At 71.0% G+C, this 57671-nt stretch carries 44 protein-coding genes and 3 pseudogenes; 24 read left to right on the top strand and 23 right to left on the bottom strand.

Annotated features, from left to right (window positions below):
• Positions 1-13: 13 nt before the first annotated feature.
• Positions 14-559 (top strand): hypothetical protein, encoded by a 546-nt coding sequence (locus tag ACWDEW_RS44405; RefSeq protein ID WP_450521379.1) that lies wholly within the window; start codon positions 14-16, stop codon positions 557-559.
• A gap of 70 nt (positions 560-629) precedes the next feature.
• On the opposite strand, the gene ACWDEW_RS44400 is transcribed toward ACWDEW_RS44405, so the two are convergent.
• The gene (locus ACWDEW_RS44400) at positions 630-1265 is read right to left on the bottom strand and encodes a TetR/AcrR family transcriptional regulator (RefSeq protein ID WP_450521377.1); all 636 of its coding nucleotides are present in this window, start codon (positions 1263-1265) and stop codon (positions 630-632) included.
• Between the two features lie 143 nt (positions 1266-1408).
• Here ACWDEW_RS44400 and ACWDEW_RS44395 point away from each other — a divergent pair, with 143 nt between their 5' ends.
• Genes ACWDEW_RS44395 through ACWDEW_RS44380 form a run of 4 tightly spaced genes read left to right on the top strand, consistent with a single transcriptional unit; the run spans position 1409 to position 7101 of the window.
• Positions 1409-2530, top strand: coding sequence for a VOC family protein (locus tag ACWDEW_RS44395; protein ID WP_450521375.1), 1122 nt, complete (start codon positions 1409-1411; stop codon positions 2528-2530).
• 27 nt (positions 2531-2557) lie between these two features.
• Positions 2558-3496 (top strand): fumarylacetoacetate hydrolase family protein, encoded by a 939-nt coding sequence (locus ACWDEW_RS44390; protein ID WP_450521373.1) that lies wholly within the window; start codon positions 2558-2560, stop codon positions 3494-3496.
• A gap of 21 nt (positions 3497-3517) precedes the next feature.
• A complete protein-coding gene (mhpA, locus tag ACWDEW_RS44385) occupies positions 3518-5122 on the top strand; it encodes a bifunctional 3-(3-hydroxy-phenyl)propionate/3-hydroxycinnamic acid hydroxylase MhpA (protein ID WP_450521371.1) in 1605 nt (534 codons plus the stop codon).
• Positions 5119-7101 carry an acetoacetate--CoA ligase gene (locus ACWDEW_RS44380; protein ID WP_450521369.1) on the top strand — a complete coding sequence of 661 codons (1983 nt, stop codon included), beginning with the start codon at positions 5119-5121 and terminating at the stop codon, positions 7099-7101. Before mhpA ends, ACWDEW_RS44380 begins: the two co-directional genes overlap by 4 nt.
• 30 nt (positions 7102-7131) lie before the next feature.
• On the opposite strand, the gene ACWDEW_RS44375 is transcribed toward ACWDEW_RS44380, so the two are convergent.
• Together ACWDEW_RS44375 and ACWDEW_RS44370 are read right to left on the bottom strand one after the other, a co-directional pair.
• On the bottom strand, positions 7132-7740 hold the full coding sequence (locus ACWDEW_RS44375) for a hypothetical protein (RefSeq protein ID WP_450521367.1): 609 nt from the start codon (positions 7738-7740) through the stop codon (positions 7132-7134).
• Between the two features lie 87 nt (positions 7741-7827).
• Positions 7828-7953, bottom strand: coding sequence for a hypothetical protein (locus ACWDEW_RS44370; protein WP_450521365.1), 126 nt, complete (start codon positions 7951-7953; stop codon positions 7828-7830).
• A 311-nt stretch (positions 7954-8264) separates the two neighbouring features.
• Between ACWDEW_RS44370 and ACWDEW_RS44365 the strand changes: the two genes are divergently transcribed.
• The 10 genes and pseudogenes from ACWDEW_RS44365 to ACWDEW_RS44320 all read left to right on the top strand — a co-directional run bounded on the left by ACWDEW_RS44365 (position 8265) and on the right by ACWDEW_RS44320 (position 21462).
• Positions 8265-9272 carry a LacI family DNA-binding transcriptional regulator gene (locus ACWDEW_RS44365; protein ID WP_450521363.1) on the top strand — a complete coding sequence of 336 codons (1008 nt, stop codon included), beginning with the start codon at positions 8265-8267 and terminating at the stop codon, positions 9270-9272.
• Between the two features lie 243 nt (positions 9273-9515).
• Positions 9516-10850, top strand: a complete 1335-nt coding sequence (locus tag ACWDEW_RS44360) for an ABC transporter substrate-binding protein (RefSeq protein WP_450521361.1) — start codon at positions 9516-9518, stop codon at positions 10848-10850.
• Positions 10851-10857: 7 nt separating this feature from the next.
• A complete protein-coding gene (locus ACWDEW_RS44355; protein WP_400969202.1) occupies positions 10858-11805 on the top strand; it encodes a carbohydrate ABC transporter permease in 948 nt (315 codons plus the stop codon).
• Positions 11806-11852: 47 nt separating this feature from the next.
• Positions 11853-12659, top strand: a complete 807-nt coding sequence (locus ACWDEW_RS44350) for a carbohydrate ABC transporter permease (protein ID WP_450521393.1) — start codon at positions 11853-11855, stop codon at positions 12657-12659.
• 29 nt (positions 12660-12688) lie between these two features.
• The gene (locus ACWDEW_RS44345; protein WP_450521359.1) at positions 12689-15415 is read left to right on the top strand and encodes a glycoside hydrolase family 38 N-terminal domain-containing protein; all 2727 of its coding nucleotides are present in this window, start codon (positions 12689-12691) and stop codon (positions 15413-15415) included.
• A gap of 58 nt (positions 15416-15473) precedes the next feature.
• Complete coding sequence (locus tag ACWDEW_RS44340) at positions 15474-18455, top strand: glycoside hydrolase family 2 TIM barrel-domain containing protein (RefSeq protein WP_450521357.1); 2982 nt, start codon at positions 15474-15476, stop codon at positions 18453-18455.
• Between the two features lie 134 nt (positions 18456-18589).
• The gene (locus tag ACWDEW_RS44335) at positions 18590-20314 is read left to right on the top strand and encodes an MOSC domain-containing protein (RefSeq protein ID WP_450521355.1); all 1725 of its coding nucleotides are present in this window, start codon (positions 18590-18592) and stop codon (positions 20312-20314) included.
• Positions 20315-20543: 229 nt separating this feature from the next.
• Positions 20544-20780 carry a hypothetical protein gene (locus tag ACWDEW_RS44330; protein ID WP_450521353.1) on the top strand — a complete coding sequence of 79 codons (237 nt, stop codon included), beginning with the start codon at positions 20544-20546 and terminating at the stop codon, positions 20778-20780.
• Positions 20781-20956: 176 nt separating this feature from the next.
• A pseudogene (locus ACWDEW_RS44325) lies at positions 20957-21109 on the top strand (sigma factor-like helix-turn-helix DNA-binding protein); the annotation flags it as partial.
• Positions 21106-21462, top strand: a complete 357-nt coding sequence (locus tag ACWDEW_RS44320) for a hypothetical protein (protein ID WP_450521351.1) — start codon at positions 21106-21108, stop codon at positions 21460-21462. The pseudogene ACWDEW_RS44325 and the gene ACWDEW_RS44320, both read left to right, overlap by 4 nt.
• Here ACWDEW_RS44320 and ACWDEW_RS44315 read toward each other — a convergent pair.
• The 10 genes and pseudogenes from ACWDEW_RS44315 to ACWDEW_RS44270 form a co-directional block, all read right to left on the bottom strand.
• Positions 21440-22135 (bottom strand): annotated as a pseudogene (locus tag ACWDEW_RS44315) (PfkB family carbohydrate kinase). The gene ACWDEW_RS44320 and the pseudogene ACWDEW_RS44315 overlap by 23 nt on opposite strands.
• Before the next feature lie 30 nt (positions 22136-22165).
• Positions 22166-22984 carry a hypothetical protein gene (locus ACWDEW_RS44310; protein WP_450521349.1) on the bottom strand — a complete coding sequence of 273 codons (819 nt, stop codon included), beginning with the start codon at positions 22982-22984 and terminating at the stop codon, positions 22166-22168.
• Positions 22981-24126, bottom strand: coding sequence for a galactonate dehydratase (gene dgoD / locus ACWDEW_RS44305; RefSeq protein WP_450521347.1), 1146 nt, complete (start codon positions 24124-24126; stop codon positions 22981-22983). Before dgoD ends, ACWDEW_RS44310 begins: the two co-directional genes overlap by 4 nt.
• Positions 24123-24899 carry a FadR/GntR family transcriptional regulator gene (locus ACWDEW_RS44300; RefSeq protein WP_450521345.1) on the bottom strand — a complete coding sequence of 259 codons (777 nt, stop codon included), beginning with the start codon at positions 24897-24899 and terminating at the stop codon, positions 24123-24125. Before ACWDEW_RS44300 ends, dgoD begins: the two co-directional genes overlap by 4 nt.
• Positions 24900-24933: 34 nt before the next feature.
• On the bottom strand, positions 24934-25707 hold the full coding sequence (locus ACWDEW_RS44295) for an SDR family NAD(P)-dependent oxidoreductase (RefSeq protein ID WP_450521343.1): 774 nt from the start codon (positions 25705-25707) through the stop codon (positions 24934-24936).
• Between the two features lie 52 nt (positions 25708-25759).
• Positions 25760-27820: an alpha-galactosidase gene (locus tag ACWDEW_RS44290; RefSeq protein ID WP_450521341.1), complete on the bottom strand. Its 2061-nt coding sequence runs from the start codon at positions 27818-27820 to the stop codon at positions 25760-25762.
• Positions 27817-28665, bottom strand: coding sequence for a carbohydrate ABC transporter permease (locus ACWDEW_RS44285; RefSeq protein WP_450521339.1), 849 nt, complete (start codon positions 28663-28665; stop codon positions 27817-27819). The genes ACWDEW_RS44290 and ACWDEW_RS44285 overlap by 4 nt, the downstream gene beginning before the upstream one ends.
• Positions 28665-29600: a carbohydrate ABC transporter permease gene (locus tag ACWDEW_RS44280; protein WP_450521337.1), complete on the bottom strand. Its 936-nt coding sequence runs from the start codon at positions 29598-29600 to the stop codon at positions 28665-28667. Before ACWDEW_RS44280 ends, ACWDEW_RS44285 begins: the two co-directional genes overlap by 1 nt.
• A gap of 1 nt (position 29601) precedes the next feature.
• Positions 29602-30894: an ABC transporter substrate-binding protein gene (locus ACWDEW_RS44275; RefSeq protein ID WP_450521335.1), complete on the bottom strand. Its 1293-nt coding sequence runs from the start codon at positions 30892-30894 to the stop codon at positions 29602-29604.
• Positions 30895-30972: 78 nt separating this feature from the next.
• Entirely contained in the window at positions 30973-33102 is a 2130-nt protein-coding gene (locus ACWDEW_RS44270; protein WP_450521333.1) for a glycoside hydrolase family 27 protein, read from the bottom strand.
• A 223-nt stretch (positions 33103-33325) separates the two neighbouring features.
• On the opposite strand from ACWDEW_RS44270, the gene ACWDEW_RS44265 reads away from it, so the two are divergent.
• Positions 33326-37369, top strand: a complete 4044-nt coding sequence (locus ACWDEW_RS44265) for a discoidin domain-containing protein (protein ID WP_450521331.1) — start codon at positions 33326-33328, stop codon at positions 37367-37369.
• A 14-nt stretch (positions 37370-37383) separates the two neighbouring features.
• Here the strand turns inward: ACWDEW_RS44265 and ACWDEW_RS44260 are convergent, their stop codons facing one another.
• Together ACWDEW_RS44260 and ACWDEW_RS44255 are read right to left on the bottom strand one after the other, a co-directional pair.
• Positions 37384-37830, bottom strand: a complete 447-nt coding sequence (locus tag ACWDEW_RS44260; protein ID WP_450521329.1) for an SRPBCC family protein — start codon at positions 37828-37830, stop codon at positions 37384-37386.
• A gap of 101 nt (positions 37831-37931) precedes the next feature.
• A complete protein-coding gene (locus ACWDEW_RS44255) occupies positions 37932-38978 on the bottom strand; it encodes a LacI family DNA-binding transcriptional regulator (RefSeq protein ID WP_450521327.1) in 1047 nt (348 codons plus the stop codon).
• A 108-nt stretch (positions 38979-39086) separates the two neighbouring features.
• On the opposite strand from ACWDEW_RS44255, the gene ACWDEW_RS44250 reads away from it, so the two are divergent.
• A complete protein-coding gene (locus ACWDEW_RS44250; protein WP_450521326.1) occupies positions 39087-40265 on the top strand; it encodes a phytanoyl-CoA dioxygenase family protein in 1179 nt (392 codons plus the stop codon).
• Positions 40266-40283: 18 nt separating this feature from the next.
• On the top strand, positions 40284-41045 hold the full coding sequence (locus ACWDEW_RS44245) for an SDR family oxidoreductase (protein ID WP_450521324.1): 762 nt from the start codon (positions 40284-40286) through the stop codon (positions 41043-41045).
• Between the two features lie 565 nt (positions 41046-41610).
• Here the strand turns inward: ACWDEW_RS44245 and ACWDEW_RS44240 are convergent.
• The 5 genes from ACWDEW_RS44240 to ACWDEW_RS44220 form a co-directional block, all read right to left on the bottom strand.
• Positions 41611-42498: a sugar phosphate isomerase/epimerase family protein gene (locus ACWDEW_RS44240; RefSeq protein WP_450521322.1), complete on the bottom strand. Its 888-nt coding sequence runs from the start codon at positions 42496-42498 to the stop codon at positions 41611-41613.
• A complete protein-coding gene (locus ACWDEW_RS44235) occupies positions 42495-42725 on the bottom strand; it encodes a hypothetical protein (RefSeq protein ID WP_450521320.1) in 231 nt (76 codons plus the stop codon). The genes ACWDEW_RS44240 and ACWDEW_RS44235 overlap by 4 nt, the downstream gene beginning before the upstream one ends.
• Positions 42726-42941: 216 nt before the next feature.
• Positions 42942-44168, bottom strand: coding sequence for a cysteine desulfurase-like protein (locus ACWDEW_RS44230; protein WP_450521318.1), 1227 nt, complete (start codon positions 44166-44168; stop codon positions 42942-42944).
• A 36-nt stretch (positions 44169-44204) separates the two neighbouring features.
• Complete coding sequence (locus ACWDEW_RS44225; RefSeq protein WP_450521316.1) at positions 44205-44990, bottom strand: LuxR C-terminal-related transcriptional regulator; 786 nt, start codon at positions 44988-44990, stop codon at positions 44205-44207.
• A gap of 196 nt (positions 44991-45186) precedes the next feature.
• Positions 45187-45675: a PaaI family thioesterase gene (locus ACWDEW_RS44220; protein WP_450521314.1), complete on the bottom strand. Its 489-nt coding sequence runs from the start codon at positions 45673-45675 to the stop codon at positions 45187-45189.
• Positions 45676-45768: 93 nt separating this feature from the next.
• Between ACWDEW_RS44220 and ACWDEW_RS44215 the strand changes: the two genes are divergently transcribed.
• A complete protein-coding gene (locus ACWDEW_RS44215) occupies positions 45769-46251 on the top strand; it encodes a winged helix-turn-helix transcriptional regulator (RefSeq protein ID WP_359615314.1) in 483 nt (160 codons plus the stop codon).
• Here the strand turns inward: ACWDEW_RS44215 and ACWDEW_RS44210 are convergent.
• The 3 genes from ACWDEW_RS44210 to ACWDEW_RS44200 all read right to left on the bottom strand — a co-directional run bounded on the left by ACWDEW_RS44210 (position 46240) and on the right by ACWDEW_RS44200 (position 51612).
• A complete protein-coding gene (locus ACWDEW_RS44210) occupies positions 46240-48324 on the bottom strand; it encodes a GH92 family glycosyl hydrolase (RefSeq protein WP_450521312.1) in 2085 nt (694 codons plus the stop codon). The genes ACWDEW_RS44215 and ACWDEW_RS44210 overlap by 12 nt on opposite strands.
• Positions 48325-48446: 122 nt before the next feature.
• A complete protein-coding gene (locus tag ACWDEW_RS44205; RefSeq protein ID WP_450521310.1) occupies positions 48447-48632 on the bottom strand; it encodes a hypothetical protein in 186 nt (61 codons plus the stop codon).
• A gap of 202 nt (positions 48633-48834) precedes the next feature.
• Positions 48835-51612 (bottom strand): AAA family ATPase, encoded by a 2778-nt coding sequence (locus ACWDEW_RS44200; RefSeq protein WP_450521308.1) that lies wholly within the window; start codon positions 51610-51612, stop codon positions 48835-48837.
• A gap of 138 nt (positions 51613-51750) precedes the next feature.
• Here ACWDEW_RS44200 and ACWDEW_RS44195 point away from each other — a divergent pair, with 138 nt between their 5' ends.
• From ACWDEW_RS44195 to ACWDEW_RS44175, 5 genes and pseudogenes are all read left to right on the top strand, one after another.
• Positions 51751-54339: an AAA family ATPase gene (locus ACWDEW_RS44195; protein WP_450521307.1), complete on the top strand. Its 2589-nt coding sequence runs from the start codon at positions 51751-51753 to the stop codon at positions 54337-54339.
• 22 nt (positions 54340-54361) lie between these two features.
• Positions 54362-55351 (top strand): alpha/beta hydrolase, encoded by a 990-nt coding sequence (locus tag ACWDEW_RS44190; RefSeq protein ID WP_450521305.1) that lies wholly within the window; start codon positions 54362-54364, stop codon positions 55349-55351.
• A 95-nt stretch (positions 55352-55446) separates the two neighbouring features.
• Positions 55447-56412 (top strand): AraC-like ligand-binding domain-containing protein, encoded by a 966-nt coding sequence (locus tag ACWDEW_RS44185; RefSeq protein ID WP_450521391.1) that lies wholly within the window; start codon positions 55447-55449, stop codon positions 56410-56412.
• Positions 56397-57341, top strand: a complete 945-nt coding sequence (locus ACWDEW_RS44180) for a helix-turn-helix domain-containing protein (RefSeq protein ID WP_450521303.1) — start codon at positions 56397-56399, stop codon at positions 57339-57341. The genes ACWDEW_RS44185 and ACWDEW_RS44180 overlap by 16 nt, the downstream gene beginning before the upstream one ends.
• Positions 57342-57556: 215 nt before the next feature.
• Positions 57557-57671, top strand: a pseudogene (locus ACWDEW_RS44175) (esterase); the annotation flags it as partial.

Genomic DNA, 57671 nt, shown 5'->3' with positions numbered 1-57671 from the left:
CTTGCATATGGCCGTGGACTCCCCGATATGGGCCACGCTGTCGGGCGCCGAGCGTTCCGCCGTGGACGCTCTGATCCAGCGGGACCACCGGCTCGCGGCGGTTGCCCGTCTGCGTGAGGCGTTCCGCGCCGAAGTCAGGCCGGGGCTGTACGAAGCGCTGGACGTGGTGGCGGAGCGCCACCGGGAGTTGGGCCAACGGTTCGAGCGCCGTCCGACCCCGCCCCTGGACCTGACGACGCTCACGGAGCAGGTCGTGGCGTTGCCCGGCCGGACGGTGGCCGTCGAGGCACTGTGGGACGGCGACACTGATGGCGACACGGATGGCTGGTGCGTGGACCTGATGGCGCTCGCGGACACACCGGTCGCCGAGTACCGGCTCGCCACCGTCCGGCACGGCGGCGATCTGCGACTGTTCAACGGAACGGTCCCGCCGTGGCCGGAAGCGCGGGAAGCGGAGACGGTCGGCCGTGCCCTGCCCGAGCGGTTCGGCGTGCCGTTCCATTTCGCCGGCCCCGAGCGGCCCGACGACGAAGCGCCCCGTTGGAGGGCCGCTGTGTGAGCGGCTCTGCCGCGCAGCTGGACACCGTCGGCTAGTTCGAAGGTCCTCTCCTCCAGGGTCGTTCGGGGTTTCAGTCGAGATCGGGCAACGGGCGCCGGGCGACGACGCGGGCGTCCTCCGGGGGCACACCCAGCATGCACAGCAGCATCTCGGCCAACTGGGAGGCCGCCTCGTCCCCGTCGAGATCGGGGCGGGCGAATCGCAGCTCCACCAGGGCCAGCAGGGAGCCGCCCAGCGCGGTCAGGGCGACGGTCGGGTCGGTGATGGTGAACCGGCCCGAGCCGATGCCGGCCTCCAGGTCACGCACGGCACGCGGCGCGAGGCCCGAGTCGGAGTGGATGTGCCCGAGGCCGCGATGGCGCAGGACCTGCATCAGTTCCGGGCGGAGGTCGGCCAGGCGCGCGCTGAGGCGGAAGCCGGCGGCCACGAGTTCCGCGGGGTCGTCGATGTCCTGGAGGTGTTCGTCGAAGGTCTGGCCGAGCTCGTCGAGGGCGTCGACCACGGCCGCGTCGAACAGTTCCATCTTCGACTCGAAGTGGTTGTAGAAGGAGCCGAAGCCGACGTCCGCGCGTTCCGCGATGGTCTGGATGCTCGCGCTGGTGTCCCCGGTCTCGGCGAGGATCTGCCGGGCCGCCCTGACAAGGGCCTGGCGGGTCTCGGCGCGACGGCGTTCGAAGCGGTTGCGGGGCGGGGCTGACGTCGGCATACGCGCGAGCTTAGCAACGAGGCCCCGCATCCCACAGTTCTGATGAATACATCAATTTACTAGCTCGAAACTATTGACGACCGAACACTCAAAGCTGATGATTCCATCAATCAGTGATGCGGTTCGGAGGCCCGGAGGAGAACATGGACGTCAGGACGGCCCACCAGGACCTCCACAGCGAACAGGGCGCCCTGCGCGGCGAGCACCCCGGGCGCTCCCGGAACCCCGTGATCAAAGTGGCGGACCTGGCCTGGCTGGAGTTCGAGAAGCCCGACCTGGACCGCGCCGAGGTCTTCGCCCGCGACTTCGGCTTCGGCATCGCTGCCCGCACCGAGGACGAGCTGTGGCTGCGCGGCACCTTCGCGGGCTCCCCCTGCATGGTGATCCGGCGCGGCCGTACGTCCCGTTTCATCGGCCCGGCGTTCCGCGCCGCAGAGCGCGCCGACCTGGACCGGCTGGCCCGGGCGACGGGGACGGACGTGCGCGACGCCGATGTCCCCGGTGGCGGCGGTTCCGTGAGCCTTCTCGACCCCTCGGGCTTCCCCGTGCGGGTCGTGCACTGCGCCGAACCGCTGTCCGCGCTCCCCGAACAGCCGCCGCTGCTCCTCAACTTCGGCACGGAGCACCGCCGTACGAACAGCACGCAGCGGCCGCCCCGGGAGCCGTCCCGCATCCAGCGCCTGGGTCATGTGGTGCTGGAGACAAGGGTGTTCGGCCGCGCGCTGGACTGGTACCTGGACACACTCGGCATGATCGTGTCCGACTTCCTGTTCCTGGACGGGCAGCGCGACCGCGGCCCCACCATGGCGTTCATCCGCTGCGACCTGGGAAGCGTGCCCACCGACCACCACACCCTCGCCATGCACCTCGGCCCGGGCAACGGCTATGTCCACTCCGCCTACCAGGTCACCGACCTGGACTCCCTCGCGACCGGCGGCGAGTACCTCAACGAGCGCGGCTACAAACGCAGTTGGGGTATCGGACGGCACATCCAGGGCAGCCAGCTCTTCGACTACTGGCGCGACCCCGACCACTTCATGCTGGAGCACTTCGCCGACGGCGACCTCTTCTCCCGCGACCTGGAACCCGGCTGGGCACCCATGTCCACCAGCGGCCTCGCCCAGTGGGGACCGCCGGCCACCCGCGACTTCCTCGGCGCAAGCCCTTCCCCGCAGCGGATCCGCGATGTGATCCAAGCCCTGCGCGGTGACAACGAGATGGACCCGGCACGCCTGCTGGGCCTGCTCAAGGCCGCCAACTCCTGACCCCAACCCCCTGACAGAGGCACCGACATGAGCACCAACGTCCTGCGAACCGCCGACGGCTGGTGGGTGGTGCGCGACTCGCGCGCCGTCCGCATCGACACCAAGGCCGTCACCACCGCCGACCTGCTGGCCGACCGCGACGCCGTACGAGAGACCGCAGCGAGCGGTGCGACGGGCACCCCGGTGGCCGACCTCGTGGCCCTCTCCCCCGTCACCACGCCCTGCCGGGTCGTCGCCCAGATGGTCAACTACCGCAGCCACGCCCGCGATTCGGGCTTCACCAGCGACATCCCGGCCACCTTCTTCCGCAAGGCGTCCGGCTCGGTCAGCGGCCCCGACGACGCCATCGTCCGCCCCTCCCACGTGAACTTCCTCGACTACGAGGTCGAACTCGGCCTCGTCATGGGGGCGTCGCTGCCGATCGGGACCGTGGTGGAGGAGCGGGACCTGCCGTCGTACGTCGCCGGACTCGTCGTCACCAACGACGTCAGCGCGCGGGACGTACAGCTGACCAAGACGCAGTTCTACGAGAGCAAGTCGTACCCCACGTTCACACCGACCGGGCCCTACCTCAGCCTGCTGGAGCCGGCGGACTTCGCCCATCTCCTGGACCTGCGGCTGCGGTTGAGCGTCAACGGGGAGCTGCGGCAGGACCGCACCCTCGCCGACATGATCGTGCGTCCGGCACGGGCGCTCACGCTGCTGGCGCGGTTCCAGACACTGGAGCCGGGCGACCTGCTGCTGACCGGCACTCCGGGAGGCACCGCGCTGAAGGCCCCGCCGAAGGCCGTGGAGAAGCTCGGCGCGCTGTTGCCGCCCGCCGTGAAGTGGAAGGCGTTCTTCAAGAGCCAAGCGAAGAACCCGCACTACCTGCGGCAGGGCGACCGGATCACCGCCACCATCGCCACCCCGGACGGACGTATCGACCTGGGCGAGCAGCACACTCCCGTGACCGACGCGACCTGAAACCCTTGAAGTGAGCCGCACATGAGCGTCGAGACCAACTCGGCGGAGATACCCGTGGTGATCGTCGGAGCCGGGCCCGTGGGCGTGACCGCCGCCCTCCTGCTCGCCCGGCACGGCGTCCGGAGTGTCGTCCTCGAACGCCACCACGACGTCTATCCCCTGCCGCGCGCCGTCGCCACGGACGACGAGGTACGCCGGATCCTCCAAGCCGCGGGCGTGGCCGAGGAGTTCGACACCATCGCCCGGCCCGCGCGCGGGCTGCGGCTGCTGGACGCCCGGCACCGGCTGATGGCCGAGTTCCCCCGCGTCGCACAGGGCGCGCACGGCTTCCCGCAGACCAGCATGTTCGACCAGCCCGCGCTGGAACGCGTGTTGCGCGCCGCGCTGGCACGCACCCCGGAATGCGAGCTGCGGAACGGGGTGGAAGTCACCGGCGTCGAGCAGGACGGCACCGGACCGGTCCAAGTGACGTACCGCGATGCCGAGGGCGACCACGTGCTGCTCGCGGACGCCCTACTCGGCTGCGACGGGGCGGGCAGCGTCACCCGCACCGCCATCGGCTCGCGATGGGAGGACCTGCGCTTCGAGGAACGCTGGACGGTCATCGACGTGCGCACCAGTCTCCCGGTCCGCTGCTGGGAGGGCGTGGACCAGGTCTGCGACCCGGCGCGGCCGGCCACCTTCATGCGGATCGGCGAGGACCGCTACCGCTGGGAATTCCGGCTGCCGGACGATACCCAACTGGATCACGAACGGCTGCGGGAACTGGTCGCGCCCTGGATGGACATCTCCGCCGGCGCCGACTTCGAAGTGGTGCGGCAGGCGCAGTACACCTTCCGGGCCCGCACGGCCGATCGCTGGCGCAGTGGCCGCGTCTTCCTCCTCGGCGACGCCGCCCACCTCACCCCGCCGTTCATCGGACAGGGACTGTGCGCCGGCCTGCGCGACGCCCGCAACCTGAGCTGGAAACTGGCTCGGGTCCTCCAACAGGGCGCCGAGGAAGGGCTGTTGGAGACCTACGAGAGCGAACGCAAGCCCCACGCCCGACACATGATCCGGCTCGCTGTCGCGATGGGCTGGGCCATGACCGGTGGCCAGGACGGCGCCGCCGCCCTCCGCCGCGGCGCGTTGAGCGCGGCCGTCCGCGTACCCGGGCTCAGCACGGCGGCGGCACGCGACCTCACCCCGCCCCTCGCCGCGGGCCCGCTCGTACGACGCCCGCCACGCCTCGGCCGACGCGGTCCGGTCGGCGGCTTCTGCCCACAGCCCTGGGTGAACGTCGATGGCCGGCCGACTCGCCTCGACGAACTGCTCGGCCACTCCTTCGCCGTACTGGCCCTTGCACCTCCGCCGCCCACGGTGACAGCTGTCGCCGACGGACTCGGCGCCCGCATCCTGTCCGTGACCGACCTCGACGACGACGGACACCTCGCGACGTGGCTGCGCGAGGGACGGGCGGACGCCGTGCTGCTGCGCCCGGACCGCGTCGTGATGGACATCGTCCCGACCGGCGGCCACGACTTCACAGGCACGGCCGACTGGGCATCCCTGTTGTACACATCCCGAAGGCCGCTCCCCGCCCAACGGGCCACCCGCAGACACCTGTTGAGGAGCACGACGCGATGAACACGCCAGACCCGGCCCCCTTCTTCACCCCTGAGCCGGAAGCCGCGGCGGCCAGTCGGATCGTCGACTTCGCCCGTCACGTCGGTAAGGAGGGCTCGGACTACACCGCGCTGCACCACTGGTCGGTCACCGATCTGGCCGGCTTCTGGGGCGCCGTGTGGGAGTACTTCGGCGTCGACGCGGACACCCCGTACGAGGAGGTGCTGGCCGAGGAGACCATGCCGGGCGCCCGCTGGTTCACCGGCGCCACCCTCAACTACGCCCACCACGCCCTGCGCAACCTCGCGGACGCCGACGTGGCGATCATCGCCCTCGACGAGACCGGCTCCGGCTACCAGGTCACCGGGAAGCGGCTGCGCGATCAGGTCGCCTCGGTGGCCGCGACCCTGCGCGACCTGGGCGTCGGCACGGGTGACCGCGTCGTCGGCTACCTCCCCAACACCCCGCACGCGATAATCGCGTTCCTCGCCAGCGCGAGCCTCGGTGCCGTGTGGTCGGTGTGCGGGCAGGACTACGCGCCGACGGCCGCCGCCAACCGCTTCGCGCAGCTCGAACCCACCGTCCTGATCGTCGCCGACGGCTACCTTTTCAACGGCACCACGCACGACCGCCGCGACGCCGCCCTCGAACTCGCCCGCGAGCTACCGACGTTGAAGGCCACTCTGCTCGTCGACCACGTGGGTCTGCCGTGGCCCGCGCGGAACTACCCGTCGCTGGCTATCTCTTGGGAGGACGCCTCCACCCGCTCCGAACAACTCACCTGCACGGCCGTGCCGTTCGACCACCCGCTGTGGATCGTCTTCTCCTCCGGCACCACCGGCCTCCCCAAGGGCATCGTCCACGGGCACGGCGGTGTCCTGCTGGAACACCTCAAGACCCTGGGCCTGCACTCCGACCTCGGCCCCGGCGACCGGCTGCTCTGGTACACCACCACCCACTGGATGATGTGGAACCTCGTCGCCTCCACCCTCCTCACCGGCGCGACCACCTGCACCTACGACGGCAGCCCGGCACCGCTCGCCCGCCCGGATGTCCTGTGGGAGCTCGCCGCCGAGCACCATGTCACCGTCTTCGGCACCAGCCCCCAATTCCTCCTGGGCATGGCCAAGTTCGGCATCGACCCCGCCGCCGCGCACGACCTCTCCTCGATCCGCGTCGTCGGCTGCACCGGCTCCGCCCTGCCCGCCTCCGCCTACCCGTGGGTCCGCGACCATGTCGCCGGGCACGCGATGCTCGCCTCCATCAGCGGCGGCACCGACATCGTCTCCGGGTTCGCCGGCAGCGCGCCCAACACCCCGGTCTGGGCGGGTGAGTTGTCCGCGCCCCACCTGGGTGTGGCGCTCGCCGCCCACGACGGCGAGGGTTTCCCGGTGCGGGACGAGGTCGGCGAACTCGTCGTCACCCGGCCCATGCCGTCGATGCCGCTGTACTTCTGGAACGACCCCGACGGCACCCGCTACCGCGAGGCCTACTTCTCCGCCTACCCCGGCGTCTGGCGCCACGGCGACTGGATCACCCTCACCTCCCACGGCTCGGTCATCGTCCACGGCCGCTCCGACTCCACCCTCAACCGCCACGGGGTACGGCTGGGCAGTGCCGACATCCACGACGTCGTCGAGCAACTCCCCGAGATCGCCGAGGCGTTGGTCATCGGGGCGGAGGAACCCGACGGCGGCTACTGGATGCCGCTGTTCGTCGTCCTCGCGGCCGGCGCCGAACTGGACGACGCCCTCCGCGACCGCATCCGCGCGGCGATCCGCACCGGTGCCTCGCCCCGCCATGTCCCCGACGAGATCCTCGAAGTCCCGGCGATCCCGCACACCCGTACCGGCAAGAAGCTCGAAGTCCCCGTCAAACGACTGCTCCAGGGCCACGCCATGAAGCAGGTCGTCAATCCCGACGCTGTCGATACCCCTGCGCTGCTCGACTACTTCGTCCGGCTGGGCGCGGAGCGCCGCAGCCGAAGGAATCCGGCATGAGAACAGCACCGATCACTACTAAGCTGGAGCTCACCGACCCCCGAACCCCTCGGCCCGGCTCCAGTTGAGCGTGGTGTTCCTCCCGAAGACCACCCGTTGTCCGTCCTCGGAGACCGTGGACCGTTCCCAGCCGTCGAAGTTCCTCGTGACGTCGACGCTCCAGTCGGTCAGGTCGCCGACACCGACGGCCGCGAGGGACTCGGTCGGTGGCTCGCCGTCGTAGCAGTAGGGGCCGAAGTCCGCGATGGCCGCGACGGTTCCGTTGTTGGTGCGCAGGTGGATGCCCTGACAGGCGTCGGTCGTGGTGCGGTAGATGACCTTTGGCACGGTCCAAGCCTTCGCCCGGGGGCTGTAGTGCTGCTCGACGAGCCCCTTGCCCCGGCGGTAGTGCAGGGCCACGCGGCGGCCGTCACCGAGTTTCACCACGGCGTCGTACGGGCTTGGACTGTCGCCGCTCCAAGGCAGGTCGCTCTTCTCCAACTCGGAGGCGTAGACCGTGGATTCCAGCGAGGCTGGGGCACTCCCAGAAGGCTCCTTCACCGGCGCCGAGGTCTGCTGCGCGCACGCCACCGCCAGAGTCAGCGTCACGAGCACGCCGAGCATCCCGCTGATCGGCGCCCTATTGGCGGGCTTGTGCATACGTGCCTCCCGTCGCTCCGCCGCAGCATAAGGGCGACCTGCAACGGACCTCCGCCACTGGCCTGACAGCAGCGGAGGTCCGCCGGTTCAAGGAGTGGTCGGCGATCCGGTCCAGATGCGGCGTTCCGCGCTCAGCGGGTCGTCCAGCGCGTGCGGGGTGGTGTCCCACGTCATCGTGGTGCGGCGCTTGTCGGTGTAGCTCCGCGACCACACGACGACGGGCCCTCCCCCGCCCCCATCGCCAAGGCCGCGAAGCACCCCGACACCCACGCCGGGCACCTCCCACCGGTACCCGTCGCTTCGCCCAGCCGCGACGCCCCCACCAGCGTTCCAACCGTCCCCGCACGCCCGGTCACCGTGACGTCTCCATAGCGGCACCGCCATACAGCTGTAAGGCCATCTCCACTACCCGCCCCCCTCCCGACACCTCCAACCGTCGCCCGTCGCTTCGTCCGGCCGCCCCGGTACGGGCATACTCGGGCCTTGCGCGCGCACCGGCGTTCGCGAGAAGCGGGAGGTGGGCGATGGTGTTGCCATCCACAGCGGGGGCCGAACCCCGGAAAATCACGATCAATGACGTCGCCAAGTCGGCCGGGGTGTCCCGGCAGACCGTGTCACGGGCGCTCAACGACAAGGGCGAGATCGACGTCGACACCAAGCAGCGGGTGCTGGACGCCGCTCGCGCGCTCGGGTACCGCCCGAGCCGGTTCGCCCGCGGTCTGGTCCGCCAGGACACGATGACGATCGGGCTGGTCATCCCCGACCTGCTCAACCCGTTCTTCACCGAGGTCGCCGCCGCCGCGCTGGAGGCGGCCCGGTCCCGTGGCTGGCAGGTCGTCGTGTACGACACCGGGGACCGGGCGGAGGAGGAACTCGGCACGCTCCAGGTGATCAGCTCCCAAGTGGACGCGGTCATCGGCTACTTCAGCTGTCCCGAGAGCGAGTTGGAGAAGTTCACGCGGGGCATGCCGGTGGTGCTGATCGGCCGGGAGCAGCCGACGCGGTTCAGCGCGATCACGATCGACGGCTCGGAGGGGGTGCACGCCGCGGTCGCGCACCTGGTCGTGCGGGGACACACCCGGATCGGCATGCTCGACCACCACACCCGCGCCGAACCGAGCATCCGGCACGAGTGGTTCACCACGGCCGCGAGGGCGCACGGGATCGACCCGGGTCTGGTGGTCGGCGCGGACCAGACCGCCGACGGCGGCGGGGCGGCGCTCAGGGCGATGCTCCACGCCCATCCCGACGTCACCGCGGTCTTCACGTTCAACGACATCATCGCGCTCGGCGCCCTGCGCGAAGCCCGCCGCCTCGGCAGAAACGTCCCGCACGAGCTGGCGGTCATCGGCTTCGACGGTCTGCAGCTCGGCGCGCTGGTCGAGCCCCCGCTCACCAGCGTCGCCCTCGACACGCGCGGGCTCGGCGCCCTCGCCATCGAACAGATCGCGCGACTGCTGTCGGGCACGGAGGCGCTGGCCGCCGACGAGCTGGTCGTACGGGGCGAACTGCGGCTGAGTGGCTCCGCCTGAGCCGCCCGGGTCCGCGTCCGGTCCGAATGTCTTGACACCCCTGGCGCCGGAGCGCAAACTTCCGAACATTCGCAACACACTTGAACAGGTCACTCCACAAGCAGTCCCGTGAGCGCTCACGGGAGCGCTCACGGAGACTGCAGACCGCCATAAACGGTGTAGCCACTCCAGCAGGCATCCCGCCCGAGGGATCAGCATCGAGCCGCCTAGCACCGCCGCTAGTCGTTGTCTGGAACGGAAACTATGAGCAGCAAAGTCACTCGCTTCCGCCTCGCCGTCGTCGCCGTGGCCGCCAGTGTCGCCGTACTCGCCGGATGCTCGTCATCCTCGCCGTCGGCCAAGACATCCGCGACCTCCTGCGCCCCTGCGAAGGGCAAGGTGACCCTCCAGTACTGGAACACTGTTCCGGGCATGGACAAGGTCGTCGCCCTGTGGAACAAGAAGAACCCGAACATCCAGGTCGAGACGAAGAACATCTCCAACGACCAGTACGGCATCCTCAGCAACGCCCTCAAGGCGGGCAAGGCCCCCGACCTCTCCCAGGTCGGCTACGACGAACTCCCCAACCTCCGCACGCAGAGCGCCTTCGTGGACGCGTCGGCCTGCTCGGCGGCCACGGCGGCCAAGTCGAAGTTCGTGCCGTGGACCTGGTCACAGGCCAGTTTCGGCAACACCGGCGTGTTCGCCATGCCGCAGGACACCGGTCCGATGGCGCTCTACGTCCGCAGCGACATCTTCAAGAAGTACGACATCGCGATCCCGACGACCTGGGACGAGTACGCGGCCGCCGCGGCGAAGCTGCACAAGGCGGACCCGAAGCTCGACATCACGTTCTTCGACCCGAACAACGCCGAGTGGTTCAACGGGCTCCTCTGGCAGAACAACGCCCAGATGTACAGCTACTCCGCCAACAAGTGGCAGGTCACGGTCGCCTCCGACCAGAGCAAGCAGGTCGCCGACTACTGGCAGAAGCTGATCGCCGGCAAGCTCGTGCGCACCGACCTCGCCAACGGTTCGACGCAGATGTACGCGGCGTACCAGAAGGACCAGATCGCCAGCTACGTCGGCGCCGCCTGGGGCTACAGCATGTTCCGCGACAACCTCCCCAAGCAGGCCGGCAAGTGGACGATCGTCCCGATGCCGACGTGGGGTTCCAACGGTGCCTCCGGTGACTGGGGCGGCTCGACCGTCGCGTTCATGAAGGGCAGCAAGCACCTCTACGAGTCGGTCGAGTTCAACACCTGGCTCAACACCGACCCGGAGGCCCTCGCGCTGGAGAACCAGCTCGGCGGCCTGTACCCGGCGGCCAACGCCGGGCTTCAACTCCCCGCGCTGTCCAAGGGGGTTCCGTACTACAACAACGAGAAGATCTTCGACGTCTTCGCCGCCTCCTCCAAGAAGATCAATACCAGTTTCGCCTGGGGCCCGACCCAGAAGACGGTGAACCTGGCGCTGCAGGACGCGATGGCCAAGGCGGCGGCCGGGAGCGGCACACTCTCCGACGCCCTCTCGGCCGCGCAGGCATCCGCACTCAAGTCGATGAAGGATCAGGCGATCCCGGCAGCGGCGGGCAAGTGACCGCACGATGACCGACATCGCGACCCGCGCGACGCGTCGGGTGGCGTCACCCGGGGTCCGTCGCCGTCTCAACGGCGGCGGCCCCCGGGCGGGCACCATCTTCGCGTTCGTGATCCCCTTCTTCCTCCCGTTCGTGCTCTTCTACCTGGTGCCGGTCGGCTACGCGCTCTGGCAGAGCGTCCGGGTCGTGCGCCGCACCGGCGGGCAGTACGGCACCTCGTACACGACGTTCGGGGGTTTCGAGCAGTACACGAAGGTCTTCCAGAACGACGAGTTCTGGTCCAGCGTCGGCCGCATCGGACTCTTCGGCATCGTGCAGGTGCCGGTGATGCTGTTCGTCGCCCTGGTGATCGCCCTGCTGCTCGACACTCCCCTGCTGCGCCTCAAGTCGGTGTTCCGCATCACCGCGTTCATGCCGTACGCGGTACCCGGCGTGATCGCCGCGATCATGTGGTCGTACCTCTACTCGCCCCAACTGAGCCCCGTCGTCGACCTGTTGAACGGCATCGGGCTCCATCCCGACTTCCTCGGGCCGGGCGCGGTGCTGTGGTCGGCGGCGAACATCTCGACGTGGCTGTGGACCGGCTACAACATGCTGATCATGTTCTCGGCCCTGCAGTCGATCCCGCAGGAGCTGTACGAGGCCGCCAAGCTGGACGGTGCGAGCAACTGGACGATCGCCTGGCAGATCAAGGTCCCGATCATCGCCCCGTCGATCATCCTCACTACGGTGTTCTCGATCATCGGCACGCTCCAGCTCTACGCCGAGCCGGCCGTGCTGCGGCAGATCTCCTCGAACATCTCCAGCACGTTCACGCCGAACATGCTGGCGTACGCGGTGGCCTCCGGGAACAACTACCAGCAGGCCGCGGCCATTTCGGTGGTCATCGCCGTCATCACCTTCGTCCTGAGCTTCGGGTTCATGCGACTGACCTCGAAGAGGGCCGGCCTGTGAGCAAGCAAACCGTGAACCGTGAGAGCCAGGTCGGCCGTACGGCCGCCATGGCCCTGATGCTCCTCCTGGCGATCTACTTCCTGCTGCCGATCTACTTCCTGATCGTCGCGGCCACCAAGCCGCAGGGGGATCTGGCCGCCACCAACGGACTGACGTTCTCGCACTTCAACCTGTTCGAGAACCTTCGTGTCCTGTTCAGCCGCAGCGACGGCATCTTCGGCAAGTGGATCGTCAACACCGTGATCTACGCGGTGTTCGGCGCGGTCGTGGGCACGCTGATCTCCGCGCTGTGCGGCTACGCGCTCGCCAAGTTCCAGTTCCGCGGGCGGGAGTTCCTGTTCTCCGTCATCCTCGGCGGAGTTCTCGTCCCCACCACCGCGCTCGCGCTCCCGCTGTTCCTGCTGTTCTCGGCGACCGGGATCGTGAACACGTACTTCGCGGTGTTCCTGCCGAGCATCGTCAGCCCGTTCGGCGTCTATCTCGCCCGGATCTTCGCCAACGCGGCCGTCCCGCAGGAGCTGTTGGAGTCGGCGCGGCTGGACGGCGCCGGTGAGTTCCGCACGTTCTTCTCCGTGGCGTTCAAGCTGATGACGCCGTCGCTGGTGACGATCTTCCTGTTCCAGTTCGTCGCCATCTGGAACAACTTCTTCCTGCCGATGGTGATGCTGCAGAAGGAGTCCCTCTTCCCGATCACGCTCGGCCTCTACGAGTGGAACGGCCAGACCGCCCGCGCCCCGCTCCTCCAGGAGTCCGTCATCACCGGCTCGCTGGTGTCGATCGTGCCCGTGATCATCCTGTTCATCCTGCTCCAGCGGTTCTGGCGCACCGGACTCGCCGCCGGTTCCCTCAAGTGACCGCCCCCGCACAGAAGGTGCCACCCGTCATGAGCGACTCCGCTGTCTTCGTGCCCCATTTCCACTGGGACCGGGAGTGGTACGAGCCCTTCCAGGTGTTCCGGCACCGGCTGGTCACCGCCCTCGACACCGTGCTGGAGACGGCGGAGACGGACCCGGACTTCCGGTTCACCGTCGACGGTCAACTGGCGGCGATCGAGGACTACTTGGAGATGCGGCCGGAGAACCGCGACCGTGTGGCGGCCCTGGTCCGCGAGGGCCGGCTGGCCATCGGGCCGTGGCTGATCCTGCTCGACGAGTTCCTCTGCTCCGGCGAGACCATCGTCCGCAACCTCCAGATGGGGTGGGCGGCGGCCGAGCAACTGGGCGGTGCGATGCCCGTCGGCTATCTGCCGGACATGTTCGGCCACATCGCGCAGATGCCGCAGATCCTGGCGCGGGCCGGCATCGAGCACGCGGCGCTGTGGCGCGGGGTGCCGGGCTCCGTCGACGGCCACGCCTTCAACTGGCGTGCGCCGGACGGCTCCCAGGTGCGCACGGAGTTCCTCTTCGACGGCTACGACAACGGTCTCGACGTACTCCTGGTCCCCGAGCAGATCGGCCGCGCCCTGGGCGACTACGCGGAGATGACGGCCGAACGGTGGGGCGGCGACCCGGTGTTGGCGATGGCCGGCACCGACCACAACGCGCCCGATCCCCAACTGGCGTCCTGGCTGCGGCGGGCCTCCGGCGAGGGGCGCCCCATCACCGTCGCCACGCTCGACGAATACGTCCGCAAGCACGTCCGTGACGAGGTGTCCGCCGTCGTCACGGGTGAGCTGCGCAGCCATGTGCGCGGCAACATCCTTCCGGGCGTGCTGTCGGTGCGGCTCGGGCTCAAGCAACGGATGGCGCTCGCCGAGCGGACGATCGACCATGCCGAGCGCGTGAACGCGCTGTGGTCCCGGCGGGACGACGCGCCGTTCCTCCGCCTCGCCTGGCACAAGATCATCGAGTCGACCGCGCACGACTCGGTCGTCGGCTCCGGCACCGACGAGACCTGCGACCAGGTCGCCGCCCGCCTCGCCGAAGCCGCCCAGACGGCCCGTGCCGTACGGGACGCGGCGCTCGCCGAGCCCGCCGCCCTGGTGCCGAGCGACGGCCATCTGGTCGCCAACCCGCTGCCGTTCGACCGTACGGCGCTGGTCGAGGTGGACGTCGTGGCCCCGCCCGAGGGCACCGCGCTCCTCGCGACGGCCGCCGACGGCTCGACGGCGCCTGTGCAGCTCATCTCCAAGGCGCCGACCGTCCTCAGCGACGAGCGCATGGACGCCTCGCAGCTGGAACGCGTGCTGCGCCGAATCCACCGCCGCGAACTCTTCGGCCGACTGATCGACCACTACGAACTCACCGCCGGTGAGCTGGTCTTCCACCTTGCCGAGGTGCCGGCGAGCGGCCCCTTCGACCTGCTGATCCTGCGCCGCGAGGTCGCAGCGGCAGCCGCGGCACATCCCGGTGGGTGGCGCGTGCTGACGCTGGAGGAGGCCCGGGCGACCGCGCTCGTACCCGTGGACGTCCCGGCCTCCGGGCTGGCGAGCTTCCGGGTCGAGCCGAGCGAAACCACCGCTTCGACCGCGTCCGTCCCCGCCACGGCGACGGACCACACCCTCACGAACGGCCTGGTGGAGGTCACGGTCGCCGCCGACGGCACCCTGGACATCACCGGACCGGACGGCACCGTGCTGTACGGCGTGGGGCGCCTGGTCGACGGCGGTGACCGGGGCGACAGCTACAACTACGCTCCCCCGGCGCAGGACGTCCTGGTCTCGGAGCCCACGGACATCACCGTCGAGGTGCTCGAAACCGGCCCGCTGCGCTCGCGGTTGAGGGTCACGCGAGTCTACGAGTGGCCCAGCGCGCTCTCCCCGGACCGCGATGTGCGCGCCGACCGGACTGTGCCCACGCCGGTTGAGACTCTGGTGGAAGTACGTGCGGGCGAGCCGCTCGTGCGGGTCTCCACCTCCTTCCTGAACCAGTCCGCCGATCACCGGCTGCGTTTCCATGTGCCGCTGCCCGAGCCGGTGACCACGTCGGCGTCCGCAGGGCAATTCGCCGTCACCGAACGCGGGTTGACCGCCGAGGGCGGCTGGGGCGAGTATCCGCTCCCGACCTTCCCGGCCGATTCGTTCGTGTCGGCGGGGGCCGCGACCGTCCTGCTCGACCACTCCAGCGAGTACGAACTCGTCGGCGACGGCTCCGAACTCGCCATCACGCTGCTGCGCGCGATCGGCTCGATCAGTGTCAACATCCACCCCCTGCGCGACGAACCGGCGGCGAGCGAGATCCCGGTACCCGGTGCGCAGGACCTCGGGATGCGGATCGAGAACCGGTTCGCCGTCGTGCCCTCGGCGTCCGGCTGGCAGGGTGCGCACGCGGTGGCGCTCGCCGAGGAGTTCCGGAACGACGTGCTGGTGACTCGTGGAACCGGGCCCGCCGGGCGTCGACTGCCGCCGGATACCACCGAGTTGCGGGTCGACGGGAAGGACGTCCTCGTGTCGGCCCTCCGCCGTGTCGGCCGCGACGACGCTCAAGGCCCCGGCACCGAGGTGCGGTTGACCGCGATGAGCGACACCCCGTCCACGGTCCGCGTGACGGGGACCTTCACCGAGGCCACGACCGTCGATCTGCTGGGCCGGCCGCTCTCCCGCATCCCGGTCGCCGACGCGCTCGAACTCGATCTCGGTCCATGGGAGATCCACTCCGTCGTACTCCGGTAGACCGCCATGATCGAATGCAATACGCCCCGTTCTGCTCTCATGAAAGCGTTGTGACCTCTTGCTCCCCGAGTTCTCCCCCCGTGTTTCCGACCTCGCACCCGGCCGTGGTGCCCTGCGCCCGGCGCGCTCGTGGCTGCACTCCGACGCGATGTCCCTCTCCCTGAACGGGTCCTGGCGTTTCCGCCTGTCCCCCACGGCTTCGGCGCCGGAGGACTTCACAGCCGAGGGCTTCGACGCCGACGGCTGGGACAGCATCCCCGTGCCCGCCCACTGGGTGCTGGAGGGCGACGGCGCGTACGGCCGCCCGATCTACACCAACATCCAGTTCCCGTTCCCGATCGACCCGCCGTACGTCCCGGACGAGAACCCGACCGGCGACTACCGCCGTACCTTCGAGGTGCCCGCCGACTGGTCGGACGCGGAGCGGGTCGTACTGCGCTTCGACGGTGTGGAGTCGCTGTTCAGGGTGTGGGTCAACGGGGTGGAGATCGGCGGCGCGAGCGGCAGCCGACTGGCCCACGAGTTCGATGTGACGTCCGCGGTGCGGCCCGGTGAGAACGTGGTCGCGGTGCGGGTGCACCAGTGGTCGGCGGCCAGCTATGTCGAGGACCAGGACCAGTGGTGGCTGCCGGGCATCTTCCGCGATGTCACCCTGGTCGCCCGGCCGGCCGGGGGCGTCGAGGACGTCTGGCTGCGGACCGGCTTCGACGACGGGCGCGGCCGGGTCGAGGCGGAGATCACCGCCGACGCGACGGCGTTCCCGGTCACCCTGCGCATCCCCGAACTGGGCGTGGATCAGGTCTGGGCGTCGCCGGCCGACGTGGCGCCCGTCGACATCGCCGCCGTGGAGCCTTGGTCCGCCGAGCAGCCTCGCCTCTACGACGCCACGGTGTCGACGGATGCCGAGACGGTCTCCCTGCGGGTCGGCTTCCGTACGGTCGAGATCCGCGGGGACCAGTTCCTGGTCAACGGGCGCCGGGTCGTGTTCCACGGCGTGAACCGGCACGAGACGCACCCGGAGCGCGGCCGGGTCTTCGACGAGGCGCACGCCCGTGAGGACCTGGCGCTCATGAAGCGCTTCAATGTGAACGCGATCCGCACCAGCCACTACCCGCCGCATCCCCGGCTGCTGGACCTCGCCGACGAGCTCGGGTTCTGGGTGATCCTGGAATGCGACCTGGAGACGCACGGTTTCGACAAGGTCGGCTGGACCGGCAACCCCAGTGACGACCCGGCCTGGCGCGAGGCGTACCTCGACCGGATCGAGCGCACCGTCGAGCGGGACAAGAACCACCCCAGCATCGTGATCTGGTCGCTCGGCAACGAGGCCGGCACCGGCAGCAACCTCGCCGCCATGTCGGCGTGGGTCCACGCCCGCGACGCCGGACGCCCCGTCCACTACGAGGGCGACTACACCGGCGAATACACCGACGTCTACTCCCGTATGTACGCGTCCGTGCTGGAGACCGAGCAGATCGGCACCGACGGCTCACGCGCCCCGCTGCTCAACTGCACGCCCGCGCAGGGCGCCCGGCAGCGCACCAAGCCGTTCCTGCTGTGCGAGTACGCGCACGCGATGGGCAACGGGCCGGGCGCGTTCGACCAGTACGAGGCGCTGGTGCGTGAACACCCGCGTCTGCACGGCGGTTTCGTCTGGGAGTGGCGCGACCACGGCATCCTGGCCACGGCCCCGGACGGGACGCCGTACTACGCGTACGGCGGCGACTTCGGGGAGGTCATCCATGACGGCAACTTCGTGATGGACGGCATGGTGTTGAGCGACGGCAGCCCGACGCCCAGTCTGCACGAGTTCAAGGCCGTCGTGGCGCCGGTGGACTTCGCGTTCGACGGCGACAAGGTCGCGATCACGAATCTGCGGCACACGGCCGACACGTCCGACCTGCGGTTCCGCTGGCGCGTCGAGCACGACGGAGTGCCGGTGGATTCAGGGGAGTTGGAGGTCCCGTACCTCGGGGCGGGCGACTCGGGGTGGGTGTCGCTGCCGCCGGTCGCGGTGTCGCCCGACGCGGAGACCTGGCTGACGATCGACGCGGAGCTGGCCCGGGACACGGCGTGGGCGTCCGAGGGTCATGTGGTGGCAACTGCCCAGCTGGACCGCTCGGTTCGCCGCCCGGTACCCGGTGTCCGCCCCCGCACCGGCTGGCGGCCCGGCGACGGCACCCTCACGCTCGGTGTCGCCGAGTTCGTCGGCGGATCCCTCGTGCGCCTCGGTGAACGTGCCGCGTCGGGGCCCCGGTTGGAGCTGTTCCGCGCGCCGACCGACAACGACAAGGGCGCCTGGGGCGAGGTCGAGGAGAGCGACGCGAGTGTCTCGGGGGTGTCCAACGCCGAGCTGTGGCTCCGCGACGGACTGGACCGGCTGACCTCTCGGCGGGTGTCCGTGGAGCAGACCGTCGACGCGCTGCGCACGGTCGACAAAGTCTCGGCCGCCGACTCGGGACTGTCGGTGCTGGTGGAGTCCGTCTGGTCGCGGGAGAGCGACGGCGAGGTGGAACTGCGAGTGGAGATCCAGCCCTCGCACGGCTGGAAGACGGTGTGGCCGCGGATCGGGGTGCGTTTCGAGCTGCCCGACGGCACGGCTCCCGTCGACGGCGCCGAGTGGTTCGGCCTGGGCCCGCTGGAGTCCTACCCCGACAGTCTGCGCGCGGCCCGGGCCGGCCGGTTCGCCGCCCGTATCCGTGACCTCTCGGTCGAGTACGCGCGGCCCCAGGAGACAGGACACCGCTCCGCCGTGCGCCGCATAGCGCTGACGGCCGGCGACACCGAGGTACTGCGCGTCGAGGCACTCCCCGACACACAGGGCCGCCGTCCCGGCTTCACACTGAGCCGTCACACACCGCAGGAGATCGCCCGGTCCGGACACCCGTTCGAACTACCCGCTTCGACATCGAGCCACCTGACCGTCGACGCCGCCCAGCACGGCCTCGGCTCCCGGGCCTGCGGCCCGGACGTGTGGCCCGCGTTCGCGCTGCGCCCGGAAGCCCGCACGATCAGGCTCCGGATCACGGCACCGAACTAGACCGGTACGTCGCTGGGGGCGCGGTCTCGCACGGCGTGGACTGCGCCCCCAGTATGGGAGAGGACGACCGCCGTCCCGGCGCGACCGTGCCGGTCGACCCGTGGGAAGAAGTTCCCCGTGGCAAGGAGTTCCCCATGCCCACCCTGCTGTCGGTGAATGTCGGGATGCCGAAGGACGTTCCGTGGGAGGGCAGGACCGTCCGCACCGGTGTGTGGAAGTACCCGGTGCGAGGCCCGGCAATGGTCCGCCGGCTCAACATCGACGGCGACGGCCAGGGCGACACCGCCGGTCACGGCGGCGAACAGCGGGCCGTGCTCGTCTACCAGATCCAGTCGTACCGGCACTGGCGGCGGCACTTCGGCCGCGACGACCTCGGCTACGGCCAGTTCGGGGAGAACCTCACCGTGGACGGCCTTCTCGACACCGAGGTGTGCATCGGCGACCGGTACCGCATCGGCGAGGCCGAGTTCGAGGTCACCCAGCCGCGTGTCACCTGCTACCGGGTCGGCATGCGCTTCGGCGAGCCCGAGCTGGCCGCCCTGCTGGTGAGCCATCACCGTCCCGGCTTCTACATGCGCGTCCTCCGCGAGGGGCAGGTGCGGGCCGGCGACCGGATCGTACGGACCAGGACCGGTCCGGGCGCGCTGAGCGTGGCCGACACCGACGCGCTGCTCTACCTCCCCGGCCGCGACCCCGCCAAGCTGCGCCTCGCCCTCGACGTGCCCGCGCTGAGCCCCGGTTGGCAGGGCTCCTTCCGCGAACTGCTCGCCGCGGCCGACAATGCGCGGCCCGCCGCCCGCCCGGCCTGGGACGGTTTCCGCCCGCTGCGGGTGACCGACGTGACCGCCGAGAGCACGACGGTCACCTCGATCCGGCTGGCCGACCCCGACGGCTCCCCGCTCCCGGGCGCCCGCGCGGGCCAGTACCTCACCCTGCGCGTCCCCACCACGACCGGCCCCGCCCCCGTGCGCAGCTACTCGCTCTCCGCCGCGCCCGACGCCGGCAGCTACCGGATCAGCGTCAAACACGAGCCGCACGGCAAGGCGAGCGGCTACCTGACCACGCGGCTACGGCCCGGCATCGACCTCCAAGTCGCCGCACCACGCGGCGAGTTCGTGTACGCCGAAGGCAACGGGCCGGTGCTCCTGGTCTCCGCCGGCATCGGCCTGACGCCGGTGCTGTCCATGCTGCACGCGCTCGCCGCCCGGAAGAGCGAACGTGAGGTCTGGTGGATCCACGGTGCCCGCGGCCCCCGCGAACACCCCTTCGCGGCCGAGGCACACGACCTGCTCGCCTCGCTACCGCACGCGCACGAGCACGTCTTCTACAGCGCGGCCACACCCGAGGAACGGCAGCACGCCCACGCCTCCCCGGGCCGTCTCACGAAGGACAGGCTGCTCGCGCTGTCCGTCCCGGCCGACGCGACCGCCTACGTCTGCGGCCCCGCCCCCTTCATGACCGACATACGGCAGGCGCTCACCGAGGCAGGCATCGATCCGACGCACGTCCACACCGAGTTGTTCGGGGCCCTGGCAGCCATCAACCCTGGTCTCACCGGACAGCCCTCCCGAGCGCCCCACCAGCCCCCGGGGCCGCCCGGCACCGGTCCGACGGTGACCTTCGCGCGCAGCGGTCTCACCGTCCCGTTCGACGAGGGAAGGCGCAGTGTGCTCGAACTCGCCGACGCCTGCGACGTCCCCACCCGCTGGAGCTGCCGCACCGGCGTCTGCCACACCTGCGTGACGCCCCTGCTGTCCGGCGCGGTCAGCTACTCCCCCGAACCGCTCGAAGCACCGGCGGCCGGTGAGGTTCTGATCTGCTGTGCCCGGCCCAGGACGGACCTCGTCCTCGACTTGTAGGGCCGACGCGGACTCGTCGTAGAGAAGCTTCTTCCGACCTGCAACCTCGATGCGGTCGGAACGTCTGTCCGGGTGGAGGCGCCTCCGAGCCAGGGTCTTCGCCACGGGAAGCCACCTGTGGCGGCGGCCCGACAGACCGTTCGCCATCGACGATTCGAGGAATCACATGTCCGCAGGTCAGTCTGCTCGCAGCAGCCTCCGCCCGGGCCGGGTGCGTCTCGCTCTCGGAGTGACCACCGCCGCTGTCGCGCCCGCCGTCGGCGGGTCCCTGAACACGGCCCACGCCGACACGGCCCGGGTCGCCCCGCACCACACGTCCGACACCATCGACGTGGGTCTGTGCGACGACACTCCGGACACGAGCCCGGTGGAGGCCCTGGCGGGCGGGGTGGACAAGCACCCGAAGCCCGTCCCGCAGCGGACGTTCACCTCCGTCCTCGACTGTGCCCGTTCCGGGCGGCGGTGACCCGGTCGACGCGGTGCCCGTCCCGGTCCGTGGCGACCCGGTCGAGGCGGTGCCCGGTGGATACGACTCCACCCCCGCCCACCACGTGAGGGATGCCCGGATCGCTCCCGTCAAGCGCTGACGGACGCGCCACGACCGGCCCGCCCGGGCCGGGGTGGAGCCGCCAGGTCACCGCCCGGCGGCAGCGCGAAGTGCTGGTCCTGCGGTACTGGTCCCATCTCGGCGAGGCGCAGATCGCCGACACGCTGGGGCTGTCCCGCGGTGCGCTCAAGTCCACGGCGAGCCGGGCACTGGTCGCCCTGCGCAGAGAGTTGCAGGCTCCCCGGTGATCGAACAGGACCTCGGTTCCGGTGTCCCGCCGGACTCCGTCGAACAGCGGCTGCGCGACGCCCCGCGCGCCCGGGCCGACTCCGTGGACCTGTCCGCGCTGCGAGCCGCCGTCCCGCCGACCGCGCGGGCCCGGTTCCGTCTCACGGTCGTCCGGCCCGACCGCCGTACCGCTCTCGCGCTGCTGGTCGTGGCCGCCGCGGTGGTCGGTGTCCTGTTCGCGGCGACGCACCTGGACCACAGGACGCCGGTCGGGCCCGCGCGTCATCCGTCGGTGTCGCCCACCTCGGGTGACATGGACGCCAGCCCCGACGCTCCCGGATCGAACCCGGTCACCGCGGTGCCCCATCCCTGACCGGGACGGCCAACTGCCTTGCCTCTGCGGCCCATTCGTCGGCCGACAGTGCGAGGAGCCGTTCGATCCGGGCGCTGTCCGGCAGGGGTCCGTGGTCGGCCGTGACCTTGAGTGCCGACGCGGCCGTGATGTGTCCCAGCCGCAGCGCGCGCTCCATGCCCCCGCCGTGCAGCAGACCGGTGAGCACTCCGGCGGCGAGCGCGGTGGCCACCAGGCTCCGGCAGGACGGAGACAGGGCGGCGGTCACGCCCGTGAGGTGGAGGACGGAGGCGGACGCGAGCCGGTCGTCGTCGAGGACGTCGGGGCCCATCGCGGAGGCCGCCGAGTTGCGGCGGTAGTAGTGGACGCGGGTCCGGGAACCGGACGGCTCCTTCACGAGCAGGCCCGTGGGCCGTCCGGGGTCGCGGCGCACTCCGCCCACGTCGACTCACGCCGCTCCGACCTCGGCCAGCACCCGCCGTCCCAGCGCGTCGTCCCCCACGGCCGAGAGCCAGGACACGGGGATGCCCAGGTCCGCCAGGTACATGGCCACGTTCGACTCGGCGCCGGCCACCGACACCCGCAGGTCGTCGGCGCTCTCCAGCGACGCGGACGGCGCGGGCGCCAGGGCCGCCATGGTCTCCCCGATGCAGACCACGGCCACACCGGTCGCTCGGGCGTCTTCAAGATCCATGTGACGAATTCCCTTCCCGTGCAGGTCGGTTCAGGCGCAACGGCAGTGTGTGGTCAGCGTCAGCCGCCACCGCACCTCGCCCGAGGCGGGCACCAGGGCGGCGTCGCCGGGGCCCGCCTCGGCGAGGTCGAAGACGCGGCCGAGCATCGGTTCGACGCCCGTGCTGCGGTACGGATCCGGGGCGGGAAAGCCGCCCAGGTTGCGCCACAGGGCGATGGACAGGGGCTGCCCGTCGGCTTCGAGGGCGAGCGAGAGCCGGTCGGCCCGGTCGTGGACGCAGCAGTGCGAAGCGTCCACGACAGCTCCTACGGCGGTGCCGTCGTCGGGCCCGAACCGGTCGAGGCGCAGTCCGCGCGGCGCGGGCCAGTCGCCCTCCACCCACGGCGCACCCTCCGGCCACACTCCGTCCACCAGCGGCGCCGCCTCGGGGAAGAGCCGGGTGCGCGCTCCCTCGCGGAGGTGCAGCCGTGCCTGGTCGGAGAGGTCGAGCAGGGCGTGTGCGGCCCATACGAAGCGGAAGCCGGCGTCGGCCGTCAGCACATAGTCGGCCTCGGCACCGCCGGTGGTGCCGCGCACCGTGCGTGTCAGCGTGAAGCGGTCGCAGCGGACGACGTCCGCCTCTCCCTCCCGCGTCCAGGGCCGTGACCAGGCGTCTCCGTGGTCGAGGTTGCCGCGGACCGTGGGGACGCACTCCTCCAGTCCGCCCGCGTCCACGAAGGCGTCACTGGGCAGCACCTTGTCCCGCTCGGGTGCCTCCCGCCGCCACAGCCACTCGCGGTCCCCCGCCCGCAGCGAGGTCCAACGCCCGCCGTGGGCACGGTCGATAACGATGTCCAACGGCACGGTCACCACTCCGCGAAGGAGCCGTCGGGGTGCCGCCACACGGGGTTGCGCCAGGCGTGACCGATGCGGTCGGCGGCACGTACGGCGGTCTCGTCGACCGTGATGCCGAGGCCGGGGGCGTCGCCGCGCACGGCGTGACCGTCGACGAACCGGAACGGCGCGGGGTCGACGAGGTAGGACAGCAGGTCGGCGTCCTTGTTGTAGTGGATGCCCCGACTCTGTTCCTGGATGAGGAAGTTGGGGGTGGCGAACGCGACCTGGAGACTGGCCGCCAGCGCGATCGGACCGAGCGGGCAGTGCGGGGCGAGCTGGGCTCCGTAGGCCTCCGCGAGGGACGCGATGCGGTGCACCTCCGAGATGCCTCCGGCGTGCGACAGGTCGGGCTGGACGACGGCGATGCCCGCGGCGAGCGGGGGCAGGAACTCGGCGCGTCCGTAGAGGCGTTCACCGGTGGCGAGGGGTACCGGGCTCGACTCGACCAGTCCGGCCAGCAGATGGCCGTGCTCGGGCAGCACCGGCTCCTCCACGAACAGCGGGTGCAGCGGGGCGAGTTCGGACAGGACACGGCGGGCGGCGGGGGCGGTGAAGCGGCCGTGGCAGTCGACGGCGACATCGCGGTCGGGGCCGAGTGCCTCGCGGGCGGCGGCGACGCGGGCGACGATCGCGGCGGTCTCGGCGGGGGTGGGGATCGGTGAGGTGGCGCCGGCGGCGTTCATCTTCACGGCGGTGAAGCCCGCCTCGACCTGGGCGGCGATCTGCTCGCTCAACTCGGCGGGTTCGTCGCCGCCGACCCAGGCGTAGACCCGGACTCGGCCGCGCACCGGGCCGCCGAGCAGCGCGTGCACGGGGGCGCCGTAGGTCTTCCCGGCGATGTCCCACAGCGCCTGGTCGAGGCCGGCGACGGCGCTGGAGAGGATCGGGCCGCCCCGGTAGAAGCCGCCCTTGGACATCACCTGCCAGTGGTCCTGGATGCGCAACGGGTCCTGGCCGACGAGGTGTTCGGCCAGCACGTCGACCGCGGCGCGCACCACCTCGGCGCGCCCTTCGACGACCGGTTCGCCCCAGCCGACCACGCCTTCGTCGGTCTCGACCCGGCAGAACAGCCAGCGGGGTGGGACGAGGAAGGTCTCGATACGGGTGATCTTCACTGGGAGCGGGAGCCTTCCGTCTCTTCGGAGCCTGTCTCTTCGGAGCCTGTCTCCGAACCCTCTTCGGACTCGCCGAGCCGGTCCAGGTCGCGCCCTGCCTGGTCGAGCAGGGCCCGCATCGCGGCCTCGGCGGCCTGCGGGTCCTGGTCGCGTACGGCGTCCAGGACGGCGCGGTGGGCCGGGACCGGGTCCTCGCTGTACGGGGCGCTGTGCACGATGCGGTCGCGGTGCGCGAGGCCCGACTCGATCACCATCTCCATGCGTTCGAGGAGTTCGTTGTGGGTGGCGGCGAGCAGCGCGCGGTGGAAGGTGAGGTCGGCCTCGACGGCGTGGGCCGCGTCGCCACCCTCCTCCCCCATCGCGTCGAGGGCGCCGTCCAGCGCGGCCAGGTCCGCGTCGGTGCGGCGCTGGGCGGCGAGGCGGACGGCGGCGGGTTCGATGATGGCGCGGACTTCGGCGAGGTTGTGCAGCAGCGCCCGGTCGGACTCGACGGTGGAGGCACCCTCGAACTGCCAGCGCAGCACGTCCGCGTCGAGCAGGTTCCACTCGGCGCGGGGGCGCACGAACGTACCGCGACGCTGACGGGCGTCGACCATTCCCTTGGCCGCGAGCACCTTCAGCGACTCGCGCAGCGCGGTCAGACTCACGTCCAGCTCGCTCTGCAGCGCGACCAGATCCAGCGTGGCCCCTTCGGGGATCCCCCCGCCCAGGATGCGGCGGGCGAGGACTTCCACGGTCTGGCCGTGCACGCCGCGACGGGCATAGGGCGTCATGTCGTACAGCCTTTCTGCTGTTGGGGGAGCGTGGTCACGCGGAGGCCTTGACGACGCTCCAGCCGCCGTCCACCACGAGACTCGTACCGGTGATGTAGGACGCCTCGTCGGCGCCGAGGAACGCGATGGCCGCGGCCACCTCCTCGGGTGTGCCGAAGCGGCGGGCGGCCGTCTCGGCGATGCTGCGTTCCCGTTCCTCTGGCGGCACTCTGTCCCAGGCGGCTGTGAGGATCGGTCCCGGCACGACGGCGTTGACGCGCACAACTGGACCGTATTCGACGGCGAGTTGGCCGCACAGGGAGAGCAGGGCCCCTTTGGCGGAGGCGTAGGCGGGATGCCCGGGCAGGCCCCTGTACGCGTGCACGGACGAGGTCAGCACCACCGCGCCCCGCCGCTCCTCCAGATCGGGCAGCACCGCCCGGAAGCCGAGGAAGCTGCCGGTCAGGTTGACGTCGAGCTGCCGCTGCCAGGAGGCGAGGCTCATCTTGTGGGCCGGTGTGACATCGACGGTGAAGGCGTTGCTGACGAGGACGTCGACGGGCCCGAAGCCGTGCGCGGCCCCGACGATCCGCGTCCAGTCGTCCTCGGCCGCGACATCGGCGGCCACGAACCGGGCCCGCGCGCCGTCCTTGCCGATGCGTTCCGCCACCGCCTCGCCCCGCTCCTCGGCGATGTCGACGAGCACGACGGCCGCTCCCTCCTCGGCGAGGCGTACGGCCGTGGCGGCGCCGATTCCCGAGGCCGCTCCGGTGATCACGGCCGTGCGCCCGGTGAAGCGGGCGCCGTGCCGTCGTACGGGCTGGTCCATCGTGGGGTTCGACTCCTTCGCGCGTCAGGGCTTGCTGGAAACATAACGGGGCTCACTCGCGCAGCAGCACGACCAGGTCGGCATCATGATCGGCACTCCACGCGAACGGCAGCCCGTGGTGCAGCAGATGGGCTCCGCCGTACGAGGTCCCGGTCGCCGTGTCCCGATAGCGCGCCGCCGGTTCGAGTCCCCGCAGCCGGAGCCGGGCCGGGCGCCCCGGCACGAGCGGGGCCCCGTCGAGCCGCCCGGTGCTCAGCGCGGCGACGACGGTCCGGTCACCGGCGTTGTACTGCACACCGCAACTCGGCTCGTCCGGTGTACCGAGGAGCCGAGCCTCACCATGGTGGATCACGTCCCGCACCTCCTTGTAGCGCGCGATCCAGCCGGCGGCCTCGGCCCGCTGCTCCGGCGTCCAGGCGCGCAGGTCCGCGCCGATGCCCAGGACTCCGCACATGGCGTTGACGAAGCGGAAGGCGAGGCTGCGCGGGCGCGGGTCGAAGACGCCGGGCGCGTCGGTGACCCAGGAGCTCATGACGTGCGGGGCGTGGGCGTGCAGGAAGCCGTACTGGATCCTCAGCCGGTCCAGCGGGGCGGTGTTGTCGCTGGGCCAGACCACGTCCGTGCGCGCGACGGTCGCGTGCTCGATCCGGCCGCCGCCGCCCGCGCAGCCCTCGACGGTGACGTCGGGGTGGGCGGACCGGAGGTGGTCGAGGACGCGCAGGTATCCGGCGACGTGCTCGGCGTCCAGGTCGACGCGACCGGCGCCGGGGCGTCCGCGTTCGGTGGGCGGCCGGTTCATGTCCCACTTCAGGTAGCCGATGTCGTACGTGCCGAGGAGCCGGTCGAGTGTGCCGATCACGAAGTCCTGGACGTCGGTCCGGCCCAGGTCCAGGAGCAGCTGGTTGCGGACGAGCCGGCCGGGGCGGCCCTCGATCCGGTAGACCCACTCGGGGTGTTCGGCGTGCAGACGGCTGCCCGGGCTGACGGACTCGGGCTCTGTCCACAGGCCGAAGTCCAGTCCCAACGCCCTTACGTCCGCGATGAATCGGTCGAATCCCTGAGGGAAGGCGGCCGGGTCCGGCCACCAGTCGCCGAGTCCCGCGGTGTCGTCGGCGCGTCCGGTGAACCAGCCGTCGTCGACGACGAACAGCTCGGCCCCGATGTCGGCGGCCGTCTTCGCCAGCTCCAGCTGCCCGGCCGCTTCGACGTCGAAGCCGGTGGCCTCCCAGGAGTTGTAGAGGACCTTGCGGGGGCGGTGGAGGCGTTCGCCGGAGAGGTGTCGTTCGTAGCGGTGCCAGACGCGGGAGAGTCCGTCGAGGCCGTCCGGGCTGAAGGCGCAGGCGAGTTGGGGGGTGGCGAGGGTTTCGCCGGGTCCGAGCAGCACGGCGGCCTCGTGCGGGACGCGGCCCGCTCGCACCCGTAGGGCACCGCCGGGTTCGGCCTCGGCGGTGATGTGCCAGTTGCCGGGCCAGGCGAGGGCGATGCCGTACGCGGCCGGCGCCTCGCCGTCCTGCACCGCGAGCCACGGTGCGTACGCGTGGCCCGGGACGCCTTGCAGGCTGCCGATGGTGAACGTGCCTCTGGGCAGTTCGAGTTGGGTGCGCTGGAACTCCTGCGACCACTGGCCGGTGAGGTACGTGAGGCGGGCGGTTCCGGTGACCGGGATGTTCACCGCGGCCGAGCCGAGCCGCTCCAGCCGGAGTTCGGCCGTGGCGGTGAACTCCGCCCGTCGGAGGATCACGTCCGTGCCCGGCACGGTCTCGTAGTGGAGGACGGTACGCAGGCCCAGCTGCTCATCGTGGAAGGCGAACCGCAGCGCGGTCTCCTCCACCTCCACACCGTCGAACTCCCACCACGAGCCCCGGTCCCCGTCCGGGCCCGAGACCACCAGCTCCGATCCGGTGAACGGCCTTGTCCCGTACGGCAGATACTCGGCGGGAGCCGCGTCGGCGGGCGTGATGAAGTGGGTGCGCCGCGACCAGTCGAGGGCGGACGGGCCGTCCTCGACACCGAGCGGTCCCCAGGAGTCGAGTTCGACCCAGGGGCCGTCCGGGGACAGGCGCACGGTGTAGCTGGTGTTCTCGGTGCGCAAGGTCCAGCGCTGGTAGGTCACTTGACCGCCCCGAGGTTGAGGCCGGCCACGAAGTGCCGCTGGAAGCGCAGGAACACGGCGACGGTGGGTGCGGCGGCGATCACGGAACCCGCCGCGATGACGTTCCACATCGACACGAACTGGCCCTGGAGTCCGATGAGGGCGGCGGTGATCGGCATTTTGGTGTCGCTGCGCAGGACGGTGATGGCCCACAGCAGGTCGTTGAAGATCCAGGTGAAGGACAGGGCACTGAGCGCGGCGAGGGCGGGGCGGGTCAGCGGGAGGATGATCCGCCAGAAGATCTGCCAGGGTCCCGCGCCGTCGACGACCGCCGCCTGCTGGATCTCCGCCGGGATCGACCGCATGAATCCGTGCAGGACGAAGACGTAGAAGCCGACGCCGAAGCCGATCTGTACGCCGATGAGTGCGGGCAGGGTGTCGAAGACTCCCATCACCTCGCTGAGCTTGGACACCGGGATGAGGAGGATCTGCGGCGGGAGCAGATTGCCGCCGAGCATGAGGAGCAACAGGGAGCGGCGGAAGGGGACTTCGTAGCGGCTGAGGGCGAACGCGGCCATTGAGGCGAGGGCCAGCGTGACCAGTACGCAGGGGATCGTGACGATCAGGCTGTTGATGAGGGCGCGTTGCTGGCCGCCGTCGACCCAGGCCTGGCGGAAGTTGCCGAGGGTGAAGGAGTGCGGCCAGCTGCCCAGGCCGTTGGCGGCGATGTCGTCGAAGGAGCGCAGGCTGGTGACCACGACCAGGGCGATGGGCAGCAGCCACAGGAGCGCCAGCGCGCCGGCGCCCAGGTGGAATCCGGCGGTCGCGGCACGCTTGCGGCGCAGGGCCGTGGAGTTGGCGGACATCAGTCGGCCTCCCGGAACGCGCGGACGAGGTAGGAGCAGATGACGCCGAAGGCCAGCACGAAGATGACGGCGGCGAGTGCGGAGCCGTAGCCAAGTCGTAGGGACTGGAAGGCCGTTGAGTACATGTAGGTGCTCAGCAGCTCGGAGGAGTGGTAGGGGCCACCGCGGGTCAGTGACCACACGACGTCGAAGGAGCGCAGCGAGTCGATGACGATGACGGACAGAACCACCGCGTTGACGCTGCGGAGTTGGGGCAGGGTGACGTGTCGCAGGCGTTGCCAGGCGCTGGCGCCGTCGACCTTGGCGGCCTCGTACAGGGCGGGGTCGATGCCCTTGAGGCCGGCCAGGTACAGGACCATGACGTAGCCGATCTGGCGCCAGAGCGCGGGCACGATCACGGCGTAGAGGGCGGTGTCCTGGTCGGCGAGCCAGGCGTGGCGGAGGCTGCCGAGGCCGACGGATTGCAGGAGTTGGTTGAGGACGCCGTCGGGCTGGTAGATGGCCTGCCAGACCAGGGCGGTGGCGACCAGGGAGAAGACGACCGGCAGGAACAGGGCCGCGCGGTAGAAGCCCACGCCACGGCGCTCCTGTTGGAGCAGGAGGGCGGCGGCGAGGCCGAGCAGGGCGGAGAGGCCGCCGAAGAGGACGAGCCAGAGGACGGTGTGGCCGGTCGCGCTGCGGAAGACGTCGTCGTGGGCCATCTCCCGGAAGTTGTCCAGGCCGATGAACTGCGGTGGAGAGACGCCGTCCCAGCGGGTGAAGGCGAGGTAGAAGCCCTGCACGGCGGGCCAGAACACCCACACCGCCTCGACGAGCAGCGGGACGAGAACGAAGGCGAGGACCAGCGGGGGTGTGCGCCGGGGCCCCCGGACCCGCTTGCCCTGGGCGGGCGTTCGGGCCGGGGACTTCCGGTCGGGCGCGGTCAGGACGGCCATGTCAGGCGTTCCAGATCTTCTCGGCATCGCGCTGCCAGTCGGTGAGGATGCTCCCGATCGACTTGGGCTTGGCCAGGAACTTGGTCAACGCGTTGTCCGCGGTGGGCTGGAGGGCGTCGCTGGAGTCCCGGTTGAAGAACTGGGTGATCTCGGCCGCCTCCGCGACATGCGCGCGGCCCTTCTTGACCAGCGCGGTGCCCGAGTCCTTCGCGTCGGGGTTGCAGGGCAGGACGGTGCCGGAGGAGCCCTTGATGTAGATCTCCTGGGCCTCGGCGGTGGCGAGGTACTTCATCAGGTCGATGACCTGGTCGCGGCGGCCGGTGCGGGCGCTGGCGAAGTAGCCGTCGACAGGCGCCTCTTCGGCCAGCGGGACCTTCGAGTCGATGACCGGGAAGCGGAAGAAGTCGATGTCGTCGAGGGCGTTCTTGGGGGCGGCGTCGGCGAAGAAGGTACCGATGAGCATCATGCCGCTGCGGCCGTTGAGCAGGGAGGTGGTGGCGTCCTGGAAGGCGACGGCGGCGCCGTTCGGGTCGAAGTACGGCAGCACCTCCTGCCAGCGGTCGAAGACCTTGCGCACCTCGGGGTCGGTGAACCTGTGCTTCCCGGCGAGGAGTTGGCGGTGGTAGTCGGCGCCGTTGATCCGGATGTCGAGGTAGTCGAACCACGCCGAGGCCACCCAGGCCGTGCCGCCGCCGGCGCCGAGACCGATCGGGTTGACGCCCTTCTTCTTGAGCTTGTCGCACAGGTCGAGGAACTCGTCCCAGTTCTTGGGCTCGCTGACGCCCCACTTGGCGAAGTTGGACTTCCGGTAGAACATGCCCCACCAGTAGTAGGTGCTGGGCACGAAGACCTTCTTGCCCGTACTCGTCGACGTGCAGAGCGAGTTGAGCGCCTTGGTGTAGCGCTTGAGGTCGGGCGAGGTGGTCCACGCCTCGTCGAGGTCGAGCAGCAGGTTCTTCTTCGCGTACGCGTTCGCCACCGAGCCGGGGTACCAGGTGTACACGTCGGGCGGGTTGGCCGAGGTGAGGTAGGTCGGCAGCTGGGTGCGGTAAGTCTCTGCGGCGACGGTGTTGAGGCTCGCCTTCTCGGACCCCTTCTTGGCGTAGGCGGCGACGAGGTCCTTCATCGCGGCCTTGGCCTGCGGGGCGGAGAGGTTGGACTGGAGGGTCACCGCGCCCTTCGAGGAACTCTTGCCGGTGGAGGTCGAGGTGACACAGCCGCTGAGCAGCGCCGCCGCCCCCGTGGCGCCGAGCCCGGCGAGGAACCGGCGTCTGTCTGGCTGGTGGTTCGTCATGGATGGCTCCCTGTGGATCCCTCGCGGGCGGATCCAGATTCGCGTGGCGTCCCCACCACGTCAAGAATAATTACTAATTTATTTGACCTGAGCCCGATGCACGTAGCCGTCGACGCCCCGGTACACCGCGTCGACCGTTCCGCCCGGCCCGGCCACCGCACCGAGCGCGCCGTCGAACGCGGCGCTGGGGAAGGCCACTTGCTTGGTCCACCCCTGCCAGGCGCCGCTCTGATACCGCTGCTGCCAGAGCGTGTAGTCGGCGGCCCGCGCGTACAGCACCACGGCGTCTCCCACGGCGACCAGCGTCGGACTGCCGCTGACGGTCCCGCCGAGCGAGCTCCACGGCGACCACTCCCCCGACGTGTCCCGGGACCGCGTCCACACGTCGTCGGCCGCGCTGCGCACGGCCACATGGACCTGCCCCTGCGCGTCCACGACGGCGGACGGCCGCCCGTACACCGCACGGCCGCCGGGTGCGCCGAGCGAGGACCAGCCGGTCGCCGGACCGCGCCGCACGACCTGCCCGTCCGAGCCCGTGGCGAACAGGGTCCAGTGCCCGGGATCGGTGAAAGCCACCGAGGGCGCGTCCGCCACCTGCCCGCCGAGACCCTGCCAGGCGCCCCAGCCGCCGGCGGTGAACACCCGCCGGTACACCCGCGAGTCGGTGCCGCGCACGAAGACGTCGATCCGGCCGCCGGTCGAGGCGTACGCGGCGGGCTGGCCGAGGATCCGGCCCTTCGTCGGACCGCCGAGATCCTTCGCCTTCCCATCGGCCTGCTGGACGAGCGAGCCGTGCGGGCCGCGCAGGAAGGTGGTCAGCGTGTCGCCGTCGCGGACGACGGCCGGACTCGCCGTGGCCCGCTGCCCCAGATTCGTACCGGGCAGGGCATCGGCGCCCGTCAGCTTCAGGAAGGCGGTGCCGTGCGCGGGGACCTCGACGGTGTACGACTCCGAGTGCGCGCCCCGGTCGGCGCGAGCCCGCAGGTCCCGTACCTGGACCGGTCCACCGAGCCCGGCGTCCGCGAACCGCACGGTGCGCAGGGCGGGTTGGTCCGACCGGTTGAGCAACACGACCGCGCGCTGCCCGCGCCCCTGAAGGACCTTGCTGTACACGTCGCCGACCGAGTCGGTCGCGACGCGCACGCCCTGAATGGCCAGCGGGTCCTGGTCGACCCCGATGATCTCCGGGTTGCGCAGGGTGGCCAGCATGGAGTCGGACAGGGTGCGGGGGTCGGAGCCGAGGACGAGCGGCGAGCCCATCTCGGCCCACATCACGAACTGGCTGGTCGACTCCTCCTGGCTCAGCTCGTACGACCCGTCGGTCATCCTGCGCATCGGAATGAGGTAGTCGGGGTCGTTGTAGTGACCGGGTCCCTGCGCCTCGGGGTGCCAGGCGTTGGCGTCCATGTTGCGCAGGATGTTGGGCCACTGTCCGGGGCTCGCGGTGCCCCAGGCGATGTCTGTCCCGGTGCGCCAGGAGTCGGCGGTCGTCGGGCCGTAGACGTAGGTGTTGTGCGCGTCCTGCTCCGGTGTGTGCGGCAGGCCCCAGTCGTCGGTGAGCGGGTTGCACAGGTTGAGCAGCATCTTGCGGCCCGACTTGGCGACCGCGTCGCTGAACTCCTTGAAGGCCGGGCCCGGATCGAGTTTGGCGCCGATGCCGCACAGGAAGTCGACCTTGACCGCGTCGATCTTCCAGCCGGCGAACTGCCGGGCGTCCTGGTCGTAGTACCCGCGGCTGCCCAGCCCGCAGCTCTTGCCGCCGTCGTAGGTGCCGGCGTCGGTGTAGATGCCCGCGCGCAGTCCGCGTTTGTGGAGATAGGAGACGAGCGCGGGGATGCCGGAGGGGAAGCGGTCCGGGTTGGCGACCAACTGCCCCTGCGCGTTGCGCGGGTTGTCGGCCTGCCAGCCGCCGTCCAGCCACACGATGTCGTACCCGCTGTCCCGCAGACCGCTGCTGACCAGCTTGTCCGCTACGGAGCGCACCTGCTGTTCGGTGGGCGCGCCGAGCCCGTAGTAGGTGTTCCAGCCCATGTACGGCGTCGGCGCGAGACCGCTGTCGTAGTAGTCGGGGGCGCCCTGGTCGGTGCCGGTCCGAGCGGTGGCCGCCGGGGCCGCGGTCGCCGCCAGTACGGTCGCGATGGCGATCACGGTGGCCCGGCGGGTCAGTCTCGTTGCCGCGGGTGTGCGGACCTGCGGAGATGAAATCACGTGCCTCTCCCGGAGGTTGGGAAGCAGGAGGACGTGACGCGGGCCGCACTGCGACAGGGGGCCGGGGGCGTCACGGCGACGACTGTGGCGTGCGGCCGAAACCCTGTCAACATTAATTCCTAATTTATTAGAAGGCCGCTTCAGGGGTTGACACAGCTTCCCTCGCGTCCCAGCCTTTGGCAACGTTGTCAGTACCGCCGGTTTTTGATGGGACATCACGCTCATGACAGATCAGTCGGGTTCACCACACGTGTCGCGCCGCGCCTTCGTCACCACGGGTTCCGGTCTGCTGGCCGGCTTCGGTCTCGGTTTCTCCACGCCCGCGTCGGCCACCCCCTCCTCCCCCGCCCACCCCGGTGAACTCGCCCTGTACCGGCCCGTATCGGTCTCCTCGACGGCCTACGCGCCGACCCCGGGTTCGTTCGTGGTGGACCGGCTCAACTCGCCGGGTGTGCGCGGCAGCGGATGGCGTGCCGGGCCGGGCGACCCCCAGTGGATCTCGATCGATCTCCAGACTCCGTGCGAGGTCACGTCCATCCGCCTCACCTTCGAAGGCGACGCGAACGACCCGGTGTTCACCCCGCCCACCTCGGGCAACCCGGCCGACGGCACGACGGGCAAGGAGATCCAGTCCAGTTACTCGGTCGAGTACGTCGTCGAGACCTCGACCGACCACACCACCTGGACCGGCGTGTACCGCACCACGGCCGGCACGGGCGGAGTCGTGGACATCCAACCCCCGCACCCGGTCACGGCACGCTGGATACGGCTGACCTCGACCCGCCGCTCCAACCCCAACCCCCTTGGCCTGAACGGCTTCGAGGTCTACGGCACCGTCAAGGGCCACCGTCCGTCGGCCACGGGCTGGACGGACTGGGGCACCCACACCGGCCCGGTGCCGAAGCTGGCCGTGGCCGAGGACGGCACGGTTCCGGTGGAGTCCGGCTGGCGGCTGACGCTGGACGACTGGGCCGGTGCGGACGGTACGGAGCTGTCCAAGTCGTCGTTCGACACGAGCAGTTGGCTGCCGGCCACCGTGCCCGGCACGGTACTGGCCTCGCTCGTGGACCAGGGCAAGCTGCCCGATCCCGTCGCGGGACTGAACAACCTCCATGTCCCCGAGGCGCTGTCACGCCATGCGTGGTGGTACAAGCGGGACTTCGAGCTGCCGCGCGGTCTGCGGACCGGGGCCGGGCGCCGGACCTGGCTGGAGTTCGACGGAGTCAACCACACGGCCGACATCTGGCTCAACGGCCACCACGTCGGCGGACTCACGTACCCCTTCGCCCGCTCGGCCCTCGATGTGACCCAACTGCTCGCTCCGGGCGGGACCAACGCGCTCGCGGTGAGGATCACGCCGATGCCGGTTCCCGGCAGCCCCGGCGACAAGGGCCCGGCCGGCGAGTCCTGGGTGGACGCGGGCGCGAACCAGATGAACCTCAACTCCCCCACCTATCTGGCCGCTTCGGGCTGGGACTGGATGCCGGCGGTACGCGACCGGGCCGCCGGCATCTGGAACCACGTGCGGCTGCGCTCGACCGGCCACGTGGTGATCGGCGATCCGCGTGTCGACACCCTGCTGCCGGACCTGCCCGGTCTGTCTGTCGCCGACCTGACGGTGGTCGTCCCGGTCCGCAACGCCGACACGGCCGACCACCGGACGACGGTCTCCGCGGCCTTCGGCGACGTACGCGTCAGCAAGGCCGTCACCGTGCCCGCAGGGGAGAGCGTCGACGTCGTGTTCACTCCCGACGCCTTCGCCCAACTGCGTTTGCGCGAACCGACGTTGTGGTGGCCCAACGGTATCGGCGAACCCACGCTCCACCAACTCACCCTGGTCGCCTCGCTCGACGGCGCGGAGAGCGACCGCCGCACCACCCGCTTCGGCATCCGCCAGTTCGGCTACGAGTACGCGGTGCCGCTGCCGTTCGCCGACTCCGGTGACGCGTATACCCAGTCGGTGACCTTCGACCGGCAGCAGGCCAGGTTTGTGCGCATCAAGTGCCTTACCCGGGCCTCCGGTTGGGGTTACTCCCTGTGGACCCTGGCCGTACGCGACAGCGCCCGGGCCGCGACCGACCTGGCTCTGCACGCACAGGCCGACGCGTCGAGCACGGACGGGGACGACCACGGCGCGGGCAACGTGACCGACGGCGATCCCGGCACCCGCTGGTCCTCGGCCTACGAGGACGACCAGTGGATCCGGGTCGACCTGGGGTCGGTGCAGTCCTTCGACGGGGTCGACCTGGTCTGGGAGCAGGCGTACGCGAAGACCTTCGTGGTGCAGGTCTCCACCGACAACGCGAACTGGACCGACGCCGCCTCCGTGGACAACGGCGCGGTTCCCCTGCCCTTCAACAACGGCAACGCCAGCCTGCAGACAGAGGACTTCGCGCCCCGCACCGCACGCTACGTCCGGATCAACTGCGGTCTGCGCAACACCAGTTGGGGCAACTCCCTGTGGTCCCTGAACGTCATCGACAGCACGGCCCCCGGCACCGACCTCGCTCTCCACCGTACGACGACCGCCTCCACCGAGGATCCCGATCACCCGGCCGCGCACGCCACGGACGGAGATCCGGGCACCCGCTGGTCCTCGGCCTACGAGGACCACCAGTGGATCCAGGTCGACCTGGGCTCCTCGAAGAGGTTCGACCGGGTCGCCGTGGTGTGGGAGTCGGCGTATCCGAAGACGTATGTGATCCAGGTGTCGGACGACGCTGACACCTGGACCGATGTGAAGTCGGTGTCCAACACGCCGGATCCGCTGAAGATCAGCGTGAACGGTGTACGGGTGCTGGCCCGGGGCGGCAACTGGGGCTGGGACGAACTGCTGCGCCGGATGCCGCCGGAGCGGACGGACGCGGCCGTGCGGATGCACCGGGACATGAACTTCACCATGATCCGCAACTGGGTGGGCACCTCCGACCGGGAGGAGTTCTTCGCCGCCTGCGACGAGCACGGAATCCTGGTGTGGAACGATTTCCCCAACGCGTGGGGCATGGATCCGCCGGACCACGACGCCTTCAACTCCCTTGCCCGGGACACGGTGTTGCGCTACCGCATCCACCCCAGCGTGGTCGTCTGGTGCGGCGCCAACGAGGGCAACCCGCCCACCGCGATCGACCAGGGCATGCGCAAGGCCGTGGAGGACCAGGTCCCCGGCGTCCTCTACCAGAACAACTCGGCCGGCGGCATCATCACCGGCGGCGGACCCTACGGCTGGGTAGAGCCGGAGAAGTACTTCGACCCGGCGACCTACGGCAGCAAGGACTTCGGTTTCCACACCGAGATCGGCATGCCCGTGGTCTCCACGGCCGCGAGCCTGCGGAACATGACGGGCGACGAACCGGAGTGGCCGATCCGGGGCGCCTGGTACTACCACGACTGGAGCGAGCGCGGGAACCAGGCACCGCAGACGTACAAGGCGGCCGTGGAGACGCGCCTCGGGGAGGCGACCGGCCTGGACGACTTCGCACGCAAGGCGCAGTTCGTCAACTACGAGAACACGCGTGCCATGTTCGAGGCCTGGAACGCGAACCTCTGGGACAACGCCAGCGGGCTCATGCTGTGGATGTCCCACCCCGCCTGGCACAGCACGGTCTGGCAGACGTACGACTACGACTTCGACGTCAACGGCACCTACTACGGCGCCCGTTCGGCCTGCGAGCCGCTGCACGTCCAGGCCGACCCCGAGGGACAGGTCATCGCCGTCAACCACACGCGCGCCGCACTGCGCGACGCCGTGGTCTCCGCGCAACTGCTCGACCTGTCCGGCCGTCGGCTCGGCGGGAACAGGAGCGCCCGGCTGGATGTCGCACCGGCCGCGACCGCGAAGGCGTTCAGCATCCCTTGGACCGACGGCCTGCCCGATCTGCATCTCCTGCGCCTGACGCTGGAGGACGGTGGCGGGCGGCTCCGGTCGCGGAACACGTACTGGCGCTATCGCACGCCGGCGGCCATGCGGGGCCTGGGCGGGGCGCCGCGGACAACGATGTCGGCGACGCTTGGGCGCGTGACCCGTTCCGGGCTCACCGCCACCGTCCGCAACGACGGTCCCGCCGTCGCCGCGATGGTCCGGCTCTCGCTGACGAACGGCACGACCGGCCACCGTGTGCTGCCCACGCTGTACAGCCACAATTACCTGTGGCTGCTGCCCGGCGAGTCGCAGACCGTCACCCTGTCCTGGCCGGCCAGGGCACTGGCCTCGGGGCGTCCACTGCTGACAGTGGAGGCCTACAACAGCCGCCCCGCGACGGCGCGTTGACGGTCAGCGGCGGGTCAGGACGCCTCCACCGCCGTCTTGATGCGCTGCCCGAACGCGGGCGCGTCCTTGCGGGCCGCGCCCAGCGCGAAGCCCACGAGCAGTTTTCCGACGCCGTGGCCTTCGAGGACGTTGAAGATCCGCACCTTGGTGGTGCCCGGACCGGTGGATTCGAGGTCGTAGCCGCCCTCTTGGGCCATGACGAGGTTCTTCGAGGTCTCCGCCCAGCGGATGCGGTGGGGGGCCTCGAACTCGGTGATGCGGAAGGTCCGGGCCGTCTTCATCCCGGCGTCCTTGACCGTGCTGGTGAAGACCGTGCCGACAGCCGTCGGGCCCTCCGGGGTCTTCGTGATCTCCTGGACCCTCGGGCTGAACTTGGGATCGTTCGTGCCGGCGGCGAGGAAGGCGAAGACGTCCTCGACCGGGCGGTTGATCTCGGTTGTGGCCTCGAACTGACCGGCCATGGTTCCTCCTGTGCTGCGATCGCGGAAGTTCCGGCTGAGCGCGCGCTGATGTGCCGACCACCGCCAGCCTATCGGCGCGGCCCCGCGCCCGCCCCGCGTTGTCAGTCGGCCGGTGCCGCGGAGGGCGCTCCCGGCGGCATGTTGAACGGTGTGACGACCTGGATCGCCGAGGGCAGGGACGGGCCGTCGTCGGGGAGTGCCTTGTGGGCGCGCATGATGATCTGGCAGGCGCGGCGCATGTCCTGGCGCAGGTCGTGGTGGAGGACCGCGGACAGGCGGCGCTCGCGCAGCAGCCGGGTGTTGTCGTGGTCGAGGTCGTGGGCGATGAACACCGCGCATTCCCGGCCGAGCGCGTCGAAGGCGTCGAGGGTCGCGAGGTTGCCGCCGCCCGCGGAGTAGACGGCGATGATGTCCTCGTCCCGCTTGAGCGCCGCCAGGACGAGATCGTGCTGGGTGGCGTCCAGACCGTCGCTGTCGGTGACCTCCACCAGGTTCCGCCGGGGGTTAGCGATCCGCATCGCGCTGCGGAAGCCCATCTCGCGCTCCTCCTCGCCCCGGAAGGAACCCCGGCTGATGGTGGTCAGCACGTTTCCGGGCCGCCTGCCCAGCCACTGGCCCAGCAGGTAGGCGGCGGTGGCGCCGGCCGCGCGGTTGTCGATGCCGACGTAGGCGAGGCGCGCGCTGTGCGGCAGGTCGGTGACCAGGGTGACCACGGGGATGCCGGCCGCGATCAGCCTCGCGACGGCCGCCGCGATCTCCGGCTCGTCGGGGGCTTTGAGGATGACTCCCTGGCTGCCGCGCTTGGCGATCCCGTCCAGGGTCGCGGTCAGCTCGGCGGGCGGGCAGGTCTCGCGGAAGTGGAAGCGCGACCGCACGAGAGCGGGGTGCAGCGAGGGCAGTTCGGCTTCGAGCGCGTCCCGTACGGCGGTGGAGAACCGCTCCGGCGTCTGCATCACGATGTCGATCATGAAGGTACGGCCACCGAGCCGAACCTGGCTCTGCTGGCGGTCCAGGTCCTTGATGGCTTCCTGCACCTCCCTGATGGTGCTCTCCGTCACGTTGCCCCGCTGGTTGAGGACACGGTCGACCGTGGCCGTACTCAGCCCGGCCTGACGGGCGATTTCCCTGATCGGATAGCGGTGTCGCATGACTGGTCCCAAGAGCCGGTGATGCACTTTTGATGTACTGACAAGCATTGAATGATGGTTTCGAGTTATCAAGACTGGCAGAAACGACCGCACAGCGAAAGGACCTCGATGTCTCCCGTAACCGCAGGGACGCGGACTTGGCTGACCGAGGCGGACTGCGATCTCGACGTGTTCCGCTCCCTCGTGGAGCAGCGCACCGACCTCGCCGACCACGCCTCGGCCGAGCGCATCGAGCAGAACGTCCCCCTCTATGACAGTGCCCGGCTCCGTGAGCTCGCGGCCACCCCTCAGGGCCGCCGCGAGGTGCAGAGCGAACTGGTGCGGGCGCTGCTCGACGGGCCCGGCATCGTGGTCCTCAAGGACGCCTTCCCCGACGAGGCCGTGGTGGACCGGGCGTCCGACGCCTTCCGCACGCTGATCGAGGAGGAGCGCGCGAGCGGTGCGGCGCGCGGCGACCACTTCGCCAAGCCCGGCGCCAACGACCGTGTGTGGAACGCCCTGGACAAGGTGGCCGTACGGGCGCCCGAGGCGTTCGCCGACTACTACGCCAACGACATCCTGGAGCTGGTCTCCGAGGCCTGGCTCGGCCCGGCCTACCAGGTCACCTCGCAGGTCAACGTGGTCAACCCGGGCGGCGCGGCGCAGAGCGTGCACCGCGACTACCACCTCGGCTTCCTCTCCCAGGAGCAGGCGGCGGCCTATCCCGCGCACGTCCACCGGCTCTCCCCGGTGCTGACGCTGCAGGGCGCGGTGGCCCACTGCGACATGCCCGTCGAGTCCGGTCCGACGCTGTACCTGCCGCACTCGCAGAAGTTCGAGCCCGGCTATCTCGCCTGGCGGCTCCCACAGTTCGTCGAGTACTTCGGCTCTCACCACGTCCAGCTCCCGCTGGAGAAGGGCGACGCGGTCTTCTTCAACCCGGCGCTCTTCCACGCCGCCGGGCACAACCGGTCGGCCGACATCAGGCGCATGGCCAATCTGCTGCAGGTCTCCTCCGCGTTCGGGCGTGCCATGGAGACGGTGGACCGCGAGGCGATGGGGAACGCCGTCTTCCCGGTGCTGCTGAGCCGCAAGGCCGAGGGGGTCTCGGACGACTGGCTGCGCCGCGTGATCGCCGCCACCGCCGAGGGCTACCCCTTCCCCACCAATCTCGACCTCGACCCGCCTGTCGAGGGTCTCGCCCCGCCCTCGCAGGCGGACACTCTGCGACAGGCCGTCGCCGAGGAGTGGGACCCCGAGCGGCTGCGCCACGAACTCCAGGCCGCGGCCAAGCGCCGCCAGAGCTGAAAAGGACACATCACTCTCATGGGACTGCTTGAGGACAGAGTCGTCCTCGTCAACGGCGGCAGCCAGGGCGTCGGCGCGGGAGTCGTGCGGGCCGCCGTGGCGGAGGGCGCGACCGTCGTCTTCACCGGCCGTCGGGCCGACGTGGGCGAGAAGCTCGCCGTGGAAACGGGAGCCGACTTCCTGCGCGCGGACCTCGCCGATCCGGCGCAGGCACGCGACAGCGTCGTACGCACCGTCGAGACCCACGGGCGCATCGACTGCCTCGTCAACGCGGCGGGGCTCACGTCACGCGGCTCGCTGCTGGACACCACGCCGGAACTGTTCGACCAGCACATGGCGATCAACCTGAAGGCACCGTTCTTCGCGATGCAGGCGACCGTGGCCGACATGACGGCGCGCAAGGCACCCGGGACGATCGTCAGCATCGGCTCCAACTGCGCCCACGGCGGGCCGCCGCACCTCGCCCCGTACTCCGCCGCCAAGGCCGGACTCGCGGGCCTGACCCGCAACGCGGCGCACGCGCACCGCTTCGACCGGATCCGGATCAACACGATCAACATCGGCTGGACGGACACCGAGGGCGAGGACGCCACCCAGCGCGCCTTCCACGGTGCCGGGGACGACTGGCGGGAGAAGGCCGCCGCGTCGCAGCCGATGGGCAAGCTCGGGCAGGTCGACGAGATCGCGGAGTTCGTCGTCTTCCTGCTCTCCGACCGCAGTGGCGTGGTCACCGGCTCGGTCATCGACTGGGACCAGAACGTCTTCGGCGGCCAGGACTGAGCCGAACATCGAAGCGGAGATGAAGACAGGGGTGGCGGGAACGACCGTGGTTTCGTTCCCGCCACCCCGGTGGCCCTTTGCCGACGACATCGCTGTCGGCGTCGTTCAATTCCACGCCGACGATCCGCGAGCCGGATACCTCCGCCAGGTCGACGGGCGGGGTGTGGGCCCGCTCGGTGTGCCGGACGTCGATGACGTGGCCGCCCTCCGGATGGCCCGCCGCCTCGACGAGCCGTAGCCCGTCGTGCTCGGTCTTCCGGTTGGACCAGGGCAGCGGGTCGACACCGAACCGCGTGCCGAGCCGGCCCTTCCGTACTCGCCCTGGGCCTCCACCAGGTCCGCGTACAGCTGCCCGAAGGCGGTGAATCCGGCCTCGCGCGCCCCTTCCACTCGCTCTCGCAGATTCAGCGGACTGCGCTGGTCCTCCTCGTCCGGAGCGGCGTCGCCCGCAGTGGCCCGACAAGTGGCCAGAAACTCGTCAGCGGTCACCTGCTCTTCCCTGGTTTCCTCACGATCGGAAAGGACTCGCCACCCGATCGCTCCGGCATCAGGCCCCTGATACGAGCTACGCGACCCCGCGCAGCACCGAGCGCAGGTGCTCGGCGCTGGCCCACACGTCCTCGACCGGGCCCTTCGCCTTGGGCTCCTCGGTGAGGATGGTGTCCTGCTCCAGGACGTACCAGCCGTCGTAGCCGCGGGCGCTGAGGTGGGTGACGATGGCTTCGACGTCCACGTCCCCGGCGCCCAGCGGGCGGTACATGCCCTGGCGGACGGCGTCGGTGTAGCTGAGCCGGCCGTCCTGGACCCTGGCGGCGAGGGAGGCGTCCACGTCCTTCATGTGGGTGTGGGCGATCCGCTCGGGCGCCTGGCGGGTGAGTTCGGCCGGGTCGGTGCCGCCGATGAGGAGGTGGCCGGTGTCGAGACAGAGGGAGATCGCCGAGTGCTCCAGGACGCGCCGGACCTCGTCGCCGTTCTCGATCATCGTGCCGACGTGCGGGTGCAGGACGGCGCGCACCCCCCGCTCGGCGGCGAGCGAGGCGATCCGGTCGAGGTTGGACAGGAGCAGCTTCCAGCCGTCGGCGTCGAGTTCGGGGCGCGAGTCGTAGCCGTCCTGGCCGGTGACGGCGGACAGGACCAGCACCTCCGCCTTCGAGGCGTCATAGCCCGCGAGGAGCTGTTCGGCCTCGGGCAGCGGGTCGTGGCCGGGCACGTGCAGCAGAAGCGGGGTAAAGCCCCCTACCGCGTGCAGGTCGTGGTCGGCGAGGGTGCGGGCCATGGCGTCCGGCGCGGCGGGCAGGAAGCCCTCGGGGCCGAACTCGGTGGCGGACAGGCCGACCTCGCGCATCTCGTTCAGCACCCGCTCGGGCGTCAACTGGTAGCCCCAGCCGGGCACTTCGCACACGCCCCACGAGATGGGGGCGCCGGCGATCCTGTTCAGGGGGGATGTGGTCATGTTGTGGCCTTTCTGGGGTTCCGGAGGGGGTCGGCGACCGCGGCCGGCGGACAGCCCCCGGCACCACGCGCCGCGTCGACGAGGGTCGAGGTCGTCACCCGACGCTTCCAACCCACCGGGTGAGGGGCGAGAACCATGTCGGGGTGATCGGGCAGCGGATCATGTCGGGCCGGTCCGGGATCGGCCGAGTCCAGCGACGCGTCCGCGATCGGCTCCGCGAGCACCATGGTCCTGCCCTCCTCCGGAACCCGTCCTGCCCGTCGTGCCCGGTCCGCGGCCGCTGACAGGCCACCGACCAGGCTGTTTACCCGGACGCAACGGTAGATGCGCGGCGGGGCATTGTTGAAGGGGCCGAATCCATCATTCTCCCGTCATTGGGCACGTCTCTTTTCCCTCAGCCGTGCGCGTGGCTGGGAGAACGAGCCTGATCCGCCCGCCAGGTGTCAGCCGGACGGCCGCTTCAGGAACAGCTCCAGTCCGGTCAGGAGCCGGTCGACGTCCTCCGTGTCGGTGTAGGGCGCGAGACCGATGCGCAGGCCCCCGGAGTCGCCCAGGCCGAGGCGGCGGGATGCCTCGATGGCGTAGAAGGAGCCGGAGGGGGCGTTCACCTGGCGTTCCGCGAGGAAGCGGGAGGCGTCCTGCGTGCCCTGCGCACCGAAGGTCTCGTCGAAGGTGAGGAGCACGGTGGGTGTGCGGTCGGCGGCCCTGGAGTGGACGGTGATGCCGTCCAGGGCGGCGAGCCCGTGGTCGATGCTCGTGCGCAGGACCTCCTCGTGCCGGTGGAGCGCGGCGAGACTCACCGTCAACCGCTCCCGGCGGCTCCCGTCGGCCGCCGCGTCGAGGCCCGCGAGGACGTCGACCGCTGCGCTGGTGCCGGCGAGCAACTCGTAGGGCAGGGTGCCGAGTTCGAAGCGTTCGGGGACCGCGTCGGAGGAGGGGAGGAGCTTGTCCGGGCGCAGGGTCTCCAGCAGTTCGGGCCGGGCGGCGAGGACGCCGAGGTGGGGGCCGAGGAACTTGTACGGCGAGCACACGAAGAAGTCGGCGCCGAGCTGCCCGAGGTCGACGAGGGCGTGCGCGGTGTAGTGGACGCCGTCGACGTGGAACAGCGCTCCCGCCTCATGTGCGAGGCGTGCCATTTCGGGGATCGCGGGCCGGGTGCCGATCAGGTTGGAGGCGGCGGTGACGGCGACCAATCGGGTGCGGGCGGAGAGGGCGGCGCGGAGGTGGTCGAGGGTCAGTTCACCGGTCGCCGGATCGAAGTCCGCCCAGCGGACGGTGGCGCCGACCCGCTCGGCCGCCTGTATCCAGGGGCGGATGTTGGCGTCGTGGTCCAGGCGGGTGACCACCACCTCGTCGCCGGGCGCCCATGTCGTGGCGAGGGTGCGGGCTAGGTCATAGGTGAGCTGGGTGGCGCTGCGGCCGAAGACGATCCCCGAAGGGTCCCCGCCGAGGAGGTCGGCCATGGCCTCGCGGGCGCCGGTGACGATGGTGTCGGCGTTGCGCTCCCCCGCCGTGACCTGGCCCCGGTTGGACAGGGGGTTCGACAACGCCCGGGTGATGGCCTCGATGACCGGGCGGGGTGTCTGGGTGCCGCCGGGGCCGTCGAAGTGGGCGGTCCCGCTGCTGAGGGCGGGGAACAGCGCGCGCAGGGCGGTGATGTCGTACGTCACGAAGGTGTGCTCCTGTCGGTGCGGCGGCTCGGGGGTTCAGCGTCCCGTGCGGGGTGGAAGCAGTCCGATCTCCTGCGCCCGTAGCACCGTACTCACCCGGTCGCGTGTGCCCAGTTTCCGGTACAGGCTCTCCACGTGCTTGTGCACCGTGCGCACGGAGATGCCCAGGCGATGGGCGATGGCCGAGGCGGTGAGGGCGTCGGCGAGGAGCAGCAGGACGGTGACCTGGCGGGGCGTGAGGCGGCAGTCCTCGGGCAGTTCGGGCGGGGCCTGGGTGGCGTGCCAGCGTTCGAGGAGTTGCCGCTGCTGTTCCACGCCGGCCAGCAGGGGCTGGATCAGTTCGGCGGCCCGGACGTGGTCCTCGGTGAAGTCGGTGCCGGCCCGGTAGACGAGGGCGCCGGTGACCGGGGTGGCCGTGCCCGGCAGCGGGACGGCCAGGACGTGGTCGGCGTCCATCAGCCGGCTGATGGTGCCCGCCATGCGGCTGTCGGCCCAGCCCTTGCCGGCCATCCGGTGGGCGGTTCCGGGGCGGCGGGCGGCACCGGCCGTGACGTAGTGGTCCGCGAAGGGGTAGCCCCGGCGCAGCACCGCCATCGCCTCGTCGTCGATCCGCCCGAAGTGGGCCGCGGCGGCGGGCGAGAGCCCCATCGCGCCGGTCCGGTCCGTCCACTCGCCGAGCTTGTAGATCAGCGCCTCGCCCCCGCACAGGCCGGGCAGCGCCGCGGCGACCATCGGCCACAGCCGTGCGGGATCCCGTTCGTGCAGCGCCGCCACCGCAACCGCCAGCATGCGCTCATACGCCCCGGTCACCCCGACCGCCATACGCCCTCACGATCCCGCTGTGTCACATCCACGTACGTACTTCTCCCCATACCACCACGGGAACGGCTTGCGGCAAACTTCACAGCGTGCCTGCAAGGCCCGGGTCCTTGAGGATCAAGGGAGTTGACGGTACGGATCCGCCTGCGCGGGGGACAGGCGGACTCCTCTGCTACGACTGTTTACGGTCAGGGGACGGTCAGGGCACGGGAAACAGCAGGCAGCTGCTGGTGGCGTGGGCGAGCAGCCGGTCCTTCTCGTCGAGCAGCTGGGCCTGGGCGAGCGCGGTGCGCCGTCCGCCGTTGAGGACGGTGCCGACGGCGCGGATCCGCCCGGTGTCGGCGGTGACCGGGCGCAGGAACTTCACGGTCAGGTCGAGCGAGGTGTAGCCCATGCCCTCCGGGAGCGTCGACTGCACCGCGCAGCCGGCCGCCGAGTCGAGCAGGGTGGCGAAGACCCCGCCGTGCACACTGCCGATGGGGTTGTAGTGCTCCTCCCCCGGAATCAGGGAGAACACCGCGCGCCCGAAGTCCACCTCGTCGACGGTGAAGTTCAGGGTGGCGCCGATCGGCGCCGCGGGCAGCCGTCCGGCGACCACGTCCCGCAGGAACTCCAGACCCGTGGTCTTTCCTACGGCGGCTGCCGAGATCCCCGGATCCTGCCACTCGTACGTACGCGACCGTCCCATGCGGTACTGCCTCCTCTGCTGGCTTCTGCCATTGAAGCTAGATCCCGTCGCAGCTGACTGTCAATGACAGAGCCAGGTGGCTATGGTGGCGGCATGGAATGGCTCGATGTGAGCACGGAGAACTGTCCGGTCCAGAGCACGCTCGACCTCGTCGGCGAGAAATGGACCCTGCTGATCCTGCGGGACGCCTTCATCAGGGTCCGCCGTTTCGACGACTTCAGGCGCCATATCGGACTCTCGGACGCGGTGCTGTCCGACCGGCTCCGCAAACTGGTCGCGGCCGGCATCCTGACGACCGTGCCCTACCAGGAGGCGGGGAGCCGGACGCGCAACGAGTACCGGCTGACGGGCAAGGGCCGCGATCTGTGGCCGATCCTCATGGCGCTGCGGCAGTGGGGCGAGACGTACGCCGCCGACCCCGAGGGCCAGGTCCTGGACGTCCGGCACACGGCGTGCGGTGCGCCGGTACGGGTGGTGGTGGAGTGCGACGGACCGCACGGCGCACTCGCACCGACCGAGGTGACGGCCGTTCCCGGACCGGCGGCCCGTCCCGTACGAAGTCCGCTACCGCAGTGAGCGTTTGGGCGGCTGCCGGAGCGAGTGCCTGGGCGACGCGGAGCCGACCGTGAGCGTGGTGCCGTCGCCCCGGTGGACGGTGGCGGTGGTGAACAGGGGTGTGGTGCGGGTGAGTTGGGCGCTGCCGGGCACCTCGGGGTACAGACCCAGGCTCGCCCACACCGCCCAGGACGACATGGCGCCGAGGTCGTCGTTGCCGACGAGACCGGCGGGCGCGTCGCTGAACAGCGTGGAGAGCGCGCGGTGGACGACGGCGTCGGCGCGGTCCGGGTGGCCGACGTGGGTGTACGCCCAAGGGGTCCCGAAGGAGGGCTCGTTGCCGAGGTAGGCGTAGGGATCCGAGGCGCCCGCGTTGAGGCTGGTGAAGAAGGTGTCGAGGCGGGCGGTGACGGCGGCGTCGCCGCCCATGGCCGCGAACAGTCCCGGCAGGTCCTGCGGCACCATCCAGGTGTACTGGGCCCCGTTGCCCTCCACGTACTCCGTCTTCTGGGCCGGGGTGAAGGCCGGCCAGGAGCCGTCGGCGGCGCGGGGCTGGAGGTATCCGGTGGCGGGGTTGAAGAGGTTGCGCCAGTTCCCGGAGGCACGCAGCAGGGTGTTGTACGCGGTCATGTCGCCCAGCCGGTAGGCGAGTTGGGCCAGCGCGTAGTCGGCGACGGCGTATTCGAGGGTGGTGGAGACCGAGCCCCACACCCCCTTGGTGCCGACGGGAACGTAGCCGAGGGTGTCGTACTGCGTGTGCCCCGGACGCTGCCGGTCGTCCTGGCGGTCCGCGAGAGCCGTGCGCAGCAGGGTGGTCGCGTCGAAGTCGGTGCCGCCGAAGGCGTGGATGGCGGACGCGATGGCGGGCAGCGGGTCACCGACCATGACACCGCTGCCGCCGTTCGCGAGGGTCCAGCGGTCGAAGTAGCCGGCCTGCAGGCCCTGGTCGAGGACGGACTGCGCGATGTCGGACGCCTCGTGCGGGGCGAGCAGCGCCAGCAGCTGGACCTGGCAGCGGTAGACGTCCCAGCCGGAGAAGTTCGCGTACTGCGCATGCCCGGTGCGGGTGCGGTGGACGAGGCCGTCCATGCCGGTGTAGCGGCCGTCGGTGTCGCTGAAGACGCTGGGGTGAAGGAGGGCGTGGTAGAGCGCGGTGTAGAAGACCCGGCGCTGGGCGTCCGTGCCGCCGCCGACCGTGACGCGGTTCAGCCACTGGTTCCAGTCGGCGCGCACGGCCTCCCGGACGGTGTCGTACGACCGCCCCGCCTGCTCGGTGAGCGCGTTGCGGCGGGCGCCCTCGACGTCGACGAAGGAGACGCCGACGCGGGCGGTCACGGTGCGCACGCCGGGGGCGAAGGTGACCATGGCCGCGCCGGGTTTGCCGTCGGGGTGGGTGGCCTGGGCGAAGGGCTGGTCGAAGGTGGCGTGGAAGTAGAGCCGGTAGCGGTTCTTGGCCTTGCAGAAGGCCCCGCTGTCGCTGTAGCCGGACAGGGTGTCGGTCCCGATGTCGACCGATCCGGTGGCCGCGGTGAACGCCGTGGCCGCGTCGATGCTCACCGCGGCGGGGCGGGTGTCGGCCGCCGGATAGGTGAAGCGGGCGATCCCCGAGCGCTGGGTGGTGGTCAGGTCGGTGCCGATGCCGTTGTCGAAGGTGAGGTGGTAACTGCCGGGCGCCGCCTGCTCGTTGGCGTGCGAGAACGTGGCGTAGGCCGGGGGCACGGCCTCCTGGGTGGGCATGAAGGGCACGTTTCCGTAGGCGGCGCAGCCGGCTCCGGAGATGTGCGCGAGGCTGAAGCCGCGGATGCGGTTGTCGCCGTAGGAGTAGCCGCCGTGCTGATACGTCACGGTGTCCGGGCTCCACTGCATCCCGCCGAGCGGTGCCGAGGCCCCCGGGAAGGTGTTGCCCGCGCCGCCGCCGTGTCCGAAGTCGGGGCCACCGGGCGCGGTGCCGACGAACGGGTTGACGTACCGCGCGAGATCGTCGACGGTCCGGGGCCGGGTCTTGCCGTCCGCCCGGACCGGAGCGGCGGCGGCCGTTCCGGACGCCACGAGCACCGAGGCCGCAAGTACGGCCCGCAGCAGGGGAAGTCGCACCACGTTTCTCCAGCCAGACAGGGGAACCCGCCGCCGCGCGGCGCCGGACGGCGAGTGTCCCCAACCCGATCTTCACAACGGCGCCGCCACACCGTCTGCGGCGAGGGAGCCAGCCGGTCGGGTCAGCAGGTCGTGTCCCGGTGGCCGTCGAGATAGGTGGTCCGTTCCAGCGCAGTGAGGTCTCGGCGTACGGCGGAGCAGATCTTGTCGACGGCCTGTCGCGGGTCGGGCAGGGTCAGGTTCCCCAGGCGGGCGGTTGCGTCCACGCTTCCGGCGCGGAGCGCGCGGTCGTCGAGACTGAAAGCCACGGACCGCTCGGAACCGACGTGGCCGGTCCAATCTGCAGGCGATGCCCCCGTTCCGGAGACGGACTGCGTGGCGATGTCCGCAGACCCCCCGGCGGCCCGGCGCGGCACCCAGATCCGGGTGGGCCGGGCCGAACAGAGCGCGGCCGGACGCGATCAGCCGTCGCTCGCCGGTACTCCCGGCCTCAGGAGCCCGGCACCGTCGTCAGTCCGGCCGCCGAGCGCGGTCGAGGACGTCGCGCAGTTGGACGCGACCGGTGATGCCGAGCTTGGGGAAGATCTTGTGCAGGTGGAAGCCGACGGTGCGGTGGGAGAGGTAGAGCCGACTGCCGATGTCCCGGTTCGTCAGGCCTTCCGCTGCCAGTTCGGCGATCTGCAACTCCTGCGGCGTCAGGTCGGCGAGGATGTCGCGAACGGCGGGAGGTGCCACGGCCACGCCCGTCGCGCGGAGTTCCGCGGCGGTGCGCTCGGCCCAGGGGCGTGCGTCCAGTCGTTCGAAGATGTCGAGGGCGGTGCCGAGGAGGGGGCGTGCTTCGGCGGTGCGTCGGCGGCGGCGGAGCCACTCGGCGAAGTCGAGGTGGGCGAGAGCGTGTTCGAAGGGCCAGCGGGCGCCGGCCGGGTCGCCGATCGCCGCACGGAAACAGGGCTCCGCGTCGTCGGGATCGCTCAACAGTGCCGAGGCACGGAGCACGATCGCGGCCAGACGGGCGGAGCGATACTGCTCCAGGGTCTGCTCGGCGGCGTGGAGCACGGCGCGGGCGTCGTCCGTCTGTCCGGCCCGGACGGCTGCGGCGGCGAGATCGGCCACGCAGTAGAGGGACGCGTGGTAGTGGACGGGGACCGGGCGGGCGTCCTGGGTGAAGGCGCGGCGGAGTTGGCCGTACGCCGTCTCGTGGTCGCCCGCGGCCAGGGCGGCCAGGGCGAGCGCGTGCCGGTGACGCACGTACAGGCTGCGGGACTTCCCCAGGTCCCGGCCGCGGACGGCGTCGTCCACCTGTGCCCGCGCGCCCGCGTGGTCCCCGCGAGCGGCGCGCAGGGTGGCCTGGAGGAGGGGCGATCCCACGATGACGTTGTCCGCGCCCGCCTCCGTCGCCATCCAGAGAGCCTCTTCGGCGGCGGCCTGTGCCGCGCTCCAGGCTCCGCTCTCGAAGTGCGCCAGGGCCAGGGCCTGCGCGACGGTGCAGTTGGCGCCGGCCGTGGCGGTCCGGCGCAGCTGGTCCATGGCCTGGCCGAGCAGGCGTACGGCCACGTCGGTCTCGTCCAGGATCCAGGCCGCACCGCCGAGTGAGACCAGCCCGGTCAGGGAGCCGGCCGGCAGGGTGTCCACGGCGTGGTGCAGGTTCTTCAGGGTCTGCTGCCGGTCCGTGAACGGCCGGCCGGCCGCCTGCGGCCAGACGCGGTCGGTCTCGTCCGGCTGCCGGGCGATGAGGCCGTCGATCCGCTGGATGTCGTGCCGGTAGCGGGGGTCACCCGAGTTGTACGCCGGGGTCGCCGCGGTGCCCAGGGCGTTCAGGGCGAGGGCCGGGGCATGGGCGGCCATGGATTCGGCGACGGGGAGCAGGAAGGCCAGCGAGTCGTCGTGCCGCAGGGTGACAGCCAGGGACCAGCCGGCCCGCAGGGAGGCTTCGGCGAGAAGCCGGGGGTCGTCCGTGAGGCCGTCGACGCGGCCCGCGATCTCCCCCACCCACTGCGGGTGCCCCGCGTACATGGCGGACGTGGCCGCGGCGAGCAATCGACGGGCGCGCTCCCGCGGATCGGGGGTGAGGTCGGCGGCGCGTTCGAGAGCGGCCGCCGCGGCGGCGTGGCCACCCCGGTGCTGGAGGCGTTCCGCGCCCTCGGCCAGGGCGCGGGCGACGTCTTCGTCCGGGCCGAGCGCGGCGGCGGCGAGGTGCCAGGCACGGCGGTCGGGTTCGTGCGCGAGGGCGGCTGCGAGGGTGAGGTGGGCGTCGCGGCGTTCGGCGAAGGAGGCTGCCTGATACACGGCGGAGCGGACCAAGGGGTGGCGGAGCGTTGCCCGGCCGCCGCCGTCGACGCGCACCAGCCCGGCCTGCTCGGCGGGTTCCCAGACTTCGGGTCCGCCCGCCTCCGGGACGTCCGAGAGCTGTGCGGTGCCCGCGGCCGCCACCAGGAGCAGGGCTCGTCGGGTCGCGGGAGGCAGCGTGGGCAGGTCGGCGGCGAACAGGTGCTCAAGGCGGGCCGTGAGCGGCAGCGAACCGAACGGGCCGAGGTCGCTGCCGCCCGGATGCCTGGCGAAGGCCCGGGCGAGTTCGATGAGGGCGAGCGGATTCCCGGCCGCCTGGTCGAGGATCTGTGCCCGGACCCGGCCCCGCGGCGGCTGCGGCTGCCGGTCCAGCAGGAGCCCGGCCGCCGCCCGGTCCAGCGGACCGGCCGTCAGATGCGGGAAGTCACGGTCGAAGCGCACCGGCACCGCTTCGTCGCGTGCCGCGAGCAGGAGGACAGTGGGTTCCCCGTCCAGCCGCCGGGCGACGAAGGCGAGCACGTCCAGCGAGCCGACGTCCAGCCACTGAGCGTCGTCGACGGCTATGAACAGCGGACGCTCCGCCGCCGTGTCCGAGAGCAGTGTCAGCACCCCGGTTCTGATCAACAGCGGTTCGGGGGCCGGTGAGCCGTCGGCCTGCTCCATGCCGAACGCGTGGCGCAGGGCGTCGCGCTGACGCGCCGGCAGCCGGTCGACGCCGCCGAGCACGGGACGCAGCAGCTGATGCACCCCGGCGAAGCCGAGGTCCTGCTCGCCCTCGCAGCCCCGTACCCTCAGCACGCGTCGGCCTCGGTCCGCGGCCTGCGTGGCGGCCCGGTCGACCAGGGTGCTCTTTCCCGCCCCCGGCTCACCGGTCAGCACCAGCACCTTGGGGCCGTCGCCGTCCACAGCGTCGACCAGCCGCGTGATCCGTGACATCTCACGATCCCTGCCGAGGATCGCCGGCCCGTGTTCCTGCTCGGTACCGAAGTCACCGACGTCCATGAAGTTCCGCTCTCCCCACCGCTCACGTCCCATCCTGCCAGGCCACGGCGCATGACTGGTCACATGACAGAAGCGGTGCCCGTCGCACCCCTGACAGCATCCGTCTCCGGGCGGAGCACAGTGATCGGGAGTACAGCGGTGGGTGGGGAAGCGGACGTCGACGGGATCCTGCGGGACGTGGACGGCCCGCGGTCCCTGCTGGTGCTGGGGGACACCGGCACCGGCAAGACCCGGCTGCTCCGGATCGCCGGCAAGCAGGCCCGGGAGCGCGGTGCCCGTGTCCTGTCGGCGCGTGCCTGCCCGTCGGAGGTGCGGCAGCCGTACGCCTGTCTGCACCAGCTTCTCCTGCCCGTGCGGGACGAGCTCGACGTCCTGCCCGCTCCGCAACAGCGGGCGCTGCGCGCCCTCTTCGCACCGACGGCGGACGACGTGCCGCCGGAGGGAACGGTCCTGTCCATCGCGGTCCTGACCTTGTTGGCCCAGCTCGCGCGGACCGGTCCGGTCCTGCTGACCGTCGACGACCTTCAGGACTGCGACCGCGCCTCCCTGGCCGTGCTGTCCTTCGTGGCACGACGACTCACCGATCCGTCCGTCTCCGTGCTGTTCTCGGCACACGGCGAGGCTCCCCCTCCAGGCGTCCCCTCGGACCTCGCCGTACTGTCGCTCGGTCCGCTACCCCCACGGGCGGCGGCCCGGCTGCTGGACGCGCAGCCCGGTGCGCCCACCGGGCGCGCCAGGCTGGAGCTGCTCCGGCAGGCGGAGGGCAATCCGCTGGCGATCATCGAGCTCTGCCGTGCCGGGAAACGGTCCCGGGGCATCCCGCAGATGTTCGCGGCGCGGCTGGACGCACTGCCGGAAGAAACACGCCATGCCCTGCTGTACGCGGCGGCCGCCCTTCCGCAGGAGCAACTCGGCACCGTCATGGCCGCGTTGGGCTCCGACGACCTGAGGGTGTGGGCTTCGGCGGAGGCGGCCGGACTGATCACGATCGCCGAGGGAAGACTGGCCTTCTGCAACCCGCTGACGCGTACGGTGGCCTACCACCGGCAGCCCGCGCAACTGCGCCGAAGGGCGCACCTGGATCTGGCCGCCGTGTCCGCCCACGGCCCCTCGCACCTGGCGACGGCCACCGTCGGTCCGGACGAGTCCGTGGCCGCGGCCCTGGAAGGCGCTTCCGTCCGGGGTGACCGCTTCGCCGCGGCCCGCGCACTGGAGCAGGCCGCGCTCCTCAGTCCCCTCGACCACGACCGCGACCGCCGTATCGCCGCGGCGCTCACCGCCGCGAGCGACGTCGGAGACCCGGCGTGGGTGCGCGAGCTGTACACGGCACAGGGCCGGGTGAACCGGGACCCGGAGCTGATGAGTGCCGCGGCCTGCGCCATGGGTGGGGCACTGTCGTTGCAGACGTTTCAGCGAGAGGCGTTCGACCTCCTGCTGGAGGTGGCGCGGCGGACGCCGGGGAGCGACAGCACGACGGCCTTCGCCCTGGCGGCCGTCGCGACGGGCATCGCCCGCCAGTCCGGACTCCCGGAACACCGGCGGCAGTTGGGGTTCTTCCTCGGCCGGGTGTCCAAGGACGGCGGGCAGCACACCGACGTCCTCGCCTCCCTGAAGACCCTCGCCTCGACCACGACCGGTCCGAGCCGGCCTGCCCGACTGCTCACGACCGCCTCGCTCGCCCACCTCACCGACGAGTCGGACCTGTGCGCGGAGCAGTTCCGGCAGGCGGGCGAGCGCTTGCGCGCACAAGGTGCCCTGGGCCCGCTCGCCTGGACCCTCGCGGCCCAGGTGGAGACGCTCCTGGGTCTCGGACGCTGGGCCGAGGCCGAGTCCCTGATCGAGGAAGGGCTCTCGTACGCAGCCGTCCACCGGTGGACCCGCGTCGAGATGGACCTCGAAGCCCTGGCTACGACCCTGCACGCGCTGCGCGGGGAGAGCGTGCCGGGCACCCGGTTCACCGGCCCGAACTGGCGCTCCGTAAGCCTCCACGAGAACCGCGCCACGCATGCCCGGATGCTGCGGGCCTGCGGTCTGACGGCCATGGTCCTCGGCGACGGCGACAGCGCCTTCCGGCATCTGCGGACACTGTTCACCGACGACGGCGATCCGCTCGACCCCTTCCTCTCGCCCCGCTGCGTCGCCGAACTGGCTGTCGCCGCCCGTCGCACGGGCCGGCGCCGGGAAGCGGCGCACGTCCTGGCGCGGGTCCGGCGCAGCCAGGGTGCCCGGCCGACGACCCGGATGACTCTGCTCATGCACCATGCGGCGGCGCTGGTCGACGAGGACGCGGACCCCGAGCACCACTTCCAGCTTGCCGTGGTCAATCCGGAGGCGGCCCGCTGGCCCCTGGAACGGGCCCGGGCCCGCCTGGACTACGCGATCTGGCTGCGCCGACGCAGGAGGCCGCTGGAAGCCCGCGCCCAGCTGACCGTCGTACTGGAAGCGGCCACCCGGCTCGGCGCCCGGCACCTCGCCGAGTCGGCCCGCGGCGAGCTGCGCGCGAGCGGGGTGGCCGAAGCTCCCGCATCGACGGACCCACTGGTCGAACTGACCGCTCAGCAACGGCAGATCGTACGACTGGCCGCGGACGGCCTGTCCAACCGCGAGATCGGTGAGCAGCTGTTCCTCTCGCCGCGTACCGTGGGGTCGCACCTCTACAACGTCTATCCCAAACTCGGCGTCAGCAGCCGCCACCAACTGCGCGATCTCCTCGTGTGCGAGAAGTGACCGGGCGAGAGGCGGTCATCGCATGGAACCGGACGGACGGCACCCCTCCCCCCCGACGCTCGATCCGCTGGTGCAGCGCCTGGTCGAGGCGTCCTCGGCGCCACCCTTTCTGCACGAGCTGCCGCCGGCCGCCGGCCGACAGGCCCTGACGGAGTCCCAGGTCCATCGGGTCGAGGACTTCGCCGTGAACGCCTCCTTCCACGTGGCGCCCGTGGGACCGTCCGGGCTGCTGGGCTTCTGGATCTTCCGACCCCCCGGAGTCCGGGGGCCGCTTCCCGTCCTGCTCTACCTCCACGGCGGCCGGTGGACGCTGGGAGACGCGCAGACCCACGCCCGGCTCATCAGCGACTTCGTGCTCGGCGCGGGAGTGGCCGCCGTGGTACCCGAGTACAGCCGCGCCCCCGAGGCCCGCTACCCCGTGGCCGTCGAGGAGTGCTACGCCCTCATGGTCTGGGCCGCCCGCCACGCGGCCGAACTGGAGCTGGACACCGGTCGGCTGGCGGTGGCCGGGGACTGCGCGGGCGCCACACTGGCCATCGCGCTCACCCTGCTGGTGAAGTCGCGCGGCGGCCCGAGGATCAGTGCTCAGCTGCTGTACTACCCGATCACCGACGCAGACTGCGCCAGCGCCTCGCAGCGGCAGTTCGCCGAGGGCTACCTGCTCACCCGGGAGGCCCTGCGCGGGTACTGGCGGCAGTACAGCGACGATCCCGGGGACCTGGCCGAGCCGACCGCGTCCCCGTCGCGCGCCGGCCCGGCGGAGCTGGCGGGGTTGCCGCCGGCCCTGCTGATCACGGCGGAGGCCGATGTGACGCGGGACGAGGGTGAGCAGTACGCGGACCGGCTGCGCCTGGCCGGGGTCGAGGTGACCTCGACCCGGTTCCTGGGCACGGTCCACGACTTCGTCTCGCTGGCCGCACTGCGTGACAGTCCGCCGACGCGGGCAGCCGTACGGCAGGGCGTCGCCTTTCTGCGCGAACTGCTGCGTGGCGAGGACCAGTCGACCGACTGATGCGTCCGCCCCCGGCCGAAGGCAGGCTGACGGGTATGTCAGCCTTCTACGATTCCTTCACAGGGAACGACCCCACGACGAGGCGACGCAGCCAGGTGCTCTCCACGAGTTCCGTACCGGCCGGCGAAAGTCTGGAGTTCTGGCATGACGCCGTGCTCGCCACGTTGGTGGGGATGGACATCGCCACGGAGAGCGGGACGTACGACGCCACGATGCGTACGGACCGACTGGGCGAACTCCAGATCACCACGGTCGACTGCGATCCGGGAGAGGTCCACCGGGCCCCGCACTTCGTGGCCCGCGGCGACGGCGGTCAGGTGCTCGTCGCTGTACAGAGCAGCGGCACCGCTCAGGTCGAACAGGACGGCCGTTACACGGAACTCCGTCCCGGTGACCTCGCGTTCTTCGAGACCGTCCGCCCGTTCCGCACGCGGTTTCCGCAGCGGTTCCAGCTGAAGATCTTCGCCGTGCCGCGGTGTCTCCTCGGCCAGCCGGAGGCGGCCCTGGGACGGATCACGGCGCGGGCCCTGCGTCCGGTGGGCGGCCTCACCGCCCTGCTCTCGCCGTTCATGTCGCGTCTCGCGGACACCTCCGAGTCCTACTCCGGGCCGGTCGCCGAGCGGCTGGCCGAGAGCGCCGTGGGCCTGCTGGCCGCAACAGCGGCGCAGCAACTGGGCGAGGAGCCGGCCGATCTGCCCGGCGCCGACCAGGTGCTGCTGCTGCGCATCCAGAGGTTCATCCGCTGGCACCTGGCGGAGCCGGGCCTCACACCCGCGGTCATCGCCCGGGCCCATGGCATCTCGGCGCGGTATCTGCACCGGCTGTTCGAGCGGGAGGGCACGACCGTCGGCCGCTGGATTCGTGGGCTCCGGCTCCAGGAGTGCCGCAGGGAACTGACCGGCGCCGCGAGCATGGGCAGCGTCGCCCGGCGCTGGGGGTTCAGCGGCACTGCTCACCTCGGACGGGCCTTCCGCCGGGAGTACGGCGTCTCCCCGACCGACTGGCTGCGGGACGAGCGGGCCCGGCGCTTCGCGGAGGAGGACTGGTGCCGGGCCACCTGACCGCCGTGGACGGGTTGTCGTCGTGCAGGCAGGCGCTGTCGACGGCCTACGGCGATGTCGACCTCGTCGCTCGTTCGGACCCGGAGTCCTGGCGGGGCTCCCTCCAGGTGCTGCGACTGGGCACGCTCCAGGTCGCGACCGAGGAGTCCGACGCCGTGCGGGTCGTCCGGACTCCGCGGGACGCGACCGCCGACGGCCACGACCACGTGTTCGCCCGCCTGCAACTCGACGGCCGGGCCCGGCTGTTCCAGGACGGCCGCTCGGCGGACCTGTACCCCGGAGTCCTGGCCTTCTACGACGCGAGCCGGCCGTTCAGTCTCGTCCTGCCGCAACACCAGCGTGCGCGGGTCCTGATGGTTCCGCGCCCGTTGCTGAGGCTGGGTGAGACGGAGATACGCCGGGTCACGGCGAGGGTCATCGGCGACGCGCCCGAGGGACCGGCCGCGTTCCTGCTCCCGCTTCTGTCAGGTCTGGCGCAGGAGATCGGCGCGGACGCACCGACCGCCCGCGAGGAGCTCGCCCGCGCCGTCGCGGACCTTCTCGCCACTTTGGCCGCGGATCGACTGGCCACCACGGAACCGGCCAGTACGCAGGAGGCCACACTGTTCGACCGCGTCAAGGCCACCATCGAGACCCGCCTCGGTGAACCCGAACTCTCCCCCCAAGCACTCGCCGACGCACATGGTGTCTCCCTGCGCTATCTGCACAAGCTCTTCCACGAGCACGACACCACGGTCGGCGGCTGGATACGCCGGTGTCGCCTTGAGTCGTGCAGAGCCGAACTCGCCCGTCCCACGGCGGCCGACCGGACCATCGCCGCCGTGGCCGCCCGGTGGGGGTTCGTCAGCGCCACCCACTTCAGCCATGCCTTCCGCAAGGCGTACGGCATGACCCCGGCGCAGTACCGCGGGCAGCGGCCGAGCGGCTGACGCGGTTTCGACAGCCTCCCGCGGAGAACCGCCGTGAATTCCGCGGCAGTTCGCGTCCGACAGCGCACGGCGTCCCCGCACGTGCAGTGCCAGGTCGGTTCCTGTGCACTTCCGGACCTGCACCGGTGCGCTGACGCGCAATGTCCGCCGATCCCGCGGTTCTAACGTCCTGACCGAGGTCCCCACAGATCTCATCCGAAACTGAGGAGAAGCACATGTCCGACACCGTCGAGCCGGTTCAGCCGGTGCTGGAGCCGGCGGCAGCCGCCTTCGCGGAGGCGACCGCGAACCCGCCCTATCTCTTCGACCTGACGCCCGCCGAGGGCCGCA

The sequence above is a fragment of the Streptomyces sp. NPDC001100 genome, from assembly GCF_053598575.1.
The sequence above is the reverse complement of the archived record's forward strand: the minus strand, read 5'-3'. Positions and strand labels throughout refer to the sequence as shown.

Bases quoted from the DNA above. Each gene is read 5' to 3' on its own strand.
- ACWDEW_RS44265 (WP_450521331.1), top strand. From the start codon at position 33,326: ATGACAGATCAGTCGGGTTCACCACACGTGTCGCGCCGCGCCTTCGTC.
- ACWDEW_RS44200 (WP_450521308.1), bottom strand. From the start codon at position 51,612: ATGGACGTCGGTGACTTCGGTACCGAGCAGGAACACGGGCCGGCGATC.
- ACWDEW_RS44245 (WP_450521324.1), top strand. From the start codon at position 40,284: ATGGGACTGCTTGAGGACAGAGTCGTCCTCGTCAACGGCGGCAGCCAG.
- ACWDEW_RS44285 (WP_450521339.1), bottom strand. From the start codon at position 28,665: ATGTCCGCCAACTCCACGGCCCTGCGCCGCAAGCGTGCCGCGACCGCC.
- ACWDEW_RS44380 (WP_450521369.1), top strand. From the start codon at position 5,119: ATGAACACGCCAGACCCGGCCCCCTTCTTCACCCCTGAGCCGGAAGCC.
- ACWDEW_RS44235 (WP_450521320.1), bottom strand. From the start codon at position 42,725: ATGGTGCTCGCGGAGCCGATCGCGGACGCGTCGCTGGACTCGGCCGAT.
- ACWDEW_RS44400 (WP_450521377.1), bottom strand. From the start codon at position 1,265: ATGCCGACGTCAGCCCCGCCCCGCAACCGCTTCGAACGCCGTCGCGCC.
- ACWDEW_RS44395 (WP_450521375.1), top strand. From the start codon at position 1,409: ATGGACGTCAGGACGGCCCACCAGGACCTCCACAGCGAACAGGGCGCC.
- ACWDEW_RS44260 (WP_450521329.1), bottom strand. From the start codon at position 37,830: ATGGCCGGTCAGTTCGAGGCCACAACCGAGATCAACCGCCCGGTCGAG.
- ACWDEW_RS44360 (WP_450521361.1), top strand. From the start codon at position 9,516: ATGAGCAGCAAAGTCACTCGCTTCCGCCTCGCCGTCGTCGCCGTGGCC.
- ACWDEW_RS44375 (WP_450521367.1), bottom strand. From the start codon at position 7,740: ATGCACAAGCCCGCCAATAGGGCGCCGATCAGCGGGATGCTCGGCGTG.
- mhpA (WP_450521371.1), top strand. From the start codon at position 3,518: ATGAGCGTCGAGACCAACTCGGCGGAGATACCCGTGGTGATCGTCGGA.
- ACWDEW_RS44250 (WP_450521326.1), top strand. From the start codon at position 39,087: ATGTCTCCCGTAACCGCAGGGACGCGGACTTGGCTGACCGAGGCGGAC.
- ACWDEW_RS44225 (WP_450521316.1), bottom strand. From the start codon at position 44,990: ATGGCGGTCGGGGTGACCGGGGCGTATGAGCGCATGCTGGCGGTTGCG.
- ACWDEW_RS44190 (WP_450521305.1), top strand. From the start codon at position 54,362: ATGGAACCGGACGGACGGCACCCCTCCCCCCCGACGCTCGATCCGCTG.
- ACWDEW_RS44295 (WP_450521343.1), bottom strand. From the start codon at position 25,707: ATGGACCAGCCCGTACGACGGCACGGCGCCCGCTTCACCGGGCGCACG.
- ACWDEW_RS44300 (WP_450521345.1), bottom strand. From the start codon at position 24,899: ATGACGCCCTATGCCCGTCGCGGCGTGCACGGCCAGACCGTGGAAGTC.
- ACWDEW_RS44240 (WP_450521322.1), bottom strand. From the start codon at position 42,498: ATGACCACATCCCCCCTGAACAGGATCGCCGGCGCCCCCATCTCGTGG.
- ACWDEW_RS44275 (WP_450521335.1), bottom strand. From the start codon at position 30,894: ATGACGAACCACCAGCCAGACAGACGCCGGTTCCTCGCCGGGCTCGGC.
- ACWDEW_RS44255 (WP_450521327.1), bottom strand. From the start codon at position 38,978: ATGCGACACCGCTATCCGATCAGGGAAATCGCCCGTCAGGCCGGGCTG.
- ACWDEW_RS44355 (WP_400969202.1), top strand. From the start codon at position 10,858: ATGACCGACATCGCGACCCGCGCGACGCGTCGGGTGGCGTCACCCGGG.
- ACWDEW_RS44220 (WP_450521314.1), bottom strand. From the start codon at position 45,675: ATGGGACGGTCGCGTACGTACGAGTGGCAGGATCCGGGGATCTCGGCA.
- ACWDEW_RS44215 (WP_359615314.1), top strand. From the start codon at position 45,769: ATGGAATGGCTCGATGTGAGCACGGAGAACTGTCCGGTCCAGAGCACG.
- ACWDEW_RS44345 (WP_450521359.1), top strand. From the start codon at position 12,689: ATGAGCGACTCCGCTGTCTTCGTGCCCCATTTCCACTGGGACCGGGAG.
- ACWDEW_RS44350 (WP_450521393.1), top strand. From the start codon at position 11,853: ATGGCCCTGATGCTCCTCCTGGCGATCTACTTCCTGCTGCCGATCTAC.
- ACWDEW_RS44365 (WP_450521363.1), top strand. From the start codon at position 8,265: ATGGTGTTGCCATCCACAGCGGGGGCCGAACCCCGGAAAATCACGATC.
- ACWDEW_RS44390 (WP_450521373.1), top strand. From the start codon at position 2,558: ATGAGCACCAACGTCCTGCGAACCGCCGACGGCTGGTGGGTGGTGCGC.
- ACWDEW_RS44335 (WP_450521355.1), top strand. From the start codon at position 18,590: ATGCCCACCCTGCTGTCGGTGAATGTCGGGATGCCGAAGGACGTTCCG.
- ACWDEW_RS44280 (WP_450521337.1), bottom strand. From the start codon at position 29,600: ATGGCCGTCCTGACCGCGCCCGACCGGAAGTCCCCGGCCCGAACGCCC.